Here is a 45,202-nt window from a genome sequence, read left to right on the forward strand (position 1 = left end):
GAACGAAAGGTACGAGACTCCTGCGGGGAAAGCGCGTCAAAGGGAGACCCCGCAGGCGAGCGCCGAGGAGGCTCCCGGACCGCCTGCGGAAAGCGAGTGCCTGGAGTGGAAATCCACATCTAAATGATAACCGTACCCGGGAGTTAAAGGTGTTGTTTTGGGTCAGTTGATTCAGGAACATCATTTTTTTCCTGTAACACTTATTGGATTGAAGAAATTTGCGACACTCCTGCCGAATTACTGGCTAGCCGAGACACCACAGGCGCTTACGCCGAGGAGGCTTGGCAGACAGTTGGCGGAAAGGGAGCGGACTTTTGAAATCACCAGACTCTTTTAATTAAAAAAACTGCAGGCAAACCGAACCAGTTTGTCTACAGTATGAACATGAAAGCATATGATTATAAACTTTTTACAGCCTCTGCAAACCTTTTGATGCCTTCGTGAATGGAATCCTCATTTTCCCTTGCAAAAGTAAAGCGTACATATTCCTTATTTGTACCTAATGTTGAACCAGGAACGTAGATGACCCCTCTTTTGATGGATTCCTCCAGTAACTTTATTTCGTTCAATGGCACCTTCAGCTTACACCACAAATGAATTCCACCATTTGGCGAATAATACTCAACTTCTTTATGTAGGAATTCGTTAAGACTCGAAACTATTGCATCCCTTCTTTTTTCCAGCTTCCCTCTTAAGTAGTTAATATGGGCTGGAAAATACTCTGAATCCAAAAAATCATTTGCTATCCATTGAGTGAATGCGCCATGGCCGAAGTCAACCTGCTGCTTAGCATCAGATAGTCTCTCTATAACGGGTTTCGGTCCTATAATCCACCCAATTCTTAATCCGGAAGCAACAATTTTTGACAAAGAGCTTATATATAAAACATTTCCGTTGTTGTCCATCGATTTAAGAGTGGAAATCTCTTCCCCGGCAAAGGAAGTCAAACTATAAGGATCGTCTTCTATAACCGGTATTCCATATTCGGATGAAAGCTCAAGAATCCTTTTACGACGGTTGATATGAAGGACAGTTCCTGTAGGATTTTGAAATATAGGGTTCAAAAAAATCATCCTGATCCGATGTTTTTTATGGAGTTCCAGTAAATCCTCTGGATTGATGCCGTCTTTATCAACCGGCAAAGGAAAAGTTCTTAGTCCCGCGGATTGAAAGATCGGAAGGTTGTAACTATATGATGGATCTTCCAATACAACGGCATCTCCTGGCTTTAACAAGCATTGGACCACCAGATGCAGGGCTTGCTGTGCACCAGAAGTAATGAGTATGGAAGATGGCTGCGTGTCAATTCTCCTATACCGTTTAACATGATTGGTTATCGTTTCCCTCAAAACCGTATTGCCCTGTGGGTGATCATAACCCAAACTACCAATGAAGGATCTATTAGCAATGATCTCACGTAAGGATTGGACTGGGAATAAGTCTTCTGAAAGCTCCCCGCTAGCTAAGTTAATAAGGGTATTCCCTTCCGTCTCTTTGCGTATTCTTTGGGTTACTGGCATATTGGGAAAAAAAGAACCCGCTTCGATATATCGATTCCAACTAGGTATACGTTTTCGTGTAATTCCCCAGATATCCTTGCTGATCATCGTTCCGCTTCCTTTTATTCGTTCAACAAGTCCATTTGCTTCCAATTCATCATAAGCCTTAACAACTGTGCTTCTGTTAACTCCCAGTTCACTCGCCAAGAAGCGTTCAGACGGTAGCGGCCTATCCAATAAAAATGTTCCATCACCAATGCCACTCTCGATGTAAGCTGCTATTTGTTTATATAAAGGCTTCTTGGATTTTCTGTCCGTTTTCCATTCCATAAGCTACATCCTTTAAAATGTTTAGTTAAAATCGTTCTACATGATTAACTTAATATACTTATTCATTCCCAAAAGCAGTAAAACCTTTTATTTTCAGTATAATCTTCAGTCGAGATTATTGCACTTTTAGGATAAAAGCTGTCCTGCAAAATAAAAACGAAAGCCCCCATTCCTTAAATGAAATGGAGGCTTTCGTTTCATCTTTTTCAACTATGCAGACTCCCCTTCAGCCAAGGGCGATTCAGATAGTTTCCGATGGGGATTTGGATCAGGCCCGTTTTCCTTTGCGGACCGCTTATCTTGTAAAGTTCATCGCACATATTCACATCAAAGCCGAGCAGCGGGTGCCCGTTCATTCCGAGGGCTGACGACGCTAGCAGTAATTTCTGAACGAGCATCCCCGCCTCCATTTGCTGGATTCGGTATCCTCTATATCCAAGTTGCGTTTTGGAATAGTCCCGATCACCAACTACATGTATGCAGATCGGCACTTGCTGAAAATTCATGATATCGAGGGACATTCCGTATTGCAATCGGAGCCGCTGATCTCCTGATTGTATCTGTTGCAATGAATGCGTCGTGCTGTCGTAATGGTATGCACCATCTTGAATGTCTTCCACATTATACAAACAAGCATATAATGAAACGCGATGTTCGTTGTTCTCGTTTTTTCCATCCAAGTCATTTCGATAGGAGAACGAAGCGGTTGCCTCCTGCAGGAGAGCAGCCAGTTTCCATTGACTGACTTTCCGGAGTACGAAGTCCATTTCAGGTGAAAATCGCTTCCGGCAAACTGATGCCAAGTCATAGGACAGCCGCTTCACGATAGGAAGGGCTACAATATGTCCTTCGGAGTCCGCTCCATTCTTTGGATTGATCCGCCGGAATGATTGGGTGGATTCGATCATGGATGCTGCATTCATTTTAGTTAGCATCGGAAATTCCCTGATCCTTTGCGACCGAACATAGTGTTCAGGCTGAATTTCCTTCAATTCCAGCAATAATTCCCTCGAAGTGACAGGCCGGTCCATACTCCTTTCTTCCCTGAATCTACAAGAAGGTTCTGCTGATAAGGGGATCACCGCATATGTGCTCTCTTCCTCTTCCGAAAGCCCGAGCAGATGATTTATGGCCCGATCAAGGAATTGGAAGCACACCCCAGCGGTGATTCCAAAGCGTTTCGCCACTTCGAGCAACTGTCCAAGAAGCACGCCTGCATCAAGACCTTGCAGACGGTATGAAAAGTTATTATATTTGTAGAAGTTTTTCCAAAACATCGTCGATACAAAAACTGCGCCAAAGCATGCGGACATATCAAAGGATTCACCAAGTGCCTTTGTTAAATAGGAATCAAAATTCCCTTCCCGCAGCAATACCAACCGGTGGTGTGCTGCATCATAATGATATACACCAGGAGGTAATCCCTCCATCTTCAAGTACACGTACAATTCGCTCGGATACAAAGCTCCCCCTGATGGCGGAAAACGCCGGAATGACTGCATGAGGTCCTCAGATTCAGAGGATCTCGCTACCTGACTGACTTGGGTCAGGCCATATGCATACCAGAGGAAATGACCGATTCGTTCGAGGTCCTGCTTTGAAGGCCCGCTCTCCCCCGCGAGTGTCAGCGGCACCTCCAGTGATAGTGGAAAAACAGGCAAGTCACGGTAAAGCTTATACGTTAGCGGCGCATCATCCCAATCCACTTCCCAATCCGGCGGACTTGCCTTTTCGATATCAAAATGTAAATTGTGCAAAAATGTCTCTAGACTCATCCTCCAACCTCCTAAATCACCGATTATGGAAAAGGATGCGGATGTGGATTGAGCTGTTCGAAATCAAGCGGCCGTTCAGCATACCCGAGTTCCATCGGAACCCTCAGTATTCTCTCAAGCCCCGTTATGCGGGTAAGATGATGGCCGAATGTCATCGGCAGCATCCCCGGGATCAGCACTTTCACGCAATGTAGTCCATTTCGTGCAATTTCCGGTGTCGTTTGATCCACCACAATCACCTCGAGTTTCAAGCGGCGAAACTCCTGAAGGATTTCCTGCAAATCTTCCGTCAAGTCCGGATGATTGACCTTTTCCCCGTATTCTTCAGCGAAAGTTCGCATCGGGCGGTCATCATCCAGCAGAAACTGCAGTCGCTCTTCGGCTTGCGGTAAACCATACAGCATACCATGATCATCCATTTTCCGTACCAGTGAGGAATCATGCAGCATTTTCTCAACCTCATCCTGGTTCTCTTCCAATTTATCGTCTAGGGTCAGCATCATGCCAGCCAGCTCGAAGACCGCGCTTTTCACCGCCCGGACCGGGTCCAGATGGGCCCCTGCCGCACATATGATATTCAATCCTTTTTGTTTCCTGTTTTTTGCCAGCGCCCATACGCTCGGTATACCATGTTCCATCGTCGAATTAAACAAATGGATATCATATCCCGCTGCCGCCCTCGCCCTGTCAATCATCAGCTCCAGTTCTTTGTCATTTGCAGAATAAGGATCAAGACGTGTGAGGGGCAGCTGCGCATACCAGGTCAGCAGAAACGAATCACGTTCGACCACTTCCATGATGCCGTAGAAAATGGCCTCCTCCAAACTTCCCCCTAGAGCACAGCCATTGGAAGTTTCATAGACAAATCCGTGACCGCAGCCCAAGCTATAATAAGAAAGCAATTCCGGGACCAATATCGGCCGCTCTTGCAAAAATGAGTGGCCCCAAACCCAATCTATCGAGCGGTCAGGATTAAACGGTTGAAACGGGAAATCCCGCTGTGCATAATTTTCCTTCGAATGTACCCCTATCCTGATGGGATCGAGCGCAAAATCTTTTAGGTTATTGTAGCTGTCATGAATGACTGTCCGTTTGCCGCGGGGCTCCATTCCGCAATACCTTTCCAATCCCTCCAATATGGCAGTCATCTCACTGACCTCATATGAGAGAGTCCGGCCTGCCGACCCCTCATCTCCTATGAACAAAGGCAAATTAACACTTACATCGGCAAATGGCGGTACAAGGTCTATCATTTTATTATTCAAGAAACCTGTTCGATGGTCCAAATAATCCTTGGCCAGAACTTCATTCAGCTCCTCCATCGAACGGGTACGGTAACTGTCGGGACTGACTTTTGGACTTGGCTGCAACGAAATTCTAGCACTCTCTTTCGAGTCTTCAGGTAATGTTGAGCAAACCGGACACAATGGATCTGGTAAAAATGAGTGCCACGAACCATTCAGCGTCTTCAGGCTGATTAATGATACATGCCCTTCCGACCGGGCGTGTTCTCCTTTCATCACCTTCCTTACCTCTGCACAAATCAAGTGGGCCATCTGTAAAAGACCTGTGCGGGATGCCGATGCATCACGCTCTATCCCCCCATTTTCCTCCAGCTGCTGGCGGATTCCCCACATTTCTTTTCGATCACGCCCGGCCATGAGATACCTTTGGTCCGCGCACTGTGAGCAGCCAGAAACACCTGGGCGCACCAGCGGACCTATCACTCCCTCTCCAAATGATACGAATCCCCGCAGCCATGGAATGCCCGCCTGCGCGATCACCTCTTCGGCCTTTAAATGGACAGCGGGATTCCAAGCATCTTGCAGTAGAAGGACCATGGCCGACGTTTGCGGGATTCCTGCCTCGAAATCGTTTTGGCGATTCACCTGATATTGGCCGGACAGGCCCCCATGAACCAGGTCGGCCAACATTCCTTCCCCGACAACCAATACGTCAGTTTTCACCCTGATTCCTCCTCTCGCAAAAACACCCCGAATACACCTGCAATTTCTTCCTTCAAGAAAGGTTCCAGATCCATTTCGAAAACGTGGATTCGCTTACTGTTCTTCTTCAAGGCTTGAATGGCGGACTGCACCATTTCGGGATTCCCTTTCACCCCGCATGAAGGAATTACAAGATCCACCTTTTCTTCCTCAAGAACAGGCGATGCCACTAAGCCTGGAGCTGTTAAGCAAACGGTCTGGTTTTGGATTTTCATGACGGCCTTTTGCAATGCGTTCCGTAATGCGATCGTTACATTCAAACCGACAGCGCCGGACCAGCCATCGCTCGTTCCTGCCCAAACTACCGGGAAACCTGACATGTCCTCACCCAAGGCGATGATCGGATCTCCCTGCAGCCGGGTCAACGCTTGTAAATAATACCTGCAGCGCTCATCTTCCACTTGAGCCAATTGCACCGTCACAAGTTTCTCCTGGTTGAACCGCTCATTTAAAAACTCTGTATCCAAACTGCTTTGCAGTCCACGGCAAACACATTCAGCAAATGTTTCCCCTGCTCCGACGCCGATCGATTCCTTTATTTCGTCTGCACTCTTAAGCGGAGGAAGAGTCGCAACGAGCTGGCTGAGTGTTCTGGATGCATATGCTTCAACTCCTGCAAGACCGGTTTCCCTTCTCGCTTCCTCATGAGTCAGATCTGAACGGATGATTTCGGGCAGGAGTTCGGCCGGACCGGATGACAGCGGATCAACAACCTGAACGCGGCATTGAGCCAGCGGCAGCTGTTTTAAATCCCCTTCATCCCAACGATGAAAGATACCGGATTCCGAGGATGTCAACCGGCTGAAATACATAAATAACTTCCCCGGCTCAACCGAATCCGAATTCTGTTCAAGCCGCCGTTCAAAATCTTCAATCCATGCAGCAGCCCCTTTTCCCGTCACCCCAGGGTGGGGAATGAACGGATGCCATTTTCCCTCCAATGTATCCATATCCAACAGATAAAACTGATTGGCTTGTTCTGCTGTCGTAACGCCTGTAGCGTCTTTAAACCATTCGAATACCATGATATTGGCTAACATCGCTCCGGCTGTAGCGGAAAAAGAAGATGAAGCTTGATTCTTTTCCAGCTCGGCTTGATGCAAACGATGCCACGCTGACTCCCAACAACCATTTGAATCAGGATGGACAAGCGGACCAGCCATGCCTACTTGATTGATGATCAATACAGGAAACAGGATCTTTTTCCCTTGCCTGCAAACCGAATGAAGTTCTCTTAATTTTTCTATATCCCCCTCCTGTGACACATATAATATCGAGTCAAATGGCCGCACGATCTCCTGCCATTCAATCTCTGCTTCCTTTTCAAGCACGACTTCCTCTATCGCAACCTCGTCGTCCGTCTTACGCGCGTGTGCCACGATTTCATTCAATCTTTTTCTATTGGTCGGCATCGTGTCCGTAATGAGGATATGAAATGCAGGCAATCCGGATTCGATCAGTGAGGATACCAATGAAAGGAACAATGGGCCAGAGCCTATAGCCAACGCCTTTTTCTTTCGATAAGCTTCAAAACGGTGAGCCCCGGAATCGCCGCAACTTTCCAGGAACTCAATTTGCGAAGCATACTTTTCAAGAACTTGTTCCCTTAATTGATGGGGACTGTCCTGACTTACATCCCGAACAAACCCATTACCGTACAAAACCTCGGCAATTTCCATCACCCGATTCCGGTATGGGCCAGGCAATCCATCAGTCAACTCGCTTAATGTATGGTTCCCGTTAAACATCGGTAATAACTTTTCAATCCACTGAACGATCGTGCTGCCCTCCATACGGAACGAACTTATGTTATTCCTGAAATACACACCTCTATTTGGTTCCGGAAGAAAAAACGTATCCCTTTTCACTTTTAAACGCATAGAAGGGGTCAAATTCACCATTCCGCTCCTCCTAACCCGAAGCATTCTAAATTCTGCTTCAATACTTCACTCTAATTCTATGTATGACAATTTGTCTCTTATGTCTAATGATATAAAGAAAAGTCCCTGTACATGCAGGGACCACCTTTAGAAAACCTGGATACTTAACCGCCGCAACGTCCGCAACGACCTCCGCAGCGTCCGCAACCGCCACAGCGACCACAGCGACCACAGCGACCGCCGCAACCAAAGCAACCGAAGCACAAGAAACAGCCAAAACAACCAAAGCAACCGCCCACACCAATGAATTGTCGGGACGAATCATCCAAATTGTACTGGTTTTGATCCCAAGGAACTGGCTGAGTTACCTGGAAATCATCGACATTCAGGTTTTGTAATTGATTTTGAAATTCATACATTTTATAAAACCTCCGTTTATTATTTATAAGGTAGTGCTTCGTACAGGAAACCGGAACGAAATGGTCAGGGAATTAAAACCACGTCAAGTATTCCCTTCAACAAAATATGTATGGGGAGTGGGTATTGCTACTGAATAAAACGCCCATTTTCACATTAAAAGACAAATGAAAAAACAAAAAACCAGAAGGGGTAACTCCCTTCCGGTTTTCTTGATCGCCTCTTAAATTAAGTCATTAAAAGTCACTTGGCATTTTCGTTTTCCTTTATGTATAGCCATTTCAATCGAAGTCACATTAGTTCTCCAGTTGTTCATATCGATTCCAGTTTACCGATTTTTCCATCACGATTGATATCAATACGCCCATTATGAGCCCATTTGTCAAAAAGGGCTGTAGAAGCGCGGGAACGTTCGAAAAAGCATTAGGCAGGATGTTCATCAAGCTCACTCCAATCAATACTGGTACGGCAAGCCTGAATATCGTGTCTGAAGTGAAATGCTGACCCTTGAGGCTATTGAAAGCCGTACCGAACAGCTGAAGGTAAGCAACAAACAATACTGCATTCCCGACTGTTATCGGCATGGTGGCCAGGAAAGAGATGAAAGGAGGAATGAGCCCAATTATGGTCAATAACATGCCACCAAGTAAGAAGGGCCTCCGCTCATAGATTTGAGTGCTCTGCAAAAATCCGATGGATGAAGTAAAAGGTGTATACGGAACAAGGCCAAGCAACGGGGCGAAAATGGTAAAACCGCCAGTCATGAATAAAGAGTTTCGATACTGCTTGTGTTCAGCTTCATCACCGATTAATTCCGATGCGGCTTGAATGGAAGCGAACGTGTTGCACAAATTCAGTAATCCTGCAAAAAAGGATATCGCTATGATCCCGAATTCCAGGTTGGGAGCACCTAATGGGAAAAATGAAAAAGCGGCACCCGTCGATCCCATTTCCCCCCTTGCCTCCGGAAATAGCAGCTCGTAAAAAATCCATCCCACCATAATCCCGATCAATATGGAGAAATTGCTTATGGTCCTTGGTCCTTTTATCTTTAATATACTTACTAAAAGTACAATCCCCACTGATAGGAAACTTACCGGGATGTTAATTTCCCCATTCTCCGTAATCCCCAGCATCCCCTTGAAAAAGACAAAGATGAGCTGGAACGTCAGAAGGAATAAATAAACCGTCATGACCATGGGGGTAAAAATCTTCTGGACATAAGAAATCAGGTTGAAGGCAGCAATAATGAGGGTCACGACACCAGCTGCAATGAGGCCAGTGGCAATTCCCCCTCCTACCTCTGCATAACCGAGCCCTATGGATGGTGCTGATAACCCTAAATTCAACATCACTCCCCACAATAGACCGGAGTGACCTTCCATAAGTGGATACTTATGCCCCTTCCAACCCTGAAACACGCAAGCGAGCCCGGTGAAAATGAGCGAGCTTCTCATGGTCATTTCCGTAACATTGGGAGGAAGATCAAAAGCTGCGCCAATCGATATGGGCACTACTACCGTATTTGCAAAAATAAAAAACAACCATTGAAAAGAAGAAAATAGAGTCACAGAAGATCTCCAACTTTTCATAGATTCCATCTCCTTTGAACATGATACTTTTTTAAGCTCATGGTGAATTTCAACTGCCCTTCCCTTAACAAAGGCGATAGGACAACATCATGATAGTAAACGCAGTTCCCGGAGGATCTGCTGCCATTGCTGGACAGATGATTTAAATCATATGATCTTTGCAGATCTCATGCAAAATGATAACGTTACCATTAATAGTAACAAAGACTGGGGCTCCCTGCTAATTTGTTGGCTTGACTAAGGCTGCAAGGGCAAATGGGCAATAAGAAGCGAGCCCGTTTTAAATATACCGGGGTATAACAGTAATGAAGTAAGAGCAAAAAAATCACTTTCTCAGCATATAACATAAGTAAGTAAAAGTACATGACAGCCGTTCCATAACCAAAACGAAAAAGGAAATCCGGAAGTACCCGGAAATCCTTTTTCGTTTGGCTGTTTTCGCATACTTTGTTGCTATTTACCAAGTAAAGCGGTTGGTTGATTTCCCCTCCAGATGCTCGCTTTCCGCGGGGCGGGCGGTGAGCCTCCTCGGCGTAAGACGCCTGTGGGGTCTCACCTGTCCCGCTGCTCCCGCAGGAGTCTCGCACTTGCGCTCCAATCAACCTTAAATCGTTTCGTTTTAAAAACAACAATCTTAACGAAAAGAGCCTTTCGTTTAGTCCTACCGTTCAATGGACTGCTTTTGTTTATATAGTGAACCGGAAACTAAATTCCCCTTGTAAATGACCGCTTTACGTTCAGAACGCCTGGCAACTGCCTCTGCCGAACAGCTTGCGTCAATCAACACAAGACTTGCGACATCCCCCGCCTTCGGCCATACCTGGATACCCTTTTCATCCAATGGGGTTTTTCCGCCAGTTATATACCCAAGTGTACGGGAAAGTGAAACTTCATCAATCCATTTGAATCGTTCAGCGAGCCTTCCTGCCCTCTCCAAGATGTCACCATTCCCAAGTGGGGACCATACATCAAAGATATTATCATTGCCAACCGATACTTCAACCCCTCTTTCATGTAATAAATCAACCGGGGGCATCTGCCTGTTAATCGGAACACTGGTGACGATGGAAATCCCCGCCTCCCTAAGAATGTCAGCCAGTTCATAGGCTTCTTCCCTGGATACGTCCCCGATGCCGAACGCATGGCTTAATGCTACCCTGCCTTCCCAGCCCGCCTGCTTGGTCAGAGCTGCCAAACGCTTCATGGTGAACGTGCCCAGATGGCCGGGATCATGTAAATGCAAGTCCACATCAGCGTTCGCTTCCACTGCTAAATCCATCAATTGTACCAGCGATGCTTCAATATTGTTATCGACTGTGGCTGGATCGACCGCCCCGACGATTCCCGCTCCGTTTCGCAATGCCTCCTTGACAAGCTGGACAGATCCGGACCGTAGCAATCCGTGCTGCGCAAATGCGACGATTTCTGAACTGAGTCTATTAGAATAGCCAGCAAGCGCCTGTTGTACTTGTTCTAAGTTTTGCAATCCCGCTTCCGGATAGATATCAACATGAGTCCGGATATGTGCAGAGCCAGAAGCTAACAGGATTTCCAGTAAAGATTCTGCACGTTTACATGTGCTTGTTGCAATGGAAGGCAGAACCCTTTTCTCATTTTCAAAGCGTTCAATGACACTTGAAGAAGGAGTGCACGCTCTCCAAACATCCCCCATCAGTGTCTTATCAAGATGGACATGCTTTTCAATGAATGATGGTAAAGCCAGCAATCCTTTTGCATCTTCCACTGGTAAATCATCACGTAAGGCTTCCCCGTCTTTGACAATCTTCGTGATCCTCCCATCCTCCATCAACAGATGAAATAACCCGGTCATCGTTCCTGTAACTCGTTCATTCTCTTTTCGGTAACCACATTCCAAACGAACATTCTTTAACCAATAGATTGTATTCATGATCTTCATCCCTTCTTGAAATAGACCTTCAATTCGACTTCAAGGCAGATTCGCGATCGAGTCCGCCGTAAACCAGATTTCCATTGACCATGACCGCAGCCCGTGTTGATCTCCTGGCAACCGCCTCGGCAGCACATGATGCATCCACAAAAACCATACTTGCGTCATTTCCCACATTCGGCCATAAACGATTTCCTTCATGATCCAATGTCCTGACTCCGCCGGTAATGAATTGAAGCGATTGAGACAATCCATACTCGTCCTTCCAGATGTACCTCTCGGCCAAACGGCCTGCCTTTTCCAGCATATCTCCAGTACCGAATGGGGACCAGGAGTCATAAAAGCCATCGCACCCGAGAGCAACATGGACTCCTTTTTCATGCAGTGAATCAATCGGGGGAATGACCCGGTTGATCGGAACTGTAGACATGATGGCTATCCCCAAGTTTGATAATTCACTGGCCAGTTCATTTGATTCTCCTATTGAAACATCACCAAGCGCAAAAGCATGACTGATGGCTGCTCTGTTTTCCCACCCTGCTTCATCGATCAAGGAAGCCAGTTTCTTGATCGTATATAAACCAAGATGACCGGGATCATGTATATGAATATCAATATCTGCATCAAATTCAACAGCCAAATCGATCATTTCATATAGGGAAGCTTCTATATTGTTATCCACTCCGCCAGGATCCAGGCCGCCCACCAAGGATGCCCCTTCTTTCATCGCCTGTCTCATCAACCCTTTTGAATTCGTTCTTAGCAGTCCACGCTGCGGGAATGCGACGATCTCGTATGTCATTTTCCCTCTGAAACTACTTAGCGCCTTTTGAATTTCCTCCAAGTTCTTCATACCGATGTACGGATCGATGTTAACATGCGTCCTTACATGCGTTGCCCCTCCGCTTAACAATAATTGAAGCATCCGTTCAGCCCGGAGCCGTCCAGTTTCAGCCAGTTCAGCAAGCTCTTTTGCTTCTAACTTTAAGCGTTCGATTAAGTTCGGAACCGGAGTGCATGATTTCCATGGCAGTCCTAAATAAGTCTTGTCAAGATGGTTATGCATCTCTTTAAAAGGAGGAAGTGCAAGCAGCTTTCTCGCGTCGAGAACGGGACCATCCGTTTTTAAAGGCATAGTTGAAGCCACTTGCAAATCCTTTATGATCCCATTTTTTATATACATGTTGTAAGTAGCTGTTTGCGTCCGATCAATTCGACCATCCTTAAAAACAAATCCACTATCAAGTGTAACGTTTGTAAGCCAGTATGCTTCATTCATCAAATCACTCTCTTTAATAGAAGATTAAACACCTGTCGTCTCAAAAGATGAAATGGATCCGCTAACAACATTGCCCCTGAAGATGACAGCTGCACGCTTTGCCCTTCTAGCCACAGCTTCCGCAGAACAGCTGGCATCAAGCAACACGATATTCGCCTCATCCCCGACATTAGGCCATGCCTTGACCCCGTCCTGGTTTAATGGGGTCTTCCCTCCTGTTATGAATTGCAGGCTTTGCGCTAAGGAACGTTCTTCAATCATGCGAAACCTTTCTGCAAGGCGACCGGCCTTTTCCAAATTGTCCCCGATGCCAAAAGGTGTCCAATGATCAGTGATGCTGTCATTACCCAATTCAACTTTCACCCCTTTTTCATGAAGCAGGGGGATGGGGATCGTCCTGAAGATGGGCACTGTGGATGTAATCGATATTCCTGTTTCCGAAAATCTTTCGGCGATGCCCGTAGCCTCTGGGACAGAAAGATCTGCCAAACCGCTGGCGTGGCTAACCGTTACCCTTCCTTGCCAGCCTGCGTCTTCCGTCAGTGAAGCGAGGCGCTGCATCGTGAAGAGTCCAAGATGATCCGGATCATGTAAATGGACATCGATATCGGAATTGTATTCAACCGCGATATCCATGATCGTTTCAAGTGACCGCTCTATGTTTTCATCAATGGTGGCTGGATCCACGCCGCCTACCAGATTCGCGCCATTCTTCATGGCCTCCCTTATCAAACCGACGGAATTGCTGCGTAATAGTCCATGCTGCGGGAATGCGACGATCTCATACGTCAATTTATCACTATATCCTTCCAGTGCCTGAATGGTGGCCTCTAAGTTTTTCAGTCCTATAACGGGGTCGATGTTGCAATGTGTGCGAATATGGGTAGATCCGAAGTCCAATAATAAATCCAGCATTTTTTCTGCCCTTACTTTAGCGGTAGGCAATAATTCTGGCAGTAAAACCTGCTCTTCCTCTATCCGGGTTTTAACGCCATTAATGGCAGGCATGCAAGCCTTCCACGGACCGCCATAATACGTTTTATCAATGTGGATATGCATTTCCTTAAACGAAGGGACCATCAGGAGGCCGTGAACATCATGCTGCGGGTCCTGATCCGTTATCGATTCTTTCGCCAATAAAATGGAGGTTATTTTTCCATTTTCAATCTTGATGTGGTAATGACCGGTTTCAGTGCCGGTGATCGTTTCATTTTCATTATAAGTAAAACCATTTTCCAAGCGTACATTCGTCAACCAATACGATTGAGACATTAAACTCACCCTTCCATTCAGATTGAACATGCATCACTTTCATTATAGTTTTAAAGTTCAGCAAATAATTTCAGAATTTTTACTCGTTTTTATGTTATTTTTACTTATTGTGTCAAAGAAAAGGCTCACCCTATAATGGATGAACCCTTTCAGACTGTAGACAACTCTATGAAAACTCAATTTGCCTGCAGTTTTTTATTTAAAAGTTCAATTGATTTCAGAGATCATCCCCTTTTTTTGCAGTCGTTGATTTCCCTTCAGGCACTAGCTTTCCGCGGGCGGTCGGCCCATCCGCATCAAAGCAAGCGCCTTTGGGGTTCCAGCCAGCCAGTAATTCGGCAGGAGTACCGCAAATCTCTTCAATCTAATGAAGATTACAGTAAAGACCCGAGCATCTTATTCGATACGCTGCACTGTCTTAGGCCGTTGACACAGTTTATCGACCTAAACCACACTGTATTCGGCCGTTCACGCACAGTATTCGACCTACCCAGCACTTTATTCGACCGTTGAGGCACTTTATTCGACCGTTCACGAGTTTTTTTCGACCTTCCCCTCACTTTTCGGTCACCAATCCCTGTCCAACAACTTTGTTAAAACATTTAGATAATAACCATAACCGAGGAAATGAAAATATTACCATGGGTCAATTGGTTCGCGAACACCATTTGATTAAAGATTGTTTTCCGAACGCCTTTCGTCTACAAACTGCATCACTTTATCGTTACGTCATTTATCTCCAGATAGCCTGAAGGGCTGATTGAAAATCCTTTTACATCTTTCGCGACTGCAGCAACATTTTCTATGACCCTTACAGGAATATACGGGGTGTCGCCCTTCTCGATTTCCTGTGCCTCTGCGTAAAGTTCTTTGCGCTTCTCTTCTTCTTTTTCCTTCCTGGCGGCGTCTATTAAACGATCAACCTTTTGATTGCTGTAAAAGAATGTATTGCCGGCCGCCCCCTGAGATTCCGTATGAAAAAGATTATATTGATTATAATCAGCATCCCCGGTCGCGTTTCTCCAACTGATGATGAACATTTCCGATTGCCCTTTATTCACTTGTTCCACGAAAGAACCGTACTCCATGACCTGTACTTTCAAATTAATTCCGATCCCTTTCAGTTGGGATTGCAAAACCTCGGCCAAGTTCACTCTTTCTTTACTGTCCATTGTCAGGATGGTTGCATCCAAGCCCTCAGAATATCCTGCTTCAGCCATCAGTTTCTTCGCTTCCTTCAGGTTGTAATCATAGGCTTCGAGTTCTTCGTTGTACCCGAATACTTTAGAGCCCATCAAGGAGTTCGCCTTCACTCCCACATTATTAAAGACACCCTTGATAATCGAGTCCATTTCAATGGCATGGGCAATGGCTTTACGTACCTTTACATCATTGAACGGTTCATTATTGACATTGAAGCCTAAATATTCGGTTCCATACCCTTCACTGCGGTAAACATCCATTGCCGGTGAAGATTCCACCTGGTCCATGACAGCTACAGGAAGAGGCTCTGCGATATGCGCTTCACCGGTTTCTATCATCGATATCCTCGTGGAGTCTTCGGGGACGACCTTGAAGATGACCTTGTCCACTTTTGGCTCGTCTCCCCAATAGCTATCGTTTTTCGTCAATATGATTTCCTGGCCTGGGGACCATGAATCAAAAACGAAAGGACCGGTTCCATTCGGTTCCTGGATAATCTTTTTGCCATACTTTTCAATCGTTTTCGGACTGATGATTCCGCCTTCATGATTCGCCAATACGGAAAGAAGAGGGGAAAATGGTTCCTTTAAAATGAATTGCACGGTAAATTCATCAACCGGTTTAACCTCTTTTACCATTTCGAACACTACCGCCCTCGGAGAAGCGACCAACGGATCTAATAGTCGATCAAACGTCTTTTTTACTGCGTCTGCATTAAATGGCGTGCCATCATGAAACTTTACATCTTCCCTAAGTTTGAATTCCCAGGTCGTGTCATTTATTTGCTTCCATTTTTCTGCTAGCATTGGCTGTATCTCACTATTCTCATCCCGTTGTACAAGACCTTCATAGATTTTATGGTGAGTGACGCTAGCGGCGTTAATCGTGGACATGAACTGCTGATCCAAATTCTCGGCGTCGGATAAGCGGGCAATGACCAATGTACCCCCTTCGTTTGATGCTTTGTTCGGATCACTTGCTGTTGTGCTTACGTCATTGTTAGAAGAACAGCCCGTAATGATGATGGCCATAATCATGACTAGAAAAAACTTTCCTGTCCCACGTTTTAACCCCATGGACTTCGACCTCCCAATTTCATTTTTTGAACACTTATCTAATTATAGGAAATATTCTGACTATTCTTTTCGAATATCTTTACTATGTTTTTCATTTTCTTTACTTGTTTTCATAAATGGCTTCTGTATCGCTTATTGATTCCACGACCTTGAATGACGGCTTGAACAATTCTTTCTCGGGAAGCTCCTGATAATCCCTTTCCATATATCCTCTTCTCATCTTATTAAAGTATTGTTGCCCCTTATATTTGATTTCCGTTAAATCAAGCTTGGGGATTATTTGATCCTTCATGACTACCTTTCCATTTATGATCGATAATTTAACATCCCTTCCAGACCCGCTTACGAACATGGTTCGAATGGGATCATCGATTACCCCCATATGGAAACCGTCCAGGTCAATCGCGATGATATCCGCCTTGGCTCCCGCTGCGATGCGTCCTAGATCGTTCCTGCCAAGAAAAGCGGCCGCATCAAGTGTGGCTGACCGAAAGAAATCGGCATAGACAGAGCCTCCCGTTTCTCCTTCCACCAGCCGTGAGAGCATGCTGCCGGCCCTGACGTTCTGGAACATATCCGGAGGGAATGTGTCCGTTCCAAGGGCTATATTGATCCCAGCCCGTTTATATTTAGTGAAGGATTCCAACGCCTCCCCATGCCTCCCGATGATCAAAGGGCAATGAATCACCGTTGTATTCGTTTCTCGGAGCAGCGCCAAGTCATCCCCCTGGCCATATTTCGCTTTACTATATCCTGAAATAAAGTGGGCATGGGGGATCCCTGTTCTTGGACCGAGGAACCCAAGATCGTACAAATACCGGATCGGTGTAACATGATGGGCTTTCCAGATGGTGTTGAATTCAAAACTTCCTTGTGCAGCATGAAGCTTTATCGGTACATTCAATTTTTCGCTGTAATATTTAATCTGTTTTAATTGATCTGCCGTTTGGGACTCTATACGTTCAGGAGCAAGCATCCCTCTGACCATGCCTTCATGGGCTCCATCGAATTTTTCTACAAACTCGACCGCTTTCCGTAATCCCGCTTCACCGGCTTTTTCATCCCAATGCAGTTTAATATTCCCGTTTGGCTGAACGACTCTCATTCCTGATTGGAAACTTGGGCCAAGGTAAATCCTTAACCCCAATCCAGCTGCATGCTCTGCCGCAGCTGCCAATTCATCATAGGTTTCCGCCCAACCTTTATAAAAAACGGAAGTAATGGGCATCGCCGTCGTCACGCCATGAAGAATGAGCTGTGAATAAGCATATAGTGATTTAAAAGCTTCTTCTTCCTCTGTCATTAATTCAGGATGTCCGCTTTTTATATAATTCTCTGACCAGAGAAGGTTTTTCTGTCTGTCGGCACCGGCTTCAAAATGTAAAATATCATGGTCAATGTCCCCTAATGCATTTAAATCTATGAAACCGGGACTGATAATGGCATTACCGGCATCCATTACCTCGTCCACTTCTTCTGGGTAATTTTTTCCGACATACAGAATCGTGTCTTTTTCATAAACGATTTCAGCGTTTTCCAATATGACATGATCGCATCCATCATAACCAATTACATATCTTCCTTTAAGCTTGGTTTTCATCTTATTCCCCTTTCACCATCGCCGCAGTGTCTTCTTTTTCGTCATATCGCTTTTCATCTACATATGCCCTGGCATGGCCCCAGAAATATTTCGTCGGTTGCATGTACTTTTCAAGCCCCGCACGCTTTATCGTCGAAAAGGCCTCCTCATTCGCTTCGTCCAGCACTGTACTTTCATGGACCGTCCGTACATTCCTCCCTTCCATGATCAATTTCCCATCCACGATAACATGCTCCACATCATTCGCCACTGCTTGAAATACAAGTCGGTGAACATGCATGAATTCAGGGGTAAGGTGAGGCTGATGCAGATTGACCGTAATGACATCCGCTTTTTTCCCGATCTCAAGGGAGCCTATTTCATCATCCCAGCCAATGCATTTCGCAGCATCTATCGTGATCATTTCCAACAGCTTGCCTGGCGGTAAATAATAGTAGTCCCTAAGGGCGGCCTGGTGAACAAACTGTGTTTTCCTCATCGCCTGAAACATATCGAAACTTGTGGAAGGGGAAGTCCCATCCGTGGAGATTGCCACAGTTGCACCCAACTCCAATAATTCAGTTATCGGGGTACGGGCATGAACCTGGCCAAATCCAGGTGATGCACTGATGTTGGTACCCGTTTCTGCCAGTATTCTAGCCTCATCGAAGGAAATGCCCCGACAGTGCTGTAAATGGACATCTGGACCCAATAGGGCATTTTCCTTATCCTGTATCGCTAAATGAATCATCCCGCCAAAGGCATCAGAGTGAATGCGTGTATTATATTTCCTGGCAATCTCCCTTATTTTCTTCGCTTGATACAGGTCATGATCAGTCAGCCCATAAAGCCTGTCAGGAGATGTAGGATTGGAGGGATCCACTGATGTAACGATGACAAATGGTGTAATGAAGGCTCTCGTGCGGTCCTCATTTGCATGGTTCAGCGCCTCGATTACAGCTTCTGCCCCCTGTAATACTTCTTCATAGGAAAATTCCTTTACCACTCTCTTTCCGTCGATCCACCGGCTGAACGAATGGGGCCATGGAGGATTGCAAGGACCCGTGCATACCACTTCCCTAATTCCCACTTCGGCGTATGCTTTAGCATGATTGATGGCAAAAATCGGTTCATCGGACCGCGGCATGGATCCTAACACGCTCACCCCGGTCGTCACGCCAGCCTTTAATCTCTCAAGGGCGGATAGCTTTCCTTCGTAATACCAAAAGTCATCCGTAACAAAATGCTTGTACGTATTCGTCATGATGGGCATCCAAAAATCAATATTCTCCATTGCGATCGTTTTGAACATGGAATGCCCCCCATGCCCATGAACATCTATCAATCCAGGCAATATGCACTGATGGCTGCAATCTATGACTTTTACTGCCTCATACTTCCATTTCAGTTTATCGGTCGAATCTACGGCTAAAATCCTCCCTTGATGTATGGCGACGGCGCCATCCGGCAGAATTCTCCTGTTTTGATCCATGGTTATCACGGTCCCATGGATTAGCAGTAAATCTATCATATTTTCCCCTCCTAATTGAGAAGACAGCATAACATCCTTATGCTGCCTTCCTTTTGTGATGAATTCCTACTTCACGGTTACGTCATCAAGCATTAAATAATTTGCCGGATTCAGCCAAAGTCCTTTAACCGTCCCGCCATATACGGCCAAGTGTTCATAATTACGGATAGGAACATATGGAACTTCTTCCCTTTCCATTGCTTGTGCCTTCGAATATAGTTCCTTACGTTTATCGCCATCCGATTCTTTACGTGCATTTTCAATCAATTTATCCACTTCAGGGTTGCTGTAGAATGCACTATTTCCTGCAGCACCTTGGGATTTGCTATTGAAAAGATTGTATTGATTATAATCTCCATCCCCGGTGGCATTGCCCCAGCCGCCTATCGCTACCTGGTGCTCGCCCTTGGCTGTCGCGTCAATGTAAGCCCCATACTCAAGGACTTGAATCTTGACCTTGATTCCAATTCCTTTTAACTGGGATTGAATCACCTCGGCCATATTGATCCTTTCCTTACGATCACTCGTCGTCAATGTAAACTCCAAACCATCCTTGACCCCCGCTTCAGTCAAGAGCTTCTTCGATTCATTAATATCATAGTCATAGCCTTTAATATCAGGATCATAACCAAACACCTTTGGGCTCATTGTTGAATTTGCCCTCGTACCGACGTCGTTATAAACGCCCTTGATGATGGAATCGACCTCGATGGCATGAGCGACCGCCTTACGGACCCGTACATCATCAAAGGGCTTTTTCTTAACATTGAAACTTAAGTATTCAACAGCAAGTCCCTCCGTGCGATATAAATCCATCGTGCCCGAAGCTTCGATTCTATCAATCTCCGTCACTGGCACTTGATCGGTCACATGTGCTTCACCCGTTTCAATCATTGCAATCCTCGTGGCATCTTCAGGGACAACCTTGAATACAACCCCATCGATCTTAGGCTTATCCCCCCAGTAATCCTTGTTTTTCGAAAGTGTGATTTCTTCACCAGGCTTCCACGATTTAAAAATGAATGGCCCTGTCCCAACGGGGTTTTGAGCCAATTTGTCACTATTTTCTTTAATCGCTTTAGGGCTGATGATGCTTCCTTCATTACTCACTAAAATCGATAACAGCGGAGCATAAGGATATTTCAGCTTGAATTGTACGGTCGTTTCGTCAACGGCTTTAATTTCTTTGATCATTTCCAATTTACCAGCCTGCGGCGAAGCTGTTGCCGGGTCCAGTATCCTGTCGAAATTGGTTTTCACCGCTTCGGCATTGAATGGGGCCCCATCATGGAATTTGACTCCCTCCTGCAATTTGAACTCCCATGTGACATCATCCAGCTGTTTCCACTCTTTTGCGAGCAGCGGTTTAGGATTCATGTTTTTGTCAGGAACGACCAATGTTTGATAAACCTTTTCATAAATGACGTTTGCAGATGGAATGTCTGTTATGAAATGAGGGTCCAAGGTGGTCGCATCAGATAATCGCGCGACGATCAGCGTACCTCCTTCTTTCGCTTTTTCTACTGTTTCCTTACTGCCGGTTTCTTCTGTTGCACAACCTGATAAAACGGATGAGATGCTTAATAAAGAAGCAAAAAGCAACCCAATCATACCTTTTCTCATTCTATTTCCTCCCTTTTCATCCTCCCTTTGTTTCTCCAAGTAACTTTCAGCTATGAGTACATCGGGCTTACTGTAAATTATAAAAAAAAACCGAATTTTATATTTTCAGAATCTTTACTCATTTTTTAATTATCTTTACTGCTTTTCCGCATCATATTTACTTCAATACCTTTTTTGAATAAATTGAATGAAAGAAAAGGAGGAAATCCAATGAAGCCAGAGGTCGTCATCAATAATACCGAATTGAATGTAAAAGAAAGAAAATCTCCGAAACTAAGACACTGGAAAGCCTTTTATAAAAAATTCAAGCGAAATAAATTGGCATTGGTAGGCGGGTACATCGTACTTTTTTATATTTTATTGGCTATCTTTGCCCCTTTGATCTCACCGCAGGATCCCTATGAAATTGATTTGGTCAACAAACTCCAGCCTCCGTCAGCCGAACATTGGATGGGAACGGATGATAAGGGAAGGGATATTTTAAGCAGATTATTATATGGGACAAGGCTTTCATTAACGGTTGGATTTGTCTCTGTATTCTTCGGGGCGTTCATTGGCATACTCCTCGGGTTAACAGCCGGTTATTACGGAAAATGGATCGATACCGTCATTATGAGGATTGTCGATGTTCTGCTGGCTTTCCCGGGAATACTGCTCGCTCTTGCCATCATTAGTGCCCTTGGTCCGAGCTTAATCAATGTAATGGTAGCGGTCGGCGTCTTTTCGATACCGATGTTTGCCCGGATTGTACGCGGTTCCACATTGTCAGTCAGGAAGCTGGAATATATCGATGCCATTCGTGCATTGGGAGCGACTGACTTCACGATCATCTGCAAACATATTTTTCCGAATATTCTATCACCTGTCATCGTTCAAGCCACTTTACGTCTGGCAACGGCCATTCTGTCGGCTGCCGGATTGTCATTCCTGGGACTGGGAGCCCAGCCGCCATCGCCAGAATGGGGAGCGATGCTGAGCAGCGGCCGGGATTATTTGTTCAGTGCCCCCCACATCGCTTTGTTTCCGGGGATAGCGATATCAACACTTGTACTTGGTTTCAACATCTTCGGGGACGGACTTAGAGATGCCCTGGATCCAAGAATGAAAAAATAAGGAGGAGAGAAAATGTTCGTATTCATTATCCGACGGGTACTTCAAACGATACCGGTACTACTGGGAGTAAGTCTTGTTGTGTTCCTCATCATGCAAATGGTCCCGGGAGATCCGGCAACACTGCTTGCAGGTGAAGGAGCGACTAAAGAAACGATTGAATCGCTGCGGCATGAGCTTGGCTTGGATCGTCCAATCCTCTATCAGTACGTTGACTATGTCCTTCATGCCGTCCAAGGTGACTTCGGGGAATCACTACGCAGCAGCCGCCCTGTTTTGGACGAAATCATGGTCCGCTTGCCCATCACCCTTGAACTGGCACTTGCCAGCATATTCATAACCGTCGTGCTTGGAATGATCGCAGGAATCATCTCGGCCACCAAGCAATACTCGGCAGCTGACATTACCATCATGATCGTAGCTTTATTGGGAATCTCGTTACCTAGCTTTTGGCTTGGCCTCATGCTTATCTACTTCTTTTCCGTCAACCTTCATTTGTTCCCGGTTTCAGGTTGGGGAACTTTCAGCCATATGGTTCTCCCAGCCATAACCCTTGGGGCCGGCGGTGCGGCCATCGTTGCCAGGATGACCAGGTCGAGCATGCTTGAAGTCGTTCGCCAGGACTACATCCGGACCGCAAGAGCCAAGGGATTGAAAGAATATATCATCATTTATAAACATGGCCTGAAAAATGCGCTCATCCCCGTCATCACCGTCGTTGGCCTCCAGTTCGGTGCACTCCTTGGCGGCACGGTATTGACAGAGTCCGTTTTTGCCATCAATGGACTTGGGAGATTGATAGTCGATGCAATCAGAACGAGGGATTTGCCGATGGTCCAAGGCGGGGTCCTCATCGCTTCCGTCATTTTCGTTTTCATGAACTTGGCAGTGGATGTCCTCTATCGATACTTTAACAAAAGAATAGACTTGAACTAAGGAGGCAGGATGATGAAACAGGTTGCTGATAAAATACTGGAGGTAAAAAATCTGCAGACCCACTTTTTCACTGATGAAGGTACGAGTAAAGCAGTCAATGGAATCAGTTTCTCCCTCAATAAAGGGGAAACGCTTGGAATTGTCGGGGAGTCGGGAAGCGGAAAAAGCATAACATCATTATCATTATTAAGGCTCATTCCATCGCCACCCGGTAAGATTGCCGGTGGCAACATCCTTTTTAAAGGGGAGGATTTGCTTACGAAGTCTGAAAAACAGATGCGTTCCATACGCGGGAATGAAATTTCGATGATATTTCAGGAGCCGATGACATCATTGAATCCCGTATATCCAGCGGGCGAGCAAATTGCGGAAGCGATCCGGCTCCATCAAAAGCTGGGAAAAAAGGAAGCATGGAATAAAGCGGTCGACATGCTTCGGCTCGTCGGGATTCCTTCACCTGAAAAGAGGGCAAAACAGGAGCCGCATGAGCTAAGCGGGGGAATGAGGCAAAGGGTCATGATTGCCATGGCACTTGCCTGCCACCCTGAGGTTTTAATAGCGGATGAACCGACAACAGCACTGGATGTGACGATCCAAGCCCAAATCCTCGAACTGATCAAGACGCTGCAAAAGGATTTCGGGACGGCTGTCATTTTGATCACTCATGATTTGGGTGTCGTATACGAAACCTGTGATCGGGTTGCAGTCATGTACGCAGGGAAAATCGTTGAATACACTTTGGCCAAGGAAATATTCACAAACCCAAAACATCCTTACACCATCGGCTTATTGAATTCCCTTCCGCGTCTTGACATGGACCAGGAAGAACTGACTACAATTCCCGGGACCGTTCCAAGTCCTTACAACATGCCCAAGGGATGCAGCTTCGCTCCCCGCTGTGCCCATGCGAAAAGCATTTGTGAACAAGCCGTACCGGATCTCCAAGCTATCGGCCCAAGCACCGAGGTCAGCTGCTGGATGTTTACGCCCCAATGGGAGAAGGAATATGACACTCAAGAGAAGGTGGGGGTTTAATGATGGGTGTATCAGCTGCAGAGAAAAAGGTTCTGCTTAAAGTGGATCAATTGAAGCAATATTTTCCGATCAAGGGAGGATTTTTCGGAAGAACCATCAATCATGTAAAAGCCGTTGATGACATTACCTTCGATATCAAACAAGGTGAAACCTTAAGCATAGTCGGCGAATCCGGCTGCGGAAAATCGACTACCGGCAGGGCCATCCTTCGATTGGATGAACCGACGAGCGGGAGCATCCACTTTCAGGATAAGGATTTACTGAGTTTAGGCAAAAAAGAAATGAGGCGTACCAGGAAGGATCTGCAGGTCATTTTCCAAGATCCATTTGCCTCCCTTAACCCTAGACAGACGATCGGCCAAATCCTCGGGGAAGCTTTAGCGATACAAAATGTAGTCCCTAAAGAAAAACGAAAGAGCAGGATCGAAGAATTATTGGGACATGTAGGGCTGAGACCTGAATCCATGGAAAGATACCCGCATGAATTCAGCGGCGGCCAGAGACAGCGGATCGGGATTGCGCGGGCCCTGGCAGTGGACCCAAAATTGATCATATGTGACGAAGCTGTATCTGCACTGGATGTCTCCATCCAAGCGCAAGTGCTGAATTTATTAAAATCCTTGCAGCGCCAGTTCGACCTTACCTTTCTTTTCATCTCACATGATTTAGGCGTGGTCAGGCATATCTCGGATCGGGTGATGGTCATGTATCTCGGATCGGGTGATGGTCATGTATCTCGGAAAGATAGTCGAAATAGCCGATAAAAAGTCCATTTTCGAACAGCCGCAGCATCCATATACAAGGGCATTGCTATCGGCCATCCCAGTACCGAATCCTGTACATGAAAGAGAACGGATCCTATTGACGGGTGATGTACCCTCACCCATCGACCCTCCAAACGGCTGCCGCTTCCATACACGGTGCCCTTTTGTACAGGATATCTGTAAAACACAGCTACCCGAACTGAAACGATCGGCACAAAACCATCAAGTGGCTTGTCACATTGTGTCATAAGCTGTAGATTTTCGGAGGGGTCTTTAGTATGATACTAATAAACAGAATAATTCAAGTTATTTAAAAATATAACCAGCAGAGGTTCTCCATGCTAAGTTACGAGGGATTCACCTTAATTATCATGCTCTTCATTTTAGCTCCCATCATGGGAGCTATCGCTCTTTTATTTCTATTCATATTCGAGAAAAGGATCGACCTGCTTGAAAATAAAAACAAAGAGATTCGCCTGGAGCAAGCACTGCAGGAAGCACAATATAATAAATTGAACCAACAAATCCAGCCACACTTTTTGTTTAATACACTAAATGTCATATTGGGCTTGGCCCGCCTGAACAGGACGGCTGAATTGATACGGGCCTTAGAGGCATTTTCGCAATTCCTGAAATTCAAATATAAAGCATCAGAGCCATTGATCCCCCTTTCCCAGGAAATTCAGTATACCCAGCATTATCTCGATATCCAGAGCCTTCGCTTCGGTGATCGGCTCAAGATTGATATGGATTGCCCGGAACCATTAGCAATCGCACTTGTCCCCCCCTTCATTCTTCAGACATTGGTGGAGAATTCGTTTAAACACGGTTTGGAAAAAAAAGTGGGTGAAGCCCTGCTGCATATACGGTTTTATCTGGAATCGCAGATGGTGTATCTGGAAGTGGCGGATAATGGGTTAATGGGAAAGGAAACTTTCGTTACGGACGAAGGCGGCCATGGCCTGGATAATATCCAAAAGCGTTTATATTTGTACTTCAATGACCGTGCACAATTGAATATAGCATCTACTGAATCGGGAACTAAGGTAGAGGTATCATGGCCACTGGTTTTTGATAAGAAATTGGAGGAGGCGGAGCCGGAATGAATGTATTATTAGTTGATGACGAACCATTGGTCCTTGAACAAATGGAATATATGATTCAGTCCATATACCCTTTTTGGAAGTTTTACAAAGCTGCTGATGCCTGTCAGGCACTGACCCTCAACGAAAATCATAAAATCAACCTCGCTTTCCTGGATATTAATCTACCGGGGCGATCGGGTCTTGAATTTGGTGAAGACCTAAGGGCACTGAACGAAGAAGTCGAAATCATCATGGTGACCGCACATCAAAGTTTCGATTATGCCCAGCAATCCATCAGGATAGGCGTTGTTGATTATTTGACAAAACCTGTAATAGAAAGTGATTTGCATAAAGTCCTGGCCAAGTATGACAAAAGGGAATCTTCCCATAACTATTCAACCCTTATTCACCATTCTCTTTCATTCATTCATGAAAATTATGCTGAAAAACTCTCCCTTTCGGACATCGCTCATGAAGTGCATACCAATCCGACTTATTTAAGCAGGAAATTCCATGAAGAAGTCGGCACTTCCTTTTCGGAATATTTAATGCACTATCGAATAAAGGCCGCTAAAAGGGCCTTAACCAATAACACCAGCTGGAGCATATCAGACGTCGCTGAAAACTCGGGTTTCAATAGCCAGCATTATTTCAGCACTTTATTCCGGAAGATAGAGGGAATCACGCCCAAGGAGTTCCGCGAGAAAGGAAAATGAACATTGCGATCACGTACATTTCATGAATACGTACAAGGCCCCATTCAAATCGGGATGGGTTTAGGGATCATCTCCCTCCTGGCACGCTGGGTGACAGGAACCACGATATTATCCTCCCCCGAATCGATGGTGAAGTATGGAGTTTTCGGAGGGATCGGATACGCCCTGATGGGAGCGATCGCCCTGTCCATGTTCAGCTTCATCGGGAAGAGGGTTCGGAAGGATTTCCCAGTGGGTTTGACCATCGGGGACTATTTAAAAGCCCGGCTCAATCCCCTCGGATATTGGATATTGATCGTGATTCTGGTCATAACCAGCTTACACATTTTATTCATTCAGGGAATGGCCGCGTCCACTCTATGTCAGTTTCTTTTCGATACACCGCTTTATGTCGGGCTGTTCTTTTTTTTCGGTTTTTGTGTCCTTTATGCTGGGTTCGGCGGGTTAAAGCTCATTCATGGATTCGCAGCTTTTCAGGTCGTCTTCATGTTTGCCGCGGTAATTTTAATTCCTTTATACTTTTTCGTCAAGGAAGGGATTCAGCCTGTTTATGATGGGATTCGTTTATACCATCCATACATGCTTGTCATCAATAAGTATGATCTATGGAGTTTTCTTTTAGCTGGTCTTCTTGTTGGGTTCGGCCAGTTTTTCTTTGACCTGACATCATGGCAGCGATTATTCATGATGGAAATGAAAAAGGTTCCCTTAACATTCTCTTTATCCGGCCTTATTTGGATCATATTCCCGCTCTCCTTTTCATCCCTGTTCATCATGGTTATCTTTACCGGCGGCTTCACTGATATACACTCGATCCTGGCTGGATTGGCAAACAAAATCACGACACCATTCTTTTTCATCCTGTTTGTACTCTGCGCTTTCAGTGCAATCACCTCCACATTCGGTGCCTGCCTGCATTCATTGGTAAGCCTGATTGTAGCCAATATTCTTGAACCATTACAACCAAAAAAAAGCGACCAGCAAAAAATAAGGATGGCCTGCCTGCTCTCAATCTGTATTGGAGGATTGGTTTTCATCGCTACACTCTTCTACTCACCCAACCTGTTGGAGCTCTTATTTTACTCAGGCAATATATACTCGGCATTACTTGCACCAATCCTCGTTATCGTATTCAACAAAGGGAAAGTCCCTGACTACATACCGATAAGCGCGGTCCTGGCCATTTTGGCTTCATACATCATCCGGCCTTATGTAAGTGAATTCCAAAGCATATGGTTCAGCGGATTGGCTTCATTGACGATCATGGTGATTTGTATGATCCTTACCCTCATCAAGAACAAATGGAGGTTCGTGAAAACAAAACCATAAATACTGCAAACCCCATTCATTATGAATGGGGTTCTTCTTATTATCTCGGAATAACTTAACTTGCCAACTTTCTGAAATACCGATAAACCTTTTCTAGCTTTTGGGTCTGTTTCCCCTTTGGACTTTCCATATTTCCGAATTCAAAAAACTTCACTTTTTTGATTCCGACAAAATTGAATAGTGCTCTTTTCATCAAGATTTTATGCGCATCATTCAGCCAGAGAAGCGGATACTTTGCTGGTCCCTTCATCGTGGACACACATACGACAGACTTTCCTTTTAGTAGACCCTCTGGGAACAATCCCTTTTTATCCCTGTAGGCAAAATTCGCGGAAAATAATTGATCAATGTATCCCATCAGCATTGCCGGAGGCCTCCCCCACCAAATCGGATAGACAAAGACAATCTTGTCGGCCCAGGTCATTTGATTTCTATATTTTTCAAGCTGAGGATCACGATGCATATCACGCCTTCGTTTATGCTCATTGAACTCCAAGAGCGGATTGAAGCCCTCTTCATATAAATCCAAGACCTGCAGCCCCTTTATGTTCGGGTTCTCCTTACTTCCTTTGATGACTTTTTCTAAAAAAGCATGGCTTAGGCTTTTATGATTTGGATATGTGTAGATGATCAGCATGTTCATGACGTACCCCCATTTACTTATCATTTGATAACAATCATATAACAGCATCTTTTTTATTGTCAAATGATAATTGTATTTTGATAACACTTTTGATATCTTCACATGAGAGGTGAAAGTTATGGACAAAAAAGCTCTTTTTGAAAAAATGGTCACATTTACGACTTCCGTACATCAAGTGACACACGAATTGACCCAAAACGCCAAATCTGATTCCATCACGCCGGTACAATATAAAATTCTTGAATATATAACAGTCAGTCAGCCTGTCACACCAAGTGAAATCAGTGACTGTCAGCATATCTCCATGCCTAACACAAGCCGTGAACTGAAAAAATTAAGCGAAAAGAATTTAATTGAAAAAATAAGTGATTCGGTAGATAGACGCAAACAATACATCCGCCTCTCCAAAGAGGGGGAAATGATGATGAACGATACTTTTGCTATCGTAGAATCCCGTTTCCAAAGCCGCCTGCAACATGCATCAAATGAAGATTTAGCGGAAATTGCCCGTGCCCTGGACATTCTTCAAACAAAACTTTTTTACTAAATAAACAAAAATGGCTCCCGAGATTGAAGTTGACAAAGAATCAACTTCAATCTCGGGAGCTCCTTAATATCTCCATTATGATCAGGTACCGCAAAAGGTCCGGTATGGCTTAGTTGACTCAGGCAGTGCGGCGTATTCAGCTTGTTCCTCGCAGTGTGCATAAGGATTTGCAAGAACTTTCAAAAGCCGTTCCATCACGCTGTAGTCCCCTTGTTCCACTGCCGCTTCCAACGCCTCTTCCACCCGGTGGTTCCGTGGGATCACGGCAGGATTGCTGTTTTGCATCAACTGATTTGAAGATTCTTTCGATTCCTTCTGCCTGCCCAGTCTCGCCAGCCAAAGCTCTTGCCACTGAGCGAATTCCGGTGTCCCGAAAAGGACAGTATCCTCCATTTTATCAAAGGTCAAAGCACGGAACGTATTAGTATAGTCGGCACCATGCTTCTTCATCATACTGAGGATGCCATTAATAAGCGCTTCATCCTGAGTCTCTTCGTTGAAAATCCCCAGCTTCGCCCTCATTCCCGCTACCCAATTAGAGTGATAAAGATCATTAAAAACGGAAATCTTATCTTGGGCCAGTGTAACGGCTTGATCTTGGTCATCATGCAACAGCGGCAATAGGGATTCAGCGAATCGAGCAAGATTCCAACCTCCAATTACCGGCTGGTTACCATAGGCATAGCGGCCTTGTCTATCAATTGAACTGAATACCGTTGCAGGGTCATAGGCATCCATGAAGGCGCAAGGGCCATAATCGATGGTTTCCCCGCTAATCGTCATGTTGTCGGTGTTCATCACCCCATGAATGAAGCCAACCAGCTGCCATTGGGCAATGAGCTCAGCCTGACGCTTGACCACTTCCTGCAGCAGCGAAAGATAACGGTTTTCATCGGATTCAATGTCTGGAAAATGACGCTTAATGGCATAGTCGGCAAGTGTCCGGAGTTCCTCGATCGTGCCCCATTTTGCAGCGAATTGAAAAGTTCCGACACGAAGATGACTCGAAGCCACACGGGTCATGATGGCACCAGGCAGCCCGGTTTCACGGATCACCGTTTCACCGGTCGTCACCACTGCCAGACTTCGGGTGGTAGGAATGCCAAGCCCATGCATCGCCTCGCTGATGATGTATTCGCGCAGCATCGGTCCAAGTGCAGCCCGGCCATCGCCCCCGCGGGAGTATGGCGTTCTTCCTGGACCCTTCAGCTGGATATCGACCCTCCCCCCTTCTGGCAAGACCTGTTCGCCAAGCAATATCGCCCGGCCGTCCCCCAACATGTTAAAATGACCGAATTGATGCCCGGCATATGCTTGGGCAAGAGGCGCAGCACCTTCGGGAACCTCGTTTCCGGCAAACACCGCCACGCCATCTTCGCCTTGTAGCTTTTTCACGTCCAAACCAAGAGTTCCAGCCAAACTCTCATTGAGAATGACCAACTCCGGTGAACGTACAGGAGTCGGGTTCGTGCTCGTGAAAAACTTTTCCGGAAGACGTGCATAGCTATTGTCTAAATTCCATCCTGTTTCATTAGTCATGATTTCTCCTTTTCTTATTTTGACTTTTGTATAAAGGTTATTTCTCTATTTAGTTAAAACACGCAATAAAACTCAGTTGCAGTCCATTTTTTAATGTCTACTTCTAACAATTAATTATACCGTTTCTGTATAAAAATGGCTCTTTTAAAGTCGTGTTAAATCAACGCCCCGGGATTTCATAGACGATTCTGTAAAACACCAATATCCTCATCGATTTCTAAGAATGAAAGAAAGCAGGCACCCTTAATGGGTCCCTGCTTCTTCTCCTTTAAATATCAGCTTCCGCTATACATTTGTAAAGCGGTTTAGCTCCAGTACAAATTTTAAGAGTCTGTTTTATTCATTATTAAGCTCAGCTTCATTTATATTAATCATCGCAACTTGTTTCCCACTACTTAAAACTATTTTGATGATTCCTTCTCCTGACATTGATTCAAATGAACGAATTGTATCTCCTTTTATTTTTTCGGAGTATACCTTTTCTCCCGTTGAATCGATTATTATATATTCTAATTCACTACCAGTTTGATCTTTCTTTATAGAAATTGTATTTTTTCCTTTTAATATAGTTTTTATTTCAAGCGTTTTCTTTTTTTGAATATAGCCAGAGATACTCATATTAGCCAATAATTCTTTTGAGTTTTTTAAATAGGTTGTATTAATTTCAAGTCCATCACGTGCCATTGTTCTTGAGTCAGTATAAACATTCATTAAGATTAGTCCAAGCAGCAAGGTTCCTTTTAATCCTAGTAATTTTTTCATAATTAAAATCTCTTATCTCATTTTTTCAATCATGATATGAATACTCACTTTAGTGGCCTCGATCAATATTACTACAATTACATATGCCAATAGTTATAATTTCATTCTGAAACATTATGCATCAAAAAAGCCTGCCATTGATTCGGCAGGCTTGTTTCTTCTCGTTTCTTTTTGGTTCCATCCTCCACCCATTCAAGGATATGCTTAATTCAATAAAGTCAGGCTGATAAAGGCAATGCCAAATATACAGTACAGAATGAGGGTAAAGGGCTGGGGAAAAATAATATATACGATCATACTAATGATCATCAGCAGGATGCTGAAGGCATTTATTCTATCTCTCCACATACTCACCTTTGGTCAACTCCTTTTCCACAAGCGTAAGGTACATTTTCATCGCAAACTTCTTCCGGTACTGCTTGTTCGGCTTTTAGGAAGCACTCCCCCCACAGTCAAAGCGAACATCAGCAAAAATAGAGTTACTTTCTTCATCCAACGTTTCTCTAAGTTATAATGGCTTTGTGCCTATTTTGTATTATTTTCATTTTTCGTTAGTAAGTAAGCGACTGATAATTTATAATTATAAGATTGAACCCGCTAAACAGCCATGTAGCCAAAATGATAAATCCATAAAAATAATTTAAATATTCAGACTTTTTAAGGGGTATGAAGTGAATGATCTATAAAACTTTCAAGGTTGTATTAAGAGCCTTGCACAAAGGCCAAACCGAGGAATTCGCTTATGTTTTTGAAGGGAAAAGCTTGCTTATCGGCCGTGCAAGCCAGCACTCCAAAGCTGATTTCAGGCTTTACAATGACTTTGTTTCCAGGGAACATTGCCGGATTTATATGGAAGATGGACAGCTCCTCATTGAGGATTTGGCAAGCAAACACGGTACCTCGGTGAACCAGATCCCACTCGCACCGGGCAATTCCTGTCACATTGAACCGGGGGATTCGATTACTTTGGTTAATGGATTGATTGAATTCATGATCTCCATCGACAACGATTTAACACGGGATTTCACTCCGGTGAACCCAGATTTCCAGCAAACCGTCACTATCAATGAGCACCTTCAGACCGTGATCATCAATGAAGAAGCACCCATTAAAATGCCGACAAAGGAATTCAATTGCTTTAAGCTGCTTTATGAAAATTTGGACAACCTTATTTCAAAGGAAGAGATTGTCCAGCAAGTATGGCCAGAAAGAGTCGGTGATCCCGAGCAAATCGTGACGGCAGAAGAAATCGCTTCACTCCTGTACCGGGTGCGGAAACGGATAAATGGACACTTCGCAATAAAAGCCGTCATTCAAAAAGGATATTATATGGAATCCATCCATTCATTCAATCTATCGGACTTATAATGACAATCATTCGAAGACATGAAAAAAAGCATTGCTGATAACAATGCTTTTTTTTCACGTTTATATCGAGGATGGCAAGCAGGTATCCACCCGTTCCATTCCATTATCATTTCTTTGGCAAGTCCAGATTAGTGAATTCATCCACTGGAACGATGTCTTCTTCCATATCCATTACCTTTAGCACAACCCGGTCTCCTACATTCGTCAACACAATATCTGATAGCGCGTTAACACCAGGGTCCACCGAGAACCGTTTGGCATTGCCTTCGACGATTAAATGGAATACGTATCCATTTGAGAGATTGGCATCATTGATCCTTAGTACCTTCCCCTTTATTTCTTTCATCTCAAAGCCTTTTTGAGGCGTCACACCGCTGACTTTCCCTAAAGAGGCAATCAGTTTTTTATAATTGCGGAAAGCTTCGTCTTTCGTTTTCCCAAAGACCACTTGGGGATTATCGCTATTGGCGTACACGATCGCCACACCTTGGAACTTGCTGCCCTTTGTAACCGGAATGACATAAGTGGGAGCACCGTAAATCGTATAGAAAATTCCATTAGTGGCTTTCCAGCCTGGATACTTAGACAAAAACTCACTCGCATTGGCGTTGGACTTTGCTTCCTTTCCAGTCAGAACGGACGTGACGCCTTTATAGTACGTCATTTCACCGGTCTTGGCATTGAAAACACCATAACCTACAAGGGTTTTGGAGTTGCCTTTTGATTTAGCCCGGGTAAAGTCCACTACATAAATCAATTCGCCTTTTTCGTTAAACGTAACTTGCATATTATCTTCATTAGGAATCAGGACATCTTTTTTCGGCCCAATCAGGGACTGGTTTTTCCACCCGTGAACATATTTTCCCCAGTAGGTCCAATATTCCAGGGCTGTTTCCAATGTGAATGTCCGATCTACCCATTTAGGCTCTTTTCCTTTTGGATAGTAGTTCGTGTCCCCCGTTTCCGGATTCACCAATACCACCCCGTCCACTACGGGACCGCTGCGGTATTTCAAATAATGTCCGACTGAAGCCACGAAGAAGGGCTTCCCATCTTCGTTCGGTTCCAAATATGAATCATGGATGATCTTATTCGGGTACGCCTTGCGGATGGTCCTTTCCAAATCATGATCGAGGTACTGTGAAGGAGCATACAGCATCTTCCCTTTGACAGTACTTGCCCCTTTATCCGTCGATACGGCGGAAATCAGATTATAACCTGGCGTGTATTCCGCTTTCCCGGCTTTCAAAAACCCATCCATTTCAATGGGTGAAGTATAGGCCAATTCATCATTGATATTGGTTAGACGGTATTCCCCTTCAGTGAAATATGATGCATTTTCTATTTTATTAATCGCTGCATCGCCTTTTGCGTCAGCCATTTTCACTGTAACAAGCGGCATGGTTTTTATATCTTGAACTTCTTCCAGCTCTTTTTTCTTATCAACCTTCGCCAATCCATGCAGATCTGCGGCAAAAGTGAGCGGGTAAAACAGCATGATGACCCATGCTAATATCAAAACGACACCAATCAAACTGTTGAAATGTACGTTCCAAGGTGTTTTTGGCTGCTTTGCCGCTTCGTTTCCCCTCCGATTCCGTCGGTTACTTGAAGATTCACTGGCACTGTACATATACATTCTTGAATCGATGATGAGAATGAGCCCTAGAATAATGGCAAAACACGAAAAAAATGCAGCGGCAGTAAGATCCAGCAGCATGATATCGATAACGAAAAACAATACGGCAGCAGAAACTAAAAGTCTCAGAACTTGTTCAATGAAAAAAGGTATATCCTTTTTGGTGATTGCGTTTATCCATCTCTGCGGTATCAAGGAAAGTCCCAGTATGGCAAATGGGATTTTCATTAAAATTCCTTTTAAGATGAAACCGAGTAGTGAAAGTATCATGGTTTTAAAAATCTCTCCTTGTCATGTATGTTCCCATTTACCCATTTTATCACTTTTGTACAACTAATTTACTATTTTTTAAATATATCGAAATAACGTCAAAAAACTTTCAATACAATTTACACCAAAGATGCTACTTTTACCGATTTAATGTTTATATAGAATCTAGAAAAGGATGGAAGTCAAAGGGGACGAAGCCTTATGATTTATGAAGAAGCCTACCAATACCTATTAAGGAATGTATCTTCCACTGAATTCAATACGTGTTTGAATGCGTGATTGGGGCGGGGTCATCCAGAGTCCGCTTTCTTATGATGGCCCAAGGAGTCGGAACGACAGAAAAGTACTTTCGGCAGATCGTCAATAAATTCACCGCACCACAAGGACATTAAAAAAGTGTTTGTCTCTTCATTACCTAACCCGGCTATTATATGTTATCCAAGTGAACGAATCCCGTTCTCTTTTTTAGCTTGTAACGAAAGCCTGTGAATTGAAGAATGACGATTGTTGTTTGGTGATTGTCCCATTGATTTCTCCTCTGAATTCGTGTGTTTCATTTGGATCTTGTGGAAAAGCCAACTTGGTCATTAAGTTTTTGACAGCAGGCCATATAACCCCTGGAAGGGCAATGACATTTATCAGGAGTTATTCTAAGCGTCTTAGTATGGGTCTGTATAAAGGAACTGAAAAATGTTCTGATCATCAGTATGAATACGGTATTGAATGTGACAGGCCGCTATACGGTAAAAGAAATGGGCCTCCATTTAGAATGGAAAGCCCTATGACCTGTTATGGTATTAATAATATTTTCCCCGAACTCTTCCGGCTTTCAAGAAGTCTATGCGCATCCGCTCCATTTTCCAACGAAAAAAGAGTCGGATCTTTGACGAGGATTTTCCCTGACAGAATACATTGGAATAGCTCAGCTGTTCTTCTTGTCCGTTCTTCATGGGTGGTCAGGACGTTCCAAAGGTCTCCGCCAATTAATGCCTTCGATGTATCCATTAACATTCTCGGGTCGATTTTTTCTGGATCACCGCCTGCCATCCCAAAAAATACGACAGTTCCTCCAGTCTTGGTCGCACTGAAACTATCCATCAAGGTTTGGCCCACTGATTCATAAACAACATCAACGCCTTTACCGCCGGTTATATCCTCAATGGAATCCACCCAGTCCGATTCGTAAAGGAAAACATGATCCGCACCCATTTGCTTGGCAACAGCCGCTTTATCATTTGATGAGGTCAAGCCAATGACCTGACCGCCCTTCATCCTGATCATCTGTGTCAGTAATTGGCCGACTCCCCCTGCAGCGGCATGGACCAGAATGGTTTCCCCTTGTTTAACTGGATGGCTGTCATGAGTTAAATATTGGGCAGTCAATCCTTGAAGTAAAATGGAAGCGGCCGTTTCAAAGGAAATGCCCTCAGGCAACGGTAACAGTTTATCAGCTGGAACTGAAACCAGCTCTGCGTTGGCATGGGGAACGTCAGCGAACCCGACGCGATCACCCACTTTCACATGATGGACATCTTCCCCGACATATTCAATGACCCCTGCTCCTTCATACCCTAGAATGAATGGGGGATCACCCACCAAATGATAATTTCCTTTCCTTCTATATATATCAGCAAAATTCAATCCGATTGCTTTCATTCGAACAATCACGGCTGATTTTGAATGTTCAGGTTCTGCAATTTCCCTTACAGACAGAACTTCCGGCCCGCCGAAATCATCAAAGACAAGTGCTTTCATCATCCTGACTCCCTTCAATAGTTCTTCATTCTTAAAGATATAGGATGAACCATTTGATGGCAAGAAACATAAATGACCGCCCTGCCATTAAAGGCTAGAGCGGTCATAAGTTTATTCAATCTGTATTGGAGCCAGGACCGTTCTTTCGTTTATTCGCAGAGTATTCTTTACCGTGGGCTTCATGTTCTGCAATGATATTCGCTTTCGGAATATGATTATTCTTTTTCGGTGAAGCGATACGGTTGCGATGTTTTTTTCCCATGATCTATCTCCCCTTCATTATTGCTTTTTAAGTAGAACTGTTTCATGCATCTAACGTTAGCTTGTCCGATTACCACCGAAAATACCGGAAAAATAGGCACTTCATAATAAAGGAAAAGCCTTCGTGAAACCCGAATAGATAGAAAACTGATATAGGAGGAGAAAAAAGATGTTTCCTTTATTAAATACGGAAAGGTTACGCTTACGGGAAATTCATGAAAGTGATGCGGAAGCTCTTTTCCAATGTCTATCAAAAGATGAAGTCACCCGCTTTTATGGCCAGGACTCATTGGAAAATGTCGAACAGGCGAAGGATATTGTAGCATCTTTTGCGAAAAACCATCGGGAAAAACGAGCGATACGATGGGGAATTGAAAGAAAAGATACGCAGGAATTGATTGGCACCATCGGTTTTCATGCCCACAGTCCCAAATACAGACGGGCGGAAATCGGTTATGAAATTCATCCTGCACATTGGCGCAAAGGATTTGTGTCAGAAGCTCTTAAAGAAATTATCGCTTACGGTTTCAACGACCTTGATTTAACCCGCATCGGCGCGGTCGTTTTTCTGGAAAACCAGCCATCAAGTGCGCTCTTGCTTAAGCTAGGCTTCATCCAGGAAGGAATATTAAGGAGTTATATTTACCAAAACGGCATCCCTCATGATACATATGTCTATTCCTTACTGAAGTGAAACAAAAAAATCTCCATTGAAGAAATTTGAAAAATCCCTTCCGATAACTGCCTGGCGAGTCCCCGCTTAATGCTTGCTTTGATGAGGCTTGTCGGCAGTTGGCGAAAGGGTGTGGATTTTCGAAATCCGGCCGGAACTTAGATTCCGCCCTTAACAGAACACACGTTCCTTATTCTATTTACTTATTAGAATGTGATAAAACAGTAAATAAATTACCTTAATATTCCAAATTACCTACAAAAAAAAGTCACCAAAACATGGCGACTCTCACTTCACGATTTAGAGATAGTCCTTCAACGCCTGCTGCAGTGTACCCTTTGTTTCTGCTTTATTATCGAGCTGAATCCCTGAACGGATCATTTTCGTAACAACCTCTGGGCGTAATCCAGTCACTACAGCTTTACACCCCATCATTGCCGTTCCATCGAGGATTTTCATCAAATCAGTGATCATTTCAACTTCCATTTCGATGATACCGGACATATCCAAGATCAAGGTCTGTATCCGCAGTTTACCTATCTCCATCAAAACCTTTTCTTCAATTATCTGTATTCGTGAATAATCGATTGTCCCGATTAACGGAAGGACACAGGTGGTGGAAGTGACGGGAATGATCGGAACGGATAGATTTTCCACCAAGTTTTGCTGAGCGAGAATCAATTTGTCTTTGTAATCGGAGTAACTGACAAAAAAGGATTTAAGAAAAACATCAACACTTTCATTCACTTTTTTCTCTAATTCAAAAAAGACCTTGGAATCCTCCATAAACGCTTTCTTATCTTGTTCAAATTTATAAAGAAAGGTCCAAAGCGTTCTGCGAAGGGCTTGAATCCATTCCAGCTTGAATGAAAGCGTCAAGGAGTGGGTTGCCCAAGTTACTCCCTCTTTTTCGGCAAAAGCAATCATATCCGTTTCATTATGTTCCACTATATATCGAATGAGCTTATGTGCATTATTCAAAAGGTCGACATTTCCAATCAGTAAAATTTCTTCGATTTTATCCCTGACATTGACCGCTGCTGATAAAAGATATTCTTCAAACTCACTTTTATTCTGCAAAAGGAATTCCATTATTTTATCTTCATCATAAACAAAACTCACTCTTCTCCACTCCCTTTTTGAACATACAACTGTGATTTTTGTTACTATTTACTTTCTATATGGGTAGAGTTTTTTCCTGCAAATTGCTCATATATTAAAAAGTTGTCAAGTAAATGGGGTAAAGCCGGTTAGATTTCATCTCCTGAAAAAACATTTTTCGATGCGGAAGAGAAAATCAGATGTGTGGACGATTTCCCATATTTAATGGCTTCATCGACGAAGTCTTCCAGCGTTTCCATGGAAAATGTACTTATTTTAATCAAATAACTGTATTGACCGGCTAACCGGTGGCATTCCAGTACTTCCGGGTGGTTCAAGCTAAATTGATAAAAGTCTTTGCAACGATCCGTTTCGAATAATATGAATGCTGTTATGCTTCTATCAAGTTTTTCAAGGGATATTTCGGTTTTATATCCTTTTATCACTCCGCTTTCCTCTAATTTATTCACACGTTCTTTCGTTGCTGGAGCCGTTAAGGAAACTTCATGTGCCAGTTCTTTCATGGACATACGTCCATTATTCTCAAGCAAGGAAAGTATCTTTTTGTCCGTTCGATCCATTTCAATCACTCCCACTTTTTATTATTAATAAAATTTACCTAAACACATTATAAAATAAATAGAAATGAAATGATTACGTAATTTATCTTATGTATTAGGGAATTTGCTTTTTATATAATAAATACAAATATAAATAAGGGGGATGCGCGATGAAAAAAGTATTGATGCTGCTATCCAATGGATTCGAAGCGGTTGAAGCGAGTGTGTTTACAGATGTATTGGGCTGGAATAAATTAGAGGGTGATGGTACGACTGATCTGGTTACGGTGGGACTTCATGAACAATTGACATGCACATGGAATTTCATCGTGCAGCCCGAATTGACCCTCGATCAAGTGAACCTTGATGACTTCGATGCTTTGGCCATTCCAGGAGGTTTTGAAGAAGCCGGTTTCTATGAGGATGCCTATGATCAGAGGTTTCTTGATGTGATCAAGCATTTTCATGATAAGAACAAAATCATAGCAACCATTTGTGTAGGTTCTCTCCCACTAGGAAAAAGCGGGATTTTGAACGGAAGAAAAGCCACTACGTACAACCATCCAACCAGTAAGAGACAGGGCCAACTAAAAGATTTCGGTGCGATTGTGGTGAATGAACCGATTGTCGTCACGGACAATATCATTACATCCTACAATCCTTCCACAGCATTCGATGTTGCCTTTACGCTCTTGGAAATGCTCACTTCAAAAGATAATTGTAAACATGTGAAAGAATTGATGGGTTTCCATTAAGAATGTCTTATACAATTTGGATGTTGATTTCCGCAGGCAGACGGCGGAAAGGATTTCTGATATCAACTGAACCCTTATTAAAGGAAAATACTGCAGGCAAACTCGTTTTCTACGAGTTCGTCTGCAGTCAGGGGTTCCGAATGAATTCGGAACCCTTTTCACATTACTTCCAATAAGCCAATGAACGGGTTTTCATGGATTCACGGAACTGTTTTGTTGATTCTGGCAGGACTTTATTCGTTGCATAATCGATGATGACACCATGCTGGCGTATGACATCGAGACTATCCAGCTCGCCATTGGCGAATTTATCTTCCACGCTTTGCATGTTCTCCTCAAGCCATTGTTTGCGGTTGTTTCTGATATAAGACCTAGCTTGTTTCGTTGCTTCCAGATCTATTTCGAATAAATCGAGATCTTTATCGATTTCCTTGATCACGACTCCATAATCTTTTTTAGCTCGCTCAATTGAAACATACTCATCGATAACATCTTCCAAAACAGCTTCGGGACATCTTTCAAGCGGATCTCCCAGTCCCCCGCCCCCAGCGGATGGACGCACAAAGGAATCTCCTTGCTGCACTTTTACATTTGAGAAAATTGCACCTAAATATCGTTCGTCTTCCTTGCCCGGATTCAGCCATGCTCCATGTGGGGAAGAAGGAAGCCCGCCAAAAATCCCCCATGTTATTGAACGGGAACGATCACAGCAATAAGACATCACCGTGTTTTTGACATTGGTGAGTGTACCGCCCTTTTCTACACCGCAACCGCCGCGGTATTTACCCGGTCCGGCAGAGTCGGTAATGATTTCATGCTTCATCGTCACGACTGGCGACAATCTCTCTTGCCCTTCGCAGGGCTGTACGCTGAGTCCCAAACCGAATGTCGGCGAAGTGGCGTTCACACCGTCCCGATCATAGCGGCCTCCATGACCGCCTGCCATCCAGTCGTACCACATGAAGTATTTATCCTGCTCCTGGCGTTGATCCCAACCGCCGATAAGTAAATACTCCAGGTTAAATGAGCATGCGATCGCTCTTTCCGGCATGATGTTGGACCAGAGTTCGAAGCACGCACTCATGATTTTTTCATAGGCCCCTGAACAAAAACCGGTTACGGCAATCGGTGCCGGGGCATTGACTACGGAGTTTTCCGGCAGTTCGATTTTCACCACTCTGTAAAAGCCGGAGTTCAGGGGTATTTCTGGAAAGAATGTCTTGGTTCCTGAGTATGCCGCTGATAAAGATGCCCCGAAACCAGCATTCAAAAAACAGCCGATATAAGAATGCGATCCAGAAAGATCATAAAGGATTTCGTCATCCGTGATGGTCATCTTAACCCGAATCGGAATCAGACCGTCTCCGGCTTCCGGGTCCATATCAATATAATCGACGGTCTCCCAGGTTCCATTCGGTAAAGACGCAACCTTGGCCCGGGCCAGGCGCTCCACATAATTCTGCACTTCCGCAAAGGCGGACAAAGTCGTATCGATTCCATACTTCTCGATGATGGCAAACAACTGGCGCTCGCCTACCTTGGCCGCTTCCACTTGAGCACGCAAATCTCCAACACGTTCTTCAGGGACGCGCATGTTCAAAGCGAGCACATTGACCACATCTTTTAAAAATGTTCCTTTACTATAAATCCTAAGCGGCGGAATCCTTACCCCCTCGCCGAAATGTTCCTTGGCATTGATATCAAAGGAGCCAGGTGTCGATCCCCCCATATCGGCCCAGTGGCCATTCGTCTGCATGAACGCAATGAGCTTGTTCTCATGGAAGACAGGCAAGAGGACCCGTGTGTCATTGAAATGAGTGCCGCCTCGATACGGATCATTGACCAAGAATACGTCCCCAGGATGGATATCACCCTTGAAGTCCTCTATTACCGCCTTTGCCGTTAGATGCAATGTTCCTACATGGACCGAAATATCCTGCGTCCCTTGCATGACTGTATTTCCTTCTGCATCACAAAGAGCACAGCTGAAATCCCGATTATAAATGACGAAGGAATAGCATGTCCGAAGGATTTGTTCCGCCATCTGATCTACAAGGTTAACGAAGCCATTTTTTATCACTTCAAATGTCACCGGATCTAAACCTGTTTCAACTCCAGATTGGTCAACTAACTGTTTATTCGACAATGAAATCCACCTCTTTTTATTTATTTTGGGAAAGAATCAAGTTTCTGTATTTATCAACTTTTGCCGTGAAATTTGGTGGTATGACAGTCGTTGTATCAAGCTGATCCACTATGGCAGGGCCCGTGATTTCAGAAAAGGCCGGAATGAGTTCCCGGTTATAGACGTTCGTATTTACATATCCCTCTTCTTCAAAATAGACATCACGCGTTTCCTTCAAGGCATCGGCAAGTGTGCCTCCAGGTTCATAAGTCGGGAATTCAGGTTTTGGCACAGTCCCGATAGCCGTAACGAGCAGCCCGTAAATTTCCACGGTCTGTTCTTTATCGGAGAAAGAAAATTCGCGTTCATGCTCTTGATGGAAACGGTCAAGGGTCTCTTCCAATGAAGAAATCGGGCAATCGACTTCTATCGCCAATGAACGCCACTGTCCCATATACCTCATGTCAATATATCTCATCAATGTGGAAGCTTCTTTAGCGACCCCTTCTTCTTGCAATAACTCTGCGGCCTCTTTTTCCATTCCGATGAATTCTTTCTCTAAATCCTTTAACGATACATCCTTGACGTTCTTGACATAGGTTTTGGATATATCATGACGAACATCAACCAACAGGCATCCCATTGCGGCGGCTACTCCCGGATGCGGCGGGATGATGACGGTCGGGATTTCCATTTCCTTGGCCAAGTACGCTCCATGTAGGGGTCCAGCCCCGCCGAAAGCCACAAGTGCAAAGTCGCGCGGGTCGTATCCCCGTCTGACTGAAATCAGCCTTAGGGCATCACACATATTGGCATTGGCCACCCGTGTGATGGCGTTCGCCGCTTCTTCAATCGTATAATCGAATTTCTTGGCGATCTTATCCACGACTTCAATCGCTTTTTGTTTATCCAGTTCCATTTGTCCATCCAATAGTTTGGTGCCAAGTCGTCCCAAGACAATATTGGCATCGGAATTGGTCGGTTCCACCCCACCCCTGCTATAGCAAGCAGGTCCAGGAACCGCCCCTGCACTTTGAGGGCCATTACGTAAAGAACCGCCTTCATCCACCCAAGCTAAGCTTCCGCCTCCTGCTCCAATCGTCAAGATTTCAATACTTGGGAACCCGATCGGATATCCATACTCGATATACCAATCTTTCGTAATTCGTAAATCACCATCATGCATCAAGGAAATATCGGTGCTCGTCCCCCCCATATCCAGCCCAATGGCATTATTAAAACCGCAAAGCTGGGCGATATGTTTACTGGCAATCGCACCTGCAGCAATGCCGGAGCTTGCAAGTCTTGCTGCATAACGGGGAACGGTCTGGGATGTCATTACCCCTCCGCCGGAGTGAAGCACTAATATGTCATCTTCATATCCCCGTTTAGTCATTTCACCTTCAAGGGTTTTAATATAGTTGCTGACAGTCGGTCCTAAAACCGCATTGACAATCGTCGTACTCATGCGCTCATGTTCAAAAATCTCAGGAAGGACTTCACTTGAAATGCATATATAAACATCCGGGAGTTCCTCCTGGATGATTCGTTTCACTTTCGCCTCATTGCTTCCATTTACATATGAGTTCATGAAGCAAACCGCAATCGATTCGGTACCGCGCCTTTTTAATTTCCGTGCCAGTGACCGTACTTCCTCTTCATTGATTTCCGTCAAGACATTCCCGGCAAAGTCGATGCGTTCTTCCACTTCAAAACGGTCTCTTCTTTGGATATACGGTTTGGCTACATCATCATATGTATCCCATAACTCAAGCTTGGTTCCTCGGCGGATTTCCGATACATCCCGAAATCCAGCGGATGTAATCAATGCTGTCTTTGGCAATTTCCTTTCAATCAAGGCATTGGTGCCCACAGTTGTACCATGGGAAAAAACTTTAATACTTTCACAATCTATTTCCGCTTTCGCAATTCCATCCAAAATACCGATCTCTGGATTCAAAGGAGTCGACGACGTTTTCGTAATGGAAATTTCCTTCGTACTTTCATCAAAAACGAACACATCCGTAAAAGTTCCGCCTACATCAATTGCCAGCCTAGTTTGCTTCGTACCTATCATATAACTCCCACCCCTGCTACAAGATTTAATATACTTTATACCTTTTGACATTACCTTGCGCCCATTGCACCGATTAATAGAACTGTGTGAAAGAGTATCAGCCAGCCGCTGGATTTTCTTAGGCCAAAAACGGAACAAGATGAATGATGAAATAAAAAAAACCAGTCATATCAATAAGAAATAATTGATATAACTGGTTTTTGATTTAGGTCTAGCTTCGCTGGACGGCGAAGTCTATTAGATTCGACAGTTATTTATAGATTCATCTTTTAAGTCACCGAGTCCATTTTAAGCGATGTCAGAGTAGAATTTCTAGAAAAAACTACCTGTTTACACCATGGCTATATACTTTATCTTACGTCAATTCATGATAAAGTCAAGGGTATTTTTGGAATATTTAAATAACTATAGCTTGAGAATTAAGAGTGGGATTTATTACAAAAATAAGTAAGCATAACTGTTTCGCTATGCTTACACAATAATATTATTTATCAGGTGTTTCCGATGTGCCTTCCTCACTGTTTTTGAGGTAAACTTCAGAAATTCCATTCATACCTTCCGATAGTTGTGCTTTGGTATATTCCATACTGCCAACCAGTTTATGAAGCTTATTATCGTTATTCTGTTCTGTAAGTTTAGATTCTGAATCAGTCACATTTTTTCACCTCCATCATTTAGGATGGCAAATCAAGATGGAAATATGTATGAAAGGCTTCGATGATAGACACCCTCTTACAGTTCATTTTAGGTAAATAATGGGATAACCCATTGGAATCCGTACTTCAAATAAGCAGGAAAAGATTATTTTATGAATCTTTTTTAAAAAATCAGCTGTTTTCAAGCCACTAAAGGGATATACTATAGGATAGCATTTATTACATTTTTGTTAGTATTTTTTCTTGTCACACATTGTGTAATATTTTACAAGTTTTTCTATTTACATCAACAAAATGCTTATTGCAAAGGAGAATTGGATATGTCAGAAACGATTACCCAATCACAAACTGAACAACTTAATGCCCGCCAAAAACAATTAGATGTACTGGATCAATTATTAAAGCCTGAGGTTCAGGAATCATTGAACACTTTAGTTGAGCAGTTACCAAAACTGACTGAGTTAGTGAATATTTTAACAAAGTCATATGATTTCGCTCAATCGGTTGCGACTGATGATGTCTTGA

The 45,202-nt window shown here is 44.2% G+C and carries 34 protein-coding genes and 2 pseudogenes; 12 read left to right on the plus strand and 24 right to left on the minus strand.

Annotation, left to right across the window (positions count from 1 at the left end; genetic code table 11):
• Nucleotides 1-398 precede the first annotated feature (398 nt).
• The 13 genes from pdxR to MPH60_RS18015 form a co-directional block, all read right to left on the minus strand.
• Nucleotides 399-1,829, minus strand: coding sequence for a MocR-like pyridoxine biosynthesis transcription factor PdxR (gene pdxR, locus MPH60_RS17955; protein ID WP_241591392.1), 1,431 nt, complete (start codon nt 1,827-1,829; stop codon nt 399-401).
• A 206-nt stretch (nt 1,830-2,035) separates the two neighbouring features.
• Complete coding sequence (locus MPH60_RS17960; protein WP_241591389.1) at nt 2,036-3,604, minus strand: SagB family peptide dehydrogenase; 1,569 nt, start codon at nt 3,602-3,604, stop codon at nt 2,036-2,038.
• Nucleotides 3,605-3,627: 23 nt separating this feature from the next.
• Nucleotides 3,628-5,538: a TOMM precursor leader peptide-binding protein gene (locus MPH60_RS17965; RefSeq protein WP_245406345.1), complete on the minus strand. Its 1,911-nt coding sequence runs from the start codon at nt 5,536-5,538 to the stop codon at nt 3,628-3,630.
• A 29-nt stretch (nt 5,539-5,567) separates the two neighbouring features.
• Entirely contained in the window at nt 5,568-7,511 is a 1,944-nt protein-coding gene (locus MPH60_RS17970) for a putative thiazole-containing bacteriocin maturation protein (protein ID WP_241591386.1), read from the minus strand.
• A gap of 143 nt (nt 7,512-7,654) precedes the next feature.
• Complete coding sequence (locus tag MPH60_RS17975; protein ID WP_241591383.1) at nt 7,655-7,909, minus strand: heterocycloanthracin/sonorensin family bacteriocin; 255 nt, start codon at nt 7,907-7,909, stop codon at nt 7,655-7,657.
• Nucleotides 7,910-8,203: 294 nt separating this feature from the next.
• Complete coding sequence (locus tag MPH60_RS17980) at nt 8,204-9,499, minus strand: uracil/xanthine transporter (RefSeq protein WP_241591381.1); 1,296 nt, start codon at nt 9,497-9,499, stop codon at nt 8,204-8,206.
• Nucleotides 9,500-10,160: 661 nt separating this feature from the next.
• A complete protein-coding gene (locus MPH60_RS17985) occupies nt 10,161-11,408 on the minus strand; it encodes an amidohydrolase (protein ID WP_241591379.1) in 1,248 nt (415 codons plus the stop codon).
• Nucleotides 11,409-11,436: 28 nt separating this feature from the next.
• Nucleotides 11,437-12,687 (minus strand): amidohydrolase, encoded by a 1,251-nt coding sequence (locus tag MPH60_RS17990; RefSeq protein WP_241591377.1) that lies wholly within the window; start codon nt 12,685-12,687, stop codon nt 11,437-11,439.
• A gap of 24 nt (nt 12,688-12,711) precedes the next feature.
• Complete coding sequence (locus MPH60_RS17995; RefSeq protein ID WP_241591375.1) at nt 12,712-13,959, minus strand: amidohydrolase family protein; 1,248 nt, start codon at nt 13,957-13,959, stop codon at nt 12,712-12,714.
• A gap of 713 nt (nt 13,960-14,672) precedes the next feature.
• Complete coding sequence (locus MPH60_RS18000; RefSeq protein ID WP_241591373.1) at nt 14,673-16,238, minus strand: glutathione ABC transporter substrate-binding protein; 1,566 nt, start codon at nt 16,236-16,238, stop codon at nt 14,673-14,675.
• Nucleotides 16,239-16,338: 100 nt separating this feature from the next.
• Nucleotides 16,339-17,838, minus strand: a complete 1,500-nt coding sequence (locus MPH60_RS18005) for a chlorohydrolase family protein (RefSeq protein ID WP_241591371.1) — start codon at nt 17,836-17,838, stop codon at nt 16,339-16,341.
• 1 nt (nt 17,839) lies between these two features.
• A complete protein-coding gene (locus MPH60_RS18010; RefSeq protein WP_241591369.1) occupies nt 17,840-19,348 on the minus strand; it encodes an amidohydrolase family protein in 1,509 nt (502 codons plus the stop codon).
• 66 nt (nt 19,349-19,414) lie between these two features.
• Nucleotides 19,415-20,971 (minus strand): glutathione ABC transporter substrate-binding protein, encoded by a 1,557-nt coding sequence (locus MPH60_RS18015; protein ID WP_241591367.1) that lies wholly within the window; start codon nt 20,969-20,971, stop codon nt 19,415-19,417.
• A 210-nt stretch (nt 20,972-21,181) separates the two neighbouring features.
• Here MPH60_RS18015 and nikC point away from each other — a divergent pair, with 210 nt between their 5' ends.
• From nikC to MPH60_RS18050, 7 genes and pseudogenes are all read left to right on the plus strand, one after another.
• Nucleotides 21,182-22,084 carry a nickel transporter permease gene (nikC, locus tag MPH60_RS18020; RefSeq protein WP_053536318.1) on the plus strand — a complete coding sequence of 301 codons (903 nt, stop codon included), beginning with the start codon at nt 21,182-21,184 and terminating at the stop codon, nt 22,082-22,084.
• 12 nt (nt 22,085-22,096) lie between these two features.
• The gene (gene nikB, locus MPH60_RS18025; protein WP_241591365.1) at nt 22,097-23,017 is read left to right on the plus strand and encodes a nickel ABC transporter permease; all 921 of its coding nucleotides are present in this window, start codon (nt 22,097-22,099) and stop codon (nt 23,015-23,017) included.
• Between the two features lie 12 nt (nt 23,018-23,029).
• Nucleotides 23,030-24,052: an ABC transporter ATP-binding protein gene (locus MPH60_RS18030; protein ID WP_241591364.1), complete on the plus strand. Its 1,023-nt coding sequence runs from the start codon at nt 23,030-23,032 to the stop codon at nt 24,050-24,052.
• A 2-nt stretch (nt 24,053-24,054) separates the two neighbouring features.
• Nucleotides 24,055-25,066, plus strand: a pseudogene (locus MPH60_RS18035) (ABC transporter ATP-binding protein).
• Between the two features lie 88 nt (nt 25,067-25,154).
• Nucleotides 25,155-25,922, plus strand: coding sequence for a sensor histidine kinase (locus MPH60_RS18040; RefSeq protein WP_241591361.1), 768 nt, complete (start codon nt 25,155-25,157; stop codon nt 25,920-25,922).
• Complete coding sequence (locus MPH60_RS18045) at nt 25,919-26,617, plus strand: response regulator transcription factor (protein WP_241591359.1); 699 nt, start codon at nt 25,919-25,921, stop codon at nt 26,615-26,617. The genes MPH60_RS18040 and MPH60_RS18045 overlap by 4 nt, the downstream gene beginning before the upstream one ends.
• A 3-nt stretch (nt 26,618-26,620) precedes the next feature.
• Entirely contained in the window at nt 26,621-27,946 is a 1,326-nt protein-coding gene (locus MPH60_RS18050) for a transporter (protein WP_241591357.1), read from the plus strand.
• Between the two features lie 55 nt (nt 27,947-28,001).
• On the opposite strand, the gene MPH60_RS18055 is transcribed toward MPH60_RS18050, so the two are convergent.
• Complete coding sequence (locus tag MPH60_RS18055) at nt 28,002-28,589, minus strand: NAD(P)H-dependent oxidoreductase (protein WP_241591356.1); 588 nt, start codon at nt 28,587-28,589, stop codon at nt 28,002-28,004.
• 118 nt (nt 28,590-28,707) lie between these two features.
• Here MPH60_RS18055 and MPH60_RS18060 point away from each other — a divergent pair, with 118 nt between their 5' ends.
• Nucleotides 28,708-29,136: a MarR family winged helix-turn-helix transcriptional regulator gene (locus MPH60_RS18060; protein WP_241591354.1), complete on the plus strand. Its 429-nt coding sequence runs from the start codon at nt 28,708-28,710 to the stop codon at nt 29,134-29,136.
• A gap of 81 nt (nt 29,137-29,217) precedes the next feature.
• On the opposite strand, the gene MPH60_RS18065 is transcribed toward MPH60_RS18060, so the two are convergent.
• Entirely contained in the window at nt 29,218-30,675 is a 1,458-nt protein-coding gene (locus MPH60_RS18065) for a protein adenylyltransferase SelO (RefSeq protein WP_241591352.1), read from the minus strand.
• 336 nt (nt 30,676-31,011) lie between these two features.
• Entirely contained in the window at nt 31,012-31,437 is a 426-nt protein-coding gene (locus MPH60_RS18070) for a hypothetical protein (protein WP_241591350.1), read from the minus strand.
• Between the two features lie 675 nt (nt 31,438-32,112).
• Between MPH60_RS18070 and MPH60_RS18075 the strand changes: the two genes are divergently transcribed.
• Nucleotides 32,113-32,805: an FHA domain-containing protein gene (locus MPH60_RS18075; protein WP_241591349.1), complete on the plus strand. Its 693-nt coding sequence runs from the start codon at nt 32,113-32,115 to the stop codon at nt 32,803-32,805.
• 106 nt (nt 32,806-32,911) lie between these two features.
• Here the strand turns inward: MPH60_RS18075 and MPH60_RS18080 are convergent, their stop codons facing one another.
• The 3 genes from MPH60_RS18080 to MPH60_RS18090 form a co-directional block, all read right to left on the minus strand.
• Nucleotides 32,912-34,714, minus strand: coding sequence for a hypothetical protein (locus MPH60_RS18080; protein ID WP_241591345.1), 1,803 nt, complete (start codon nt 34,712-34,714; stop codon nt 32,912-32,914).
• Between the two features lie 789 nt (nt 34,715-35,503).
• Nucleotides 35,504-36,469, minus strand: a complete 966-nt coding sequence (locus tag MPH60_RS18085) for a quinone oxidoreductase family protein (RefSeq protein ID WP_241591343.1) — start codon at nt 36,467-36,469, stop codon at nt 35,504-35,506.
• A gap of 115 nt (nt 36,470-36,584) precedes the next feature.
• Entirely contained in the window at nt 36,585-36,731 is a 147-nt protein-coding gene (locus tag MPH60_RS18090) for a hypothetical protein (protein WP_241591341.1), read from the minus strand.
• Nucleotides 36,732-36,899: 168 nt separating this feature from the next.
• Here MPH60_RS18090 and MPH60_RS18095 point away from each other — a divergent pair, with 168 nt between their 5' ends.
• Nucleotides 36,900-37,424, plus strand: a complete 525-nt coding sequence (locus tag MPH60_RS18095; protein ID WP_241591339.1) for a GNAT family N-acetyltransferase — start codon at nt 36,900-36,902, stop codon at nt 37,422-37,424.
• A gap of 279 nt (nt 37,425-37,703) precedes the next feature.
• Here MPH60_RS18095 and MPH60_RS18100 read toward each other — a convergent pair whose 3' ends face one another.
• On the minus strand, nt 37,704-38,525 hold the full coding sequence (locus tag MPH60_RS18100; RefSeq protein ID WP_241591336.1) for an STAS domain-containing protein: 822 nt from the start codon (nt 38,523-38,525) through the stop codon (nt 37,704-37,706).
• A 128-nt stretch (nt 38,526-38,653) separates the two neighbouring features.
• A complete protein-coding gene (locus tag MPH60_RS18105) occupies nt 38,654-39,085 on the minus strand; it encodes an Lrp/AsnC family transcriptional regulator (RefSeq protein WP_101224419.1) in 432 nt (143 codons plus the stop codon).
• A gap of 149 nt (nt 39,086-39,234) precedes the next feature.
• On the opposite strand from MPH60_RS18105, the gene MPH60_RS18110 reads away from it, so the two are divergent.
• Complete coding sequence (locus MPH60_RS18110) at nt 39,235-39,819, plus strand: DJ-1/PfpI family protein (RefSeq protein ID WP_241591334.1); 585 nt, start codon at nt 39,235-39,237, stop codon at nt 39,817-39,819.
• Between the two features lie 163 nt (nt 39,820-39,982).
• Here MPH60_RS18110 and MPH60_RS18115 read toward each other — a convergent pair whose 3' ends face one another.
• The 3 genes from MPH60_RS18115 to MPH60_RS18125 form a co-directional block, all read right to left on the minus strand.
• Nucleotides 39,983-41,965 (minus strand): hydantoinase B/oxoprolinase family protein, encoded by a 1,983-nt coding sequence (locus MPH60_RS18115; protein WP_241591332.1) that lies wholly within the window; start codon nt 41,963-41,965, stop codon nt 39,983-39,985.
• Nucleotides 41,966-41,981: 16 nt separating this feature from the next.
• Complete coding sequence (locus MPH60_RS18120; protein WP_241591330.1) at nt 41,982-44,021, minus strand: hydantoinase/oxoprolinase family protein; 2,040 nt, start codon at nt 44,019-44,021, stop codon at nt 41,982-41,984.
• 484 nt (nt 44,022-44,505) lie between these two features.
• Entirely contained in the window at nt 44,506-44,676 is a 171-nt protein-coding gene (locus tag MPH60_RS18125) for a hypothetical protein (protein WP_241591327.1), read from the minus strand.
• A 321-nt stretch (nt 44,677-44,997) separates the two neighbouring features.
• Here MPH60_RS18125 and MPH60_RS18130 point away from each other — a divergent pair.
• A pseudogene (locus MPH60_RS18130) lies at nt 44,998-45,202 on the plus strand (DUF1641 domain-containing protein); the annotation flags it as partial.

Origin of the sequence: Peribacillus sp. Aquil_B1 (assembly GCF_022603275.1) — a bacterium.
Lineage (GTDB): Bacteria > Bacillota > Bacilli > Bacillales > DSM-1321 > Peribacillus.

Excerpts from the sequence above, each read along its gene's own strand:
- pdxR (WP_241591392.1), bottom strand. The coding sequence starts at position 1,829 with ATGGAATGGAAAACGGACAGAAAATCCAAGAAGCCTTTATATAAACAA.
- MPH60_RS17960 (WP_241591389.1), bottom strand. The coding sequence starts at position 3,604 with ATGAGTCTAGAGACATTTTTGCACAATTTACATTTTGATATCGAAAAG.
- MPH60_RS17965 (WP_245406345.1), bottom strand. The coding sequence starts at position 5,538 with ATGTTGGCCGACCTGGTTCATGGGGGCCTGTCCGGCCAATATCAGGTG.
- MPH60_RS17970 (WP_241591386.1), bottom strand. The coding sequence starts at position 7,511 with ATGGTGAATTTGACCCCTTCTATGCGTTTAAAAGTGAAAAGGGATACG.
- MPH60_RS17975 (WP_241591383.1), bottom strand. The coding sequence starts at position 7,909 with ATGTATGAATTTCAAAATCAATTACAAAACCTGAATGTCGATGATTTC.
- MPH60_RS17980 (WP_241591381.1), bottom strand. The coding sequence starts at position 9,499 with ATGAAAAGTTGGAGATCTTCTGTGACTCTATTTTCTTCTTTTCAATGG.
- MPH60_RS17985 (WP_241591379.1), bottom strand. The coding sequence starts at position 11,408 with ATGAATACAATCTATTGGTTAAAGAATGTTCGTTTGGAATGTGGTTAC.
- MPH60_RS17990 (WP_241591377.1), bottom strand. The coding sequence starts at position 12,687 with ATGAATGAAGCATACTGGCTTACAAACGTTACACTTGATAGTGGATTT.
- MPH60_RS17995 (WP_241591375.1), bottom strand. The coding sequence starts at position 13,959 with ATGTCTCAATCGTATTGGTTGACGAATGTACGCTTGGAAAATGGTTTT.
- MPH60_RS18000 (WP_241591373.1), bottom strand. The coding sequence starts at position 16,238 with ATGGGGTTAAAACGTGGGACAGGAAAGTTTTTTCTAGTCATGATTATG.
- MPH60_RS18005 (WP_241591371.1), bottom strand. The coding sequence starts at position 17,838 with ATGAAAACCAAGCTTAAAGGAAGATATGTAATTGGTTATGATGGATGC.
- MPH60_RS18010 (WP_241591369.1), bottom strand. The coding sequence starts at position 19,348 with ATGATAGATTTACTGCTAATCCATGGGACCGTGATAACCATGGATCAA.
- MPH60_RS18015 (WP_241591367.1), bottom strand. The coding sequence starts at position 20,971 with ATGAGAAAAGGTATGATTGGGTTGCTTTTTGCTTCTTTATTAAGCATC.
- nikC (WP_053536318.1), top strand. The coding sequence starts at position 21,182 with ATGAAGCCAGAGGTCGTCATCAATAATACCGAATTGAATGTAAAAGAA.
- nikB (WP_241591365.1), top strand. The coding sequence starts at position 22,097 with ATGTTCGTATTCATTATCCGACGGGTACTTCAAACGATACCGGTACTA.
- MPH60_RS18030 (WP_241591364.1), top strand. The coding sequence starts at position 23,030 with ATGAAACAGGTTGCTGATAAAATACTGGAGGTAAAAAATCTGCAGACC.
- MPH60_RS18040 (WP_241591361.1), top strand. The coding sequence starts at position 25,155 with ATGCTAAGTTACGAGGGATTCACCTTAATTATCATGCTCTTCATTTTA.
- MPH60_RS18045 (WP_241591359.1), top strand. The coding sequence starts at position 25,919 with ATGAATGTATTATTAGTTGATGACGAACCATTGGTCCTTGAACAAATG.
- MPH60_RS18055 (WP_241591356.1), bottom strand. The coding sequence starts at position 28,589 with ATGAACATGCTGATCATCTACACATATCCAAATCATAAAAGCCTAAGC.
- MPH60_RS18060 (WP_241591354.1), top strand. The coding sequence starts at position 28,708 with ATGGACAAAAAAGCTCTTTTTGAAAAAATGGTCACATTTACGACTTCC.
- MPH60_RS18065 (WP_241591352.1), bottom strand. The coding sequence starts at position 30,675 with ATGACTAATGAAACAGGATGGAATTTAGACAATAGCTATGCACGTCTT.
- MPH60_RS18070 (WP_241591350.1), bottom strand. The coding sequence starts at position 31,437 with ATGAAAAAATTACTAGGATTAAAAGGAACCTTGCTGCTTGGACTAATC.
- MPH60_RS18075 (WP_241591349.1), top strand. The coding sequence starts at position 32,113 with ATGATCTATAAAACTTTCAAGGTTGTATTAAGAGCCTTGCACAAAGGC.
- MPH60_RS18080 (WP_241591345.1), bottom strand. The coding sequence starts at position 34,714 with ATGATACTTTCACTACTCGGTTTCATCTTAAAAGGAATTTTAATGAAA.
- MPH60_RS18085 (WP_241591343.1), bottom strand. The coding sequence starts at position 36,469 with ATGAAAGCACTTGTCTTTGATGATTTCGGCGGGCCGGAAGTTCTGTCT.
- MPH60_RS18090 (WP_241591341.1), bottom strand. The coding sequence starts at position 36,731 with ATGGGAAAAAAACATCGCAACCGTATCGCTTCACCGAAAAAGAATAAT.
- MPH60_RS18095 (WP_241591339.1), top strand. The coding sequence starts at position 36,900 with ATGTTTCCTTTATTAAATACGGAAAGGTTACGCTTACGGGAAATTCAT.
- MPH60_RS18105 (WP_101224419.1), bottom strand. The coding sequence starts at position 39,085 with ATGGATCGAACGGACAAAAAGATACTTTCCTTGCTTGAGAATAATGGA.
- MPH60_RS18110 (WP_241591334.1), top strand. The coding sequence starts at position 39,235 with ATGAAAAAAGTATTGATGCTGCTATCCAATGGATTCGAAGCGGTTGAA.
- MPH60_RS18120 (WP_241591330.1), bottom strand. The coding sequence starts at position 44,021 with ATGATAGGTACGAAGCAAACTAGGCTGGCAATTGATGTAGGCGGAACT.